This is a genomic window from Tepidimonas aquatica (assembly GCF_007556585.1).
Lineage (GTDB): Bacteria > Pseudomonadota > Gammaproteobacteria > Burkholderiales > Burkholderiaceae_C > Tepidimonas > Tepidimonas aquatica.
Map to the genome: position 1 here is coordinate 1 of NZ_VJNA01000012.1, position 55,344 is coordinate 55,344.

A 55,344-nucleotide genomic window follows, 5' to 3' on the forward strand; every position below is an offset into this window, starting at 1 on the left:
CTGTTCCGCCGTCTGAAAGGGTTCCGCCGCATCTTCAGCCGCTTCGACAAGCTCGACGTCATGTTCGCGGCCTTCATCCACTTCGCACTGATCGTCGAATCGTTGCGATAGTGTTAACAGGCCCTAGTGCGCCGCCGGGTGCCGCGGACGGGCGCGGCGGCTTGGGGCGTGGGGGCTGGGTCGTGTGGATGGCGCTGGTGGCCTTGGCCACCTCGCCGGCCAGCAGCAGCGGCAGCGCGCGCGCGGCGCGGTCGATCGCGGCGTCGATGGCTTGGCGCTGCTCCAGCGGCGGTTTACGCAGCACCCAGTGCACCACCTCCGCCTTGACCCCGGGGTGGCCAATGCCCAAACGCAGCCGCCAGTAATCGGCGCTGCCAAGCTGCGCGTGGATGTCGCGCAGCCCATTGTGGCCGGCGTGGCCGCCGCCGCGCTTGAGCCGGGCGTCGCCGGGCGGCAGGTCCAGCTCGTCGTGGGCGACCAAAATCTCGTGCGGCGCGATCTTGAAAAACCGCGCCAGCGCCGCGACCGCCTGGCCGCTGCGGTTCATGTAGGTGGTGGGTTTGAGCAACCACAGCGGCTGCCCCTGCACCTGCGTGCGCCCAACCAGGCCAAAGTAGCTGCGCTCGGGGTGCAGCGTCACGCGCAGGTCGGCGGCCACGCGGTCCAGCCACCACCAGCCCGCGTTGTGGCGCGTGTCCTCGTACTCCGGGCCGGGGTTGCCCAGGCCCACCAACAGCTTGAACATGGCGGCTCAGCTCCATTGCGGCGACGATGTCGATCAGACAAACCCGATCCTGCAACACAAAGGCCCGCACGGGGCGGGCCTTGGCTGCGCGGGGGGCAGGGTTATTTCTTGCCCTTCTTGCCCTTCTTGTCGTCGGCCGGTGCGGCGGTCGGGGCGACCACCACTTCCTCGACCGGCTCCACCACGGTGGCGATGGTCGGGTTGGGCTTGCCGTGCGTGACGACCTTCACCCCAGGGGCCAGCTTCAGGTCGCTGACGTGCAGGCTCTGGCCCTTGTGCAGGTTGCCCAGGTCCACCTCGATGAAGTCGGGCAGCTGGGTGGCCAGGCATTCGATTTCGAGTTCGGTGGCCACGTGGTTGATCAGGCACTTGTCGGCCTTGACCGCGGGCGAATTCTCCGCGTTGACAAAGTGCAGCGGTACCTTCTTGCGCAGGCGGGTGTTTTCGTCCACGCGCTGGAAGTCCACGTGCAGCACCTGCGGCTTGAACGGGTGGTATTGCACGGCACGCAGCACGACCTTGGTCGTCTGGCCGCCCAGCTCCATCTCCAGGATGGAGGTGTGGAAAGCTTCCTTTTGCACCGCTTGCCACAGGGCGTTGTGGTCCAGCTCGATGGCTTGCGGCTCGGCGTTGCCACCGTAGACGATGCCGGGCACCTTGCCGGCGCGGCGCAGGCGGCGGCTCGCACCCGTACCTTGCGCTTGACGCTCGAAAGCGACGAATTTCATGCTTGCACTCCAACGTTGAACGGGGCGGCCGCGACCAGCGCGCCCCAGGCTTGAAATGGCGCCGCCGCACGCGACCGCGCCCCGAAAATACACTCAACCGGCCGAAACGGCGGCCTCCATCTCGGCAAACAGGTTCATCACCGACTCGCCGCTGGCGATGCGCGCGATCGTCTCGCCGATCAGCGGCGCCACACTGAGCTGGCGGATCTTGCCGCAGGCGCGCGCCGCTTCGCTCAGCGGGATGGTGTTGGTCACCACCAGCTCGTCCAGCGCATCGCCCTTGGCCACACGCTCCACCGCCGGCCCGGACAGGATCGGGTGGGTGACATAAGCAAACACCTTGGTCGCGCCGCGCTCCTTCAGCACCTCGGCCGCTTTGATCAAGGTGCCGGCGGTGTCCACCATATCGTCCATGATGACGCAGTGGCGGCCCTCGATGTCGCCAATGACGTGCATGACCTCCGACACGTTGGGCTTGGGGCGGCGCTTGTCGATGATGGCGATGTCGCAGTCGAGCTGCTTGGCCAAAGCACGCGCACGCACCACGCCGCCCACATCGGGCGAGACCACCAGCAAGTTGGGGTAATTTTTTTGCCGCAGGTCGCGCAGCAGCACCGGCGAGGCGTAGATATTGTCGACCGGGATGTCGAAAAACCCCTGGATTTGGTCGGCGTGCAGGTCCATCGTCAGCACCCGGTCGACGCCCACCACCTGCAGCATGTTGGCCACGACCTTGGCGCTGATCGGCACCCGGCTGGAGCGAGGTCGCCGGTCTTGACGCGCGTAGCCGTAGTACGGAATGACGGCCGAGATGCGCGCGGCCGAGGCCCGCTTGAGCGCGTCGACCATGATGAGAAGCTCCATCAGGTTCTCGTTGGTCGGCGGGCAGGTGGGCTGGATGATGAAGACGTCGCGCGCGCGCACGTTTTGGCCGATTTCGACCGTGATTTCGCCGTCGGAGAAGCGTCCCACGTGCGCCTGGCCCAGCGTGGTGCCGAGGTGTTGCGCGATTTCGGCCGCCAGCACCGGGTTGGCATTGCCGGTGAAAAGCATAAAGTCAGGCGTGTGCGCTGGCGTCGAGCGTTCCATGGTTCAACCGGCAATGGGAATGAGGATTTGGCAGGGGAGGAAGGATTCGAACCCTCGCATGTCGGAATCAAAATCCGATGCCTTAACCAACTTGGCGACTCCCCTACGCAGGTTGACCACTGGCGCGATCAACCTTGGTCGCTGCGCTGCAAAACAGCTTGTGTTTAGCAGCGAGACCTGCATTGTAGCACGGTTTTTTACGCTTCGGCCAGCGGCAGCTTCGGCAGTGTGTGGCCGATGTGCACGCGCCACCCCGGTGGCCACGTCAGCGCTGCCACCGCTTGCTGCGCGGCGGCGTCGGGCAGCAACGCAAACACGGCGCTGCCCGAGCCGCTCATGCGCGGTTGCAAGCCGGCATCGGCCAGCCGTTGCAGGGCGACACCGATGGCCGGGCACGCCCGCGCGGCGCTGGCTTGCAGGTCGTTGCCGCCCCCCAACGCGCCGGGCGAGCTGGGCCAGCGGGCTTGCATGGCAGGCCAGGTGGTGCGCGGGGTGTTGCGCGGCAGCGCCGGGTCGCCAAAGATGGTCGCCGTGGCCACGCCCTCGGGCGGCTTGACGACGACGATGGGCTGCGACGGCCACGCCACGGGTGTGACGCGCTCGCCAATGCCTTCCACCCACGCTGGGCCGCTGCCCAAAAAAAACGGCACGTCCGCGCCCAGCGTGGCCGCCAGCGCCGCCAACTGCGCGCGCGGCCAGTGCAGCCCCCACAGATGGTTGAGGGCGATCAGCACGGTGGCGGCGTCGCTGGAGCCGCCGCCCAGGCCCGCTTGTTGCGGGATGCGCTTGTCCAGCACGATGTGGGCGCCCAGCGTGCAGCCGCTGGCGCGTTGCAGCGCCCGCGCGGCGCGCAGGCACAGGTCGTCGGCGGGCAGCGCGTGGTCGCCGCGCAGGTCTTCGCGCGACAGCCCGCCGTCGTCGCGCCGCTCGATGTGCAGCGTGTCGCACCAGTCGATCGGGACGAACAGCGACTGCAGCTCGTGGTAGCCGTCGTCGCGCCGGCCGACGACGTGCAGCATCAGGTTGACTTTGGCGGGGGCGGGCAGGTCGAGCAAGCGGCGCATACGCGGGCGGTGGTATCAGGGCGATGGCGTCCAGGTCAGCCGCAGGTCGACCGGCGGTGTGGGGGCGATGCGCTGCGCGTGCAGGCGGCCGGCGGTGGCGTCGAGCTGCACGAGCACCCAGCCGGGCGCCTCGGTGGGGTGGCCCTGCAGCCAGTCCAGCAGCGCGGCCAGCGGCAGCGCCGCGCCGGTGAGCGCTTTGGTCAGCGTGGCCATGTCGGGGTAGGCCTCGCGCGCGGTGCCGGGGCGCTGCAACCACGCCCCGCCCGCATTCCAGCCGACGTGGGCCAACGCCTGCCCCAACGGGCTGCTGAGCAGCAGCTCGCCCGCCTGGGGGTCGCCGCGCAGCTCGAACAGCGCGCTGGCGCGCTGGGGCGGGTCACTGTGCACGGTCAGCGCCAAGCGCCCCGACCAGTGGCGGCCGGCGGACTCCGGCGGCGGGGGAGGCGGGGTGGCGCAACCGGCCAGCAGCGCCGCCACCCACCCGAGCGCCTGGCGTCGGTCCCCCCTCATAGGTCCTGCACGCTCAGGCGCCGCAACGTTTCGACGAGGGCGCGGTTGCGCGCGTCCAGCTCCAGACCCTGCCGCCAGACGCGCCGCGCTTCGTCATGTTCACCCAGGGTCCACAGCACCTCGCCCAGATGGGCGGCGATTTCGGCATCAGGCTTGAGCTCCCACGCCCGGGTCAACCAGCGCCGCGCTTCGGCCGTGTTGCCCAGGCGAAATTCCACCCAACCGAGGCTGTCGAGGATATAGCCGTCGTTGGGGGCGCGGCGCACCGCTTCCAGGATCAGGGCTTTGGCCTCCTCCAGACGGATGCCGCGCTCGGCCAGCGAGTAGCCCAGCGCGTTGTAGGCGTGCGCATCGTCCGGGCGGCGCTCGATGAGGCTCCGCAGCAAACGCTCGGCCTCGTCATGGCGGCCCAGGCGCTCGGCGGTCAGCGCCAGCTCGTAGGCGAGGTCGGCGTCGTCGGGGGCGCGCTGCACGGCCGCGGCCAGCACGTCGTAGGCGGCTTGTACCTGGTCGGCGTCGCGCAGCAGGCGCGCACGCAGCATCACCACGCGCCGCAGCGTGTCGGGCTGCGCGGTGTCGGTGGCGTCCAGCACGGCCAAGGCGCCGGCCAGGTCCCCCTGGCGGGCCAGGCGCTGCGCCCAGGCCAGGCGTGCGGTGGGGTCGGCGTCGGGGCGGCCGGCGCTGGCCTGCAGGTGGCGTTGCACCAACGCCGTGGCCTGCGCGGGGGCGTGGGCGGTCAGCTCGATGGCCAGCAACGCCGCCGGGGCCGATGTGGGGTCGGCCTGCAGCGCCTCGTCGGCGGCCAGCAGCGCCTCGGCGTGGCGGCCTGCCTGCAGCAACACGGCGCCCAGCGCTGCCTGCGCGATGGCGGCGGTGGTCGGGTCGCGCAACACGTCTTGCAAGGCGGTGCGCACCGCCTCGATCGCGGCGTTGGTGTCCGCCGCACGGTCCAGCAGCGCCGGCACCGCCGCCACGATGTCACGGCGTCGCTCGGGCGGGGCGGCGCGCAGCCAATCGCGCAGCGCCGCACCCAGCTCGGCGGTGCGCTGCAGGCCGGCCAGCAGTTGCACGCGGATGCGCTGCGCGTCGTCGTCAGTGGGGTGGGCGTCAACCCAGGCGCGCGCGGCGTCCAGCGCCGCGTTGGGGGCGCGGCCGCTGAGCGCAATGTCCACCGCACGCCGGTACAACTGGGGGTGTTGGGTGCGTTTGGCCGCATCCAGCACCAGCGAGTAGGCGGCCCCCGGGTCGTGGCGGCGTTGCAGCTCGGCCAACAAAAGCTGGTACAGCAGCTCGGCGTCCATCGTCGCGCTGGCGGCTGTGGCTGAGGGCGGGCGCCCCGCGGGCGTGGCGGCACAGCCGCCCTGGCTCACACTCAACGCCAGCAGCGCAACCAACATCCAGGGACGGCAACGCATCATGCGGGCATCATAATCGACACCATGCCGGAGCTGCCCGAAGTCGAAGTCACCCGTCAGCGCATTGCCCCACCGCTGGTGGGGGCACGCATCATGGCCGTGCGCCTGGGCGCGCCGCTGCGCTGGCCGCTGGGGGTGGCGCCCGAGCGGCTGCAGGGGCGCATGGTGCAGGCCGTGCAGCGGCGCGGCAAATACCTGTTGCTGCCGCTCGATGCCGGGCTGCTGGTGGTGCACCTGGGCATGTCGGGCTCACTGGCGTGGTGGCCGCAGGCGCCGCAGCCAGGGCCGCACGACCACGCGGACATCGTGACCGACCGCGGCACGCTGCGCCTGCACGACCCGCGCCGCTTTGGTGCCGTGCTGTACGCCGGAAGCGAACACGACGCCCGGCTGCGCAAGCTGCTGGACGGCCTAGGGGTGGAGCCGCTGACCGCAGCGTTCACCCCGGCGGTGCTGGCCGCAGGTATGCGCGGGCGGCGCGCCCCGATCAAACAGGTGCTGCTGGCCGGCGACGTGGTGGTTGGTGTTGGCAACATCTACGCCAGCGAAGCGCTGTTCGTGGCCGGCATACGCCCAACCACCCCCGCGGGCAGGCTGGGGCCGCGGCGCGTGCAGCGACTGCACGCAGCGATCCAGCAGGTGTTGCAGCGTGCCGTCGAGGTGGGCGGCAGCTCGGTGCGGGATTTTCACGTCAACGGCCAGTCCGGGCACTTTCAAAACGAGTTTTGGGTGTACGGCCGCGCTGGCCAGCCGTGCCGCGTCTGTGGCACGCCGGTGCGCATGCTGCGTCAAGGGCAGCGCTCCAGCTTTTTTTGCCCGCGCTGCCAGCGATGACCGCGCCCGACCCGACCCCACCGTCCGGGGTGTTTGCGCGTGTGGTGGCCTGGCAGCGCCGCGCCGGCCGCCATGGGTTGCCGTGGCAGGGCACGGGCGACCCGTACCGCGTCTGGTTGTCCGAAATCATGCTGCAGCAGACCCAGGTGGCCACGGTGCTGCGCTACTACGAGCGGTTTGTGGCCCGCTTTGCCAACGTGCACGCGCTGGCCGCCGCACCGTTGGACGAGGTGTTGGCGGCCTGGAGCGGGCTGGGCTACTACCGCCGCGCCCGCTTGCTGCACCGGTGCGCGCAGGTGGTGGTGCAGCGGCACGGGGGGCGGTTTCCGTGCGACTTTGCCACGCTGCGCACCTTGCCCGGCATCGGGGACTCGACCGCGGCGGCCATCGCGGCGTTTTGCGCCGGCGAGCGCGTGTCGATATTGGATGGCAACGTGCGCCGGGTGTTGATGCGGCTGTGGGCCGATGACCGCGACCCGGCCGCCGTGGCCACGCAGCGCGACCTGTGGGCGCGCGCGCAGGGGCTGGTACTGGCCACGGCGACGCCCGCTGACATGGCCGCCTACACCCAAGGGTTGATGGACCTGGGCGCCACCGTGTGCACCCGGCTGCGGCCGCACTGCGACGCCTGCCCGCTGCTGGATGGGTGCCAAGCGCACCGGGCGGGCACACCCACCGCCTGGCCACGCCCGCGCGCCCGCGCCCCGCGGCGCACCGAGCGGTGGTGGTTGCTGTTGCTGCGTCGCGGCGACGGCGTGTGTTGGCTGCAACGTCGCGCCAGCGGCGGCATCTGGGGTGGGTTGTGGGCGCCGCCGGTGCTGACCGAGCCGCAGGGCGACCAGGGGCTGCGCGCCTGGCTGCAGCGCGCGGGCCTGACCGCCATCTGGGCGCCGCCCCAGCCGCATGCGCTCACGCACCGCGACCTTGCGTTGCACTGGGTCGTGGTGCCGTGGACCGACGCTGCGGGCGAGGCGCTGGCGCACGTGCCCGGTGTGCTGGTGGATCAGGGTGCGTGGTGGTCACCTGCCGAAGCGCTGGCACTGGGGTTGCCCGCACCGGTGCGCGTCTGGCTGGCGGCAGCGGTCAGCCGAACGTCCAGCTCGCGGTGACGCCGCAGCACCGGCCAATGCGCGGCGAAGCGCTCGGCCAGCCGCTCGACCAGGTAAACGGAGCGGTGCTGGCCCCCGGTGCACCCCACCGCCACGGTGACGTAGCTGCGGTGGTCGCGCAGCAGTGACGGCAGCCAGTGCTGCAAAAAGTCCCCGATGTGCGCCAGCATCGTGGCCACCTGGGGTTCGGCGCTGAGGTACGCCGCCACTGGTGCGTCCAGACCCGTGAGCGCGCGCAGTAGCGGCTCGTAGTGGGGGTTGGGCAGCATGCGCACGTCGAAGACAAAATCGGCGTCGAGCGGCACACCGCGTTTGAACGCAAACGATTCGAACACCAGCGACAAGGTTGTCGGCTGGGGCTTGAGGAGCGCGCGTACCTCGCTGCGCAATTGCGCGGCGCGCAACTGGCTGGTGTCGATGACCAGGGCCCCCTCGCGCAGCTCGGTCAGCAGTTCGCGCTCCAGGTGCAGCGCGTCCAGCAAGGCGCGGCGCTGGTCGGTGCTGCCGCGCACCGACAGCGGGTGCAAGCGCCGCGTTTCGGAGTAGCGGCGCACCAGCACGTCGTCGGTGGCGTCCAGAAACAACACCGTCAACGCCACCCCCTGTCCGCGCAGGGCCTGCAACCGCTGTGGCAGCCCTGGTAGCGACGAGGCGCTGCGCACGTCGATGGCCACGGCCACCTGCTGCGCGCCGTGCGCGCGCTCCACCGCCACGAACGCTTCGAGCAGTTCCGGCGGTAGGTTGTCTACGCAGTAAAAGCCCGCGTCTTCCAGCGCGTGCAGCGCCACCGACTTGCCCGAGCCGGACATGCCGGTGATCAGCACCAGTTGCAGTGTGGCGGTGGTCATGCTTGCAGCAGCTCCTGCGCGTGGGCCAGGGCGGCGGCCGAATCGTGCCCACCGAGCATACGCGCGATTTCGCGTGTGCGCGCCGGCGCATCCAGTGGGGTGACGGTGCTGACGGTGACGCCGTCCTGCGTGGTCTTGGCGACGTGCAGATGGTGGTGCGCACGCGCCGCCACCTGGGGCAGGTGGGTCACGGCCAGCACCTGCCGCTGGCTGCCCAGCTCACGCATCAGCCGCCCCACCGTGTGGGCGACGCTGCCGCCGATGCCGCTGTCGATTTCGTCGAAGATGAGGGTGGGCGCTTCGCCCAGGGCGCTGGTGACCACCGCGATGGCCAGCGCCAACCGCGACAGCTCGCCACCCGAGGCCACTTTGGCCACCGGCCGCAGCGGGGCGCCGGCGTGGCCGGCCACCAGCAGTTCCACCCGCTCCAGTCCCTGGGGGCTAGGCTCGCCCAGCGGCTCGAGGCGAACCTCGAAGCGCGCGCCTTCCATGCCGAGGGTGGGCAGCAGCGCTTGGACCGCCTGGGTCAACTGCTGCGCCGCAGGGATGCGCTGCGCGGACACCGCCTGGGCTGCCGCTTGGTAGGCCTGGCGCGCCTGGGCCGCGCGCGCGGCCAGCGCGTCCAGGTCAGCCGCTTCGTCCAGCGCGTGCAGCTGCTGGCGCCACTGCGCCCAGCGCGCCGGCAACTCCGCGGGCGGGCAGCGGTGGCGGCGCGCCAGCGCCATCCAGCGCCCCAGCCGTTCGTCCAGCCGCGCCAGCGCGTCGGGGTCGAGTTCGATGTGGCCAAGCACCTGCTGCAACTCGTGGCAGGCATCGTCCAGTTGTGCCTGAGCCGACTGCAACACGGCGGCGATGTCACCGAAGCGCGGCTCGATGTGCGCCTGCGCCTGCAGCGCGCCGATGGCCTGCGCCACCAGGCGCGCGGCGCTGAGCTCGCGTCCGTCCAAAGCCTCCAGCGCCTGACCGGCGGCGTCCAGCAGCGCCTGGGCGTGCGCCAGCCGCGCGTGTTGGCGGTTGAGCTCGTCCCATTCGTCTTCGCCGGGCGCCAGCCGCGCCACCTCTTCGATGAGCCACTGCAGCCGCTCGCGCTCTTGCTGGGCGCTGCTTTGCTGACGTTGTGCCGTCTGTAGCGCATCGTCGGCGGCGCGCCACGCGTCCCACGCGGCGCGCAGCGGCACGGTGTCCACGCGCCCGTAGCCGTCCAGCAACGCCCGCACGGCATCGGGGCGGGTCAGGCTCTGCCACGCGTGCTGGCCGTGGATGTCCACCAGCCACTCACCCAGCGCGCGCAGCTGGGCCGCGGTGGCGGGGCTGCCGTTGATCCAGGCGCGGCTGCGCCCTTGGGCGTCTACCACGCGGCGCAGCAGCAGCGGCTCGCCGTCGTCGCCCCCCAGGCCCTGCTCGGCCAGCCAGGCGCGCGCCGCCGCCGGGGCGTCGAATTCCCCGGCCACCTCGGCACGCGCGGCGCCTTCGCGCACGCAGCCGGCGTCCGCACGCCCCCCCAGCAGCAGCTGCAGCGCATCGATCAGGATCGATTTGCCCGCGCCCGTCTCGCCGGTCAGCGCCGTGAAGCCCGTCCCCAGCTCCAGGTCCAGCTCACGCACGATGACGAAATCCCGCAGCGCCAGCCGCAGCCAGCTCATGCCGTGCCTCCTTGCCGATGCGTGTTCACGCCACCACCCCTTCGTTCCAGTGCAGCTTGCCGCGCAGGGTGTCGAAGTAGTTCCAGCCCACGGGGTGCAGCAGCCGCAAGGTGTGCACCGAACGGCGCACCACGATGCGGTCGCCCGCCAGCAGGCTGGTGAAGGTTTGCATGTCGAAGTGCGCGCTGGGCTCGCGCGCCGCCACCACCTCGATGGCGATTTCACTGCTGGCCGGCAGCACCACCGGGCGGTTGGACAGCGTGTGGGGCGCGATCGGCACCATCACCCAGCCGTCGATGCCGGGGTGCAGCAGCGGCCCGCCGGCCGACAGCGCGTAGGCGGTGGAGCCGGTGGGCGAGGCGATGATGAGCCCGTCGGCGCGCATGTTGGCCACGAAGCGGCCGTCCACCTCGACGCGCAGCTCCACCATGCTGGGCGCGCCGCCACGGTTGACGACCACGTCGTTCATCGCGATGGTCTCGAACGCGCAGTGGCCGTCACGCCACACCCCCGCAGCCAGCAGCGCGCGACGCTCTTCGACGAACGCCCCATGCAACATGGGGCGCAGTACCGTCTCAAAGCCCTCGAACGCAATGTCGGTGATGAAGCCCAGCCGTCCTTGGTTGATGCCGATCAGAGGCACACCCCATGGCCCCAACTGCCGGCCGAAGCCCAGCATCGTGCCGTCGCCGCCCACCACCAACGCCAGTTGGCAGTGCTGTCCGATGCCCTGCACGTCGAGCACCCGGTCGCCCAACGCCCCCACATGCTGCGCCGTGTCACGCTCCAGCGTGACCTCACAGCCCTGCGCGTGCAAAAAGTCCACCACCCGCGCCAACACCGCGCCGCTGCCGGCGGCGTTGGGTTTGCCCACCAGCGCCACATGCTCGAAGCACAGCGCCGACTCGGCCGGGGCAGGGGGTGGGCTGGGCGAAACCATACGATTCATGCTCAAATTACAACATGTCTTGCTGACCGTACCATGATGTTGGACGAGCGCTCAAAAGTGTTGCTCAAAGCGTTGGTGGAACGCTACATCGCCGAGGGCCAACCGGTGGGCTCGCGCACGCTGTCCAAGGCGGCGGGGCTGGACCTGTCGCCGGCAACGATCCGCAACGTCATGAGCGACTTGGAAGAGCTGGGTCTGGTGACAAGCCCGCACACCTCGGCCGGCCGCATCCCCACGCCGCGCGGTTACCGTTATTTCGTCGACACCATGCTGACGGTGCGGCGTGCCGAGCTGTCGGAGCTGCAAGGGCTGCCCGGCGCCGAAACGCTGGTGGCCGACCAGCCGCGCCAGGTCATCAACCAGGCGGCGCAGTTGCTGTCGCAACTGTCGCATTTTGTGGGCGTGGTGCGTGTGCCCAAGCGGGCGGTGGTGTTTCGCCACATCGAGTTTTTGCGTCTGTCGGAGCGGCGCGTGCTGGTGATCCTGGTCACGCCTGAGGGCGAGGTGCAAAACCGCATCCTGCACCCCAGCGTCGAAATCACGCAGGACCAGCTGCAGGCCGCGGCCAACTACCTCAACGCCCACTGCGCCGGACTGACGCTGGACGCCGTGCGCGAGCGCCTGCGCGGCGAGGTCGAAGCGCTGCGTGGCGAGATCGCGGCGCTGATGGTGCGCGCCGTCGAAGCCAGCACGGAGGAGGCGCAGCGCGATGACGTCGTCATTGCCGGCGAGCGCAACCTGCTGGAGGTGGACGACTTTGCACGCGACATGGACAACCTGCGGCGTCTGTTTGGCCTGTTCGAGCAAAAGACGCAAATCATGCGGCTGCTCGACATTTCCGCGCAGGCCGACGGCGTGCGCATCTTCATCGGCGGCGAAAGCCAGGTCGTGCCGTACGAGGAGCTGTCGGTGGTCAGCGCCCCGTTCGAAGTCGACGGCCAGGTGGTCGGCACGCTGGGCGTCATCGGCCCGCAGCGCATGCCGTACGAGCGCATGATTCAAATCGTCGACATCACCGCCAAGCTCGTCGGCCAGGCGCTGGGGCAGACCCGCGGGGAGTGACCCTCCCCGAGGCAGCCTACAATCGCGCCTGCGGTGGGCCGTTAGCTCAGTCGGTTAGAGCAGGGGACTCATAATCCCTTGGTCGCAGGTTCGAGCCCTGCACGGCCTACCATATCAGCGTCACGATGGCTAGGAGCGGCTTCGTCCGGTTCCATGGTCGGGCAGGGCTTGCATCTTGCTGTCGTATCCATGGGCACTACCCACCCCGCGCTACAGTCGCGTGCTGGCGTGCTACGTAGTTGACCATCATCGGGTGGGGTGTGTGTTGGTTGGACGTGGAAACCGTTCACTGGGACGCCAACTGCGAGTACTCGGTTGCCGGAAACATGCTCGCAGTACATCCAGCATACGTGCTGCGAGCGCCTCATGTCTTGCATCCCCTACCGGGTGGGTAGGTACCAACACGACCAGTGCGCGTCAGCGCTCGCCAAGCAGGTTTTCGCTTGGCGCTCGCCGCCGGCTATCGGTTCAGATTTGAATCTTGGATCCCAGCTCGACCACCGCGTTGTTGGGCAGGTTCAGAAACTCGGCCGCAGCGCTGGCGTTGTGGTGCATCTGCGCGAAGAGTTTTTCACGCCAGGGCGCCATGCCCTTGCCGATCGTCGGGATGACGATGTCGCGCGACAGGAAATAGCTGGTGGTCATCGGATCCAGCGCGCAGCCGTGTGCGCGCACCTGCTGCAGCGCCTGCGGCAGGTTGGGGTCGTCCTTGAAGCCGTAGTGCACGATGACCTGCCAGCAGTCATACCCCAGCGGCGTGATCTCCACGCGCTGCTCCTTGGGCACCCAGGGCACTTCGTGACTGCGCACCGTCACGAACACGTTATGACGGTGCAGCACCTTGTTGTGCTTGAGGTTATGCAGCAAGGCATTGGGCACGGTACCCGGTTCGGCGGTCAGAAAGACGGCCGTGCCGTCGACCCGCGTGGGCGGGCTGATGAACACCGACTCCAGAAAGCTGTTCAGATCCAGCGCATCCTGCCGCAAGGCCTCGTTGAGCAGCGCGCGGCCTTGCTTCCAGGTCGTCATCAGCGTAAAGACGGCCCCGCCTATGGCCAGGGGGAACCAGCCGCCATGGTGCAGCTTCATCAGGTTGGAGCTGAAGAAGGCCAGATCGATCAGGAAGAAAAAGCCCGTGGCCGCCACACACAGCGCCAGCGGATAACCCCAGCCGTAGCGGATGACGAAGAACGTCAGCACCGTGGTGATCAGCATGTCCAGCGTGACCGCGATGCCGTAGGCTGCCGCCAGGTTGCTGGAAGAGCGGAAAAACAGCACCGCCAGCACGATGGCCACGAACAGCCCCCAGTTGACAAAGGGCATGTAGATCTGGCCGGTGTCGGTCTCGCTGGTGTGCACCACCTGCAGGCGCGGCAGATAGCCCAGCTGGATGACCTGCTTGGTCACGCTGAAGGCGCCGGAAATCAGCGCCTGCGAGGCGATCACCGTAGCTATCGTGGCCAGCCCCACCAGCGGCAGCAGCGCCCAATCCGGCACCATCATGAAGAAGGGGTTCTTCACCGCCTCGGGGTTTTCCAGCAGCAGCGCGCCCTGGCCGAAGTAGTTGAGCGTGAGTGCGGGCATGACGATGGAGAACCAGGCCAGGCGGATGGGCCTCTTGCCAAAATGGCCCATGTCGGCATACAGCGCCTCGCCGCCGGTGACGCACAGCACCACCGCACCCAGGATGATGAAGGTCGTGCCCGGGTTTTCGACGATGAAGCCCAGCGCGTAATGGGGGCTGACGGCCCACAGGATTTCCGGGTGGCTGGCGATCTGCGCCACGCCCAGCAGCGCGATGGCCACGAACCAGCTCAGCGTAATCGGCCCGAAGAAGCGCCCAATGCCGGCGGTGCCGCGCTTTTGCACGGCGAAGAGGCCAAAGAGGATGAGCAGCGTCAGCGGGATGACGGCCTGGGTGAAGGCCGGCGAGACGACTTCCAGCCCCTCCACCGCCGATAGCACCGAGATGGCCGGGGTGATAACCCCGTCACCATAAAAGAGGCAGGTGCCGAAGATGCCCACCAGCAGCAGCACGCGGCGCAGCTGCGGTTTATCCTTGACCGACTGCGAAGCCAGTGCCAGCATCGCCACCAGGCCACCCTCGCCATTGTTGTCGGCCCGCAGCACCAGCGAGACATACTTGAGCGAGATGATGAGGGTCAGTGTCCAGAAAACGATCGACAGGATGCCGTACACATTGGCCTGGGTGAAGGCCACATGACCGGAGCCGAACACCTCTTTGATGGCGTACAGCACACTGGTGCCGATGTCGCCATAGACGACGCCGATGGCGCCCAGGGTCAGCGCGGCAAGGGGGGATTTGGATGCAGCTGTCTCATCCATGGCGGACGCGCATCATAACCTCCTGCCATGGCTTCCTTCCTGCTGGTACCGTGTGCCGCGGCGGCCGTCACGTTAGCCGTGCTGTGCTCAAACCGCCTCGCGCACCACCACCTCCCCACGCAGCGAATGCGGCAGCGCCTGGGTGATGCGCACCTCGATCATCTGCCCCACCAGCCGCTGGCCGTGGGGGCCGCCGTCGAAGTTGACGATGCGGTTGCACTCGGTGCGGCCCATCAGTTCCTGAGGGTTTTTCTTCGACGGGCCTTCGACTAGGATGCGCTGCACGGTGCCGACGCGGCTGGCGCTGATGCGCGCCACGTTGGCTTCCAGCGCTTTTTGCAGCGTTTGCAGCCGCTGCAGCTTGACCTCGTGCGGCGTGTCGTCGGGCAGGTTGGCCGCCGGCGTGCCGGGCCGGGGGCTGAAGATGAAGCTGAAGCTGGCATCGAAGCCCACGTCCTGCACCAGCTTCATCAGTTTGGCAAAGTCCTCGTCCGTTTCGCCGGGAAAGCCGACGATGAAGTCGCTCGAGAGGCTGATGTCGGGCCGCACCGCGCGCAGCTTGCGAACGGTGCTTTTGTACTCCATCGCCGTGTAGCCGCGCTTCATCGCCATCAGGATGCGGTCGCTGCCGTGCTGCACCGGCAAGTGCAGGTGGCTGACGAGCTTCGGAATGCGGGCGTAGGCCTCGATCAGGCGTGGCGTGAACTCGTTGGGGTGGCTGGTGGTGTAGCGGATGCGCTCGATGCCGGGGATGTCGGCCACGCACTCCAGCAGCAGCGCAAAGTCCTCGCCGTCGTCGCCGCCGCGCCAGGCGTTGACGTTTTGGCCCAGCAACGTCACTTCCTTGACCCCCTGTTCGGCCAGGCTTGCCACTTCGACCAGCACATCTTCCAGGGGGCGCGACACTTCCTCGCCGCGCGTGTAGGGCACGACGCAGTAGCTGCAGTACTTGCTGCAGCCCTCCATGATGCTGACGAAGGCCGACGCGCCCTCCACCCGCGCGGGGGGGAGGTGGTCGAACTTCTCGATTTCGGGGAAGCTGATGTCCACCTGCGGCCGCGCCTGCTGTTGGCGCTGGCGCAGCAGCTCGGGCAGGCGGTGCAGCGTTTGCGGGCCAAACACCACGTCCACGTAGGGCGCACGCTTGATGATTTCCTCGCCCTCTTGGCTGGCCACGCAGCCGCCCACGCCGATGAGCACGCCTTTTTGCTTCAGGTGCTTGACGCGGCCCAGGTCGGAAAAGACCTTTTCCTGGGCTTTTTCCCGCACGGAGCAGGTGTTGAACAGGATCAGGTCGGCCTGATCGGGGTCATCGGTGGGCTCGTAGCCCTCGGCGGCGGCCAGCACGTCGGCCATTTTGGCCGAGTCGTACTCGTTCATCTGGCAGCCAAAGGTGCGGATATAAACTTTTTTGCTCATGGCGGCGCTCGCAGCGGTTCGTGGTGTGGATCCAGAGGCTGGGCAAACCGCTAAGTATAGACCGCTACCCGACGGCGTTGGCAGTTTCGGACGGCTGGGTTGCCTCGGTTCGCGGCGGCACCATCGCCGCGATGATGTCCGCCATGGTGATCGTGCCCAGGTGTCGCCCCTTGCTGTTCACCACGTTGGCGGCCTCGCGTCCCTCACTGCTGAGCAGACGTGCGGCTTCCTCGATCACCAGGCTGGCGTCGACCGTCGGCCCCGCGACCGGTGGGGTGTTTTGCATCAGCGTGCGACAGCGGATGACCCGACCGCGGTTGACGTCGCGCACAAAATTGGCGATGTAGTCGTTCGCCGGGTGCAGCACGATCTGCTGGCCTGTGCCTTGCTGCACCACCTCGCCATCGCGCAGGATGGCAATGCGGTCGCCCAAGCGCAGCGCTTCGTCCAGGTCGTGGGTGATGAAGACGATGGTTTTGCTGACCTCCTGCTGCAAATCCAGCAGAATGCCCTGCATTTCACTGCGGATCAGCGGATCCAGCGCCGAAAACGCCTCGTCCATCAGCAGCACGGGGGCATCGTTGGCCAACGCCCGCGCCAAGCCCACGCGCTGCTGCATGCCGCCCGAGAGCTGGTTGGGGTAGTGGTCTTCATACCCCGCCAGGCCCACGCGCTCGATCCAGCGCGCCGCCTGCTCGCGACGCTGCTTGTGCGGCAAACCACGCACGCGCAGGCCGTATTCGGCATTTTCCAGCACCGTCAGGTGCGGAAACAGCGCAAACTTCTGGAACACCATGGCCGTCTGCTCGCGCCGAAAACGCCGCAGCTCACGCTGCGACATCTTCACCACATCGCGCTCGGCCCCGGGTGGACCCACCAGCACCTCGCCCGCCGTCGGGTCGATCAGCCGGTTGATGTGGCGAATCAGCGTGCTCTTGCCGGAGCCGGACAGACCCATGACCACCTGGATGGCACCGGGTGCCATGTCGATGTTGATGTCGCGCAGGCCCAGCACGTGCCCGTGCTGGTCGCGCAGTTCCTGCTTGCTGATGCCCTGACGCACTGCGTCCAGGTAGCGCTCCGGTGTCGGGCCGAAAATCTTGTACAGGTGGCGGATGCGCACGCCGGTGGCGTTGGCCGGCGGCGCGCCGCTGGTGGATGCGGGGTCAGCCATGCTGTACCTCCAGGTGTTTCTGCAGCCGTTTGCCGTAGGCCTGCGAGACACGGTCGAACACGATGGCAATACCAACAATCGCCAGCCCGTTGAGCACCCCCAGCGTGAAGTACTGGTTGGTGATGGCCTTGAGCACCGGCTGGCCCAGCCCTTGCACGCCGATCATCGAGGCGATCACAACCATCGACAATGCCATCATGATGGTCTGGTTGACGCCGCCCATGATGGTGGGCAGCGCCAGCGGCAGCTGCACCTGCCGCAGCCGCTGCCATGCCGAGGCTCCAAATGCGTCGGCGGCTTCCAGCAAGTCCTTGTCCACCAGGCGGATGCCGAGGTTGGTGAAGCGGATGATGGGCGGCACCGCGTAGATGACCACCGCAAGCAACCCCGGCACGCGCCCGATGCCCAGCAGCATGACCACCGGGATCAGGTACACGAAGCTTGGCATCGTCTGCATGATGTCCAGCACCGGGTTGATGGCCCTTTGCAGGCGGTCGGAGCGGCTCATGGCAATGCCCACCGGCAAACCGAGCAGAATCGCCACCACCGTGGACACGAAGATCATCGACACCGTGCGCATGGTGTCTTCCCACATGCCCAGCGCGCCAATGGCGATCAGCGTGACCGCCGTGCCGACCACGATCTTCCAGGAGCGCGAAGCCAGCCAAGCCAGCAGCAAAATGCCGCCGAACACCAGCGGCCAGGGCGACTGAATCAGCAGCCGCTCCGAGCCGATCAGAAACTGCCGCAGCGGCTCAAAGAACAGCTCGATGGCTTCGCCGTACTCGCGGGTGAACGCCCGAAAACCGTCGTCCACCGCCCGCCGAAAGCCAGTGAGCCACTCCGTTGGCAGTTGCGGAAACCGGTTGAGTTCCAGCATGGGCGCTTACAGGCCTGCTTTGACTTTGGCTGCCACCGCCGGCGGCACCCACTGCGTCCAGACCTCGGGCTGCGTCTTCAGGAAATGGATGGCGCCGGCCTTGCCGTCGGCCTGGTTGTCGGACATCCACGCCAGCAGCTTGTTGACCGTGTTGTTGTCCCAGGCGCGCTGCTTGAGGTATTCCATGGCGTCGCCTCCGCGCTTGGCAAAGCGGTCTGTCACCACCGTGTAGACCTCGGCCTTGGGCCATGCGTTGCGCTTCGGCGCGGCGCAATCGGCCTTGACGTTGCAACTGTCCCACGCGGCCTTGTCGTGTGGCACGCCCGGATCCAGGCGCACCATCTCGTACTTGCCCAAGATGGACGTCGGCGACCAGTAGTAGCCCAGCCAGCCTTGCTTGCGCTCGTAGGCCCGGGCAATCGAGCCGTCCAGGCCCGCGGCCGACCCGGTGTCTACCAGCACAAAGCCTTTGTCTGCCGCGCCCCAGGCCTTGAAGGCGTTGGCTGTGGTGATCTGACAAATCCAGCCCGACGGGCAGTTGTGCACCGCGCCCTTGCGGGGGTCCTCGCGCGATGGGAACAGATCCGGGCGCTTCAACGCGTCCTCGATGGTCTTGATCTCGGGGTGGGCGTCCGCTACGTACTTCGGAATCCACCACCCCTCGATGCCGCCGTCTTTCAGCGACTGCGCGGCGTAGTGCAGGCGGCCTTCCTTGACGGCCTTGTCCAGCGGCTCGCGCACGGCGTTGATCCACGCCTCCGGCGCCACGTCCGGTCGGCCTTTTTCCATCATCGATGTCAGTGTCGGCATCGTGTCACCCGGCACGATCTCGACATCGCATCCGTAGCCTTTTTCCAATATCACGCGGTCGATCTCGGCCAGCACTTCGGCCGATTGCCAGTTCATGCTGGCAACCGTCACGCGGCCACAGGCGGCGTGTGCGGCCAGCGGCGCTGCTGTGCTGGCCACAAGACAGGCGGCAGCGATCCAGTGCAGGGGGGAGCGCGTTTTCGCGGTCATGCTCGATTCCTTTCGATGAAGTGATGCCCGGGGCATCGAGTGACGGGCTGCCGGTGTCGGCAGATCGGTCGAGCTTGCAAGCAGTGTGCGCGTCGAAGTACGACAGCTTCCTTAGTATAACTTTTGATCTAATCTGTACGGAAATACTGCGATTTTTCACATAACAAAATGGCGCAGCAAGACACCGGTGGGTGCGCTACGCAACCCGTGCCCAGTCGGCGTGCGTGCGGCTGGGTGCATGCGCCCTGGCGCCGCAGTGCCCGCCACACACGGGGGGCCGCCCTGTTGCCCTATTCCGTCAGGGCCGCCAGCGGCGCAGCACGGCCTTTTCCAGCTCCAGCACCAGCAGCACCGCCAGCCCCACCACGGCGCTGATGGCCAACCACGGCAGCGGTAGATCGGCGCTGCCAAACCAGGTGTGCATGAACGGGGCGTAGGTGAACAGCGCCTGCAGCCCGCAGGCGGCGGCCACCGCCGCCAGCACGCGTGGGGTGCCGCGCACGCCAGCCCAGGTGAACGATGGCGCCTTGAGGTAGCGCACGCTGAACAGGTAAAAGATTTCCATCGCCACCAGAGTGTTGACCGCCAGCGTTTGCGCCACGTCGGCCGGGTGGCCCGCATCCAGCGCCCAGCGGTAGACGCCAAAAATGCCGGCGGCGAACAACACCGACACCAGCCCAACCCGCCACAACACAAACGGTGTCAGCATCGGCTCGGACGGCGGGCGTGGCGGGCGGCGCATCACGTCGGGCTCGGTGGGCTCGAACGCCAGCACCATCGCCAGCGCGATCGAGCTGACCATGTTGACCCACAAAATCTGTACCGGCGCAATCGGCAGGGCCAAACCGAACAACACCGCCACCAGCAGCGAAACCGACTCGCCACCGTTGATCGGCAGCAAAAAGGTGATGACCTTGCGCAGGTTATCGTAAACCGTGCGGCCCTCTTCGACGGCATGGGCGATGGTGGCGAAGTTGTCGTCGGTGAGTACGATGGCGGCGGCCTGCTTGGCCGCCTCGGTGCCTTGGCGGCCCATGGCCACGCCGACGTCGGCGGCCTTGAGGGCGGGCGCGTCGTTGACGCCGTCGCCGGTCATGGCCACGACGTGGCCCTGGGCCTGCAACGCGCGCACCAAACGCAGCTTGTGTTGCGGGGCGGCGCGGGCAAAGACGTCAACCTCGCGCACCGCCTGCTGCAGCGCCGTGTCGTCCATGGCTTCGAGGGCTTGACCGGTCAACACCGAGGGGCGTTCGCTCAGCCCGAGCTGCGCGGCGATGGCGCGCGCGGTGGTGGCGTGGTCACCGGTGATCATAATGACCCGGATGCCCGCGCCTCGGCACTGCGCGATGGCGGCTTGCGCTTCGGGGCGCGGTGGGTCGATCAGGCCCACCAGCCCAACCAGCGTCAGCCCATGTTCGGCCAGCGCTTCTGGGGTGAGGGCGCGCCGGGCCGGCCACACCGTGGTGGCCAGCGCCAGCACGCGGCGGCCCTGCGCGGCTTGGGTTTCGGCCTGCGCCAGCCAGGTGTCGGTGTCGATCGGGGTGAGGTGGCCATCGGCGTCCAGGGCCTGCCGGCACAGCGCCAGCACGGCTTCCGGCGCGCCTTTGACCCACACGCGCGTCCGGTCGCCCATTGGGTGGCCGGTGGCCATCCAGCGGCGCTGCGTATCAAACGGCAGCACGGCGCAGCGCGGCTGCTCGGTGCGCAGGGCGTGCGGCTCCAAGCCCGCTTTCATCGCCAGCGTTAGCAAGGCCCCCTCGGTGGGGTCACCGCTGAGCCGCCAATCGCCCGCTTCGGTGGGCACGAGCTCGGCGTCGTTGCACAGAGCGGCGCCCTCGGCCAGCGCCAGCAGGGTCGGCGCTTCGCGCCACAGCTCGGCCGGCTGCAGCACGCGCTCGTCGCGCACCAGCGCGCCCGCTGGCGCGTAGCCGCTGCCCTCGACCCGCACCACACCGCTGGCCAGCACCACCGCTTGGACGGTCATTTCGTTGCGCGTCAGCGTGCCGGTTTTGTCCGAGCCGATCACGGTGACGCAGCCCAGGGTCTCCACCGCCGGCAGCCGGCGCACGATGGCGCGGCGCTGCGCCATGCGCTGCACCCCCATGGCCAGCGTCACCGACAAAATGGCCGGCAGCCCTTCGGGAATGGCGGCCACTCCCAGGCCCACCGCTGCCATGAACATATCCAGTGCCGGCAACCCGCGCAGCCCCCAGCCAACCCCGAACAACACGACGGCGGCGGCCAGCACCGCCAGGGTGATCCAGCGCCCCATCTGCGTCATCTGGCGCACCAGCGGCGTGGTGGTTTCGCCCACTGACTCCAGCAGCCGGCCAATGCGGCCCATCTCGGTGTGCATACCGGTGGCCACCACGACCCCAACGCCCTGACCACGTGTGACCAGCGTGCCGGCGTAGCCCATGCTGGTGCGGTCGCCCAGCTCGGCCTGTGCCGGCACCGGTGCGTGCTGCTTGGGCACTGGCACGGACTCACCGGTCAGGGCCGACTCGTCCACTTCCAGCTCGTGGGTGCGCAGCCAACGCAGGTCGGCCGGCAGCCGATCGCCCGCACTGACCTGCACCACGTCGCCGGGCACCAGGTGGGCGGCATCGGCATCGATCAGCCGTCCGTCGCGCCATACCTGGGCGTGGGGCTGCAGCAGGGCCCGGATGGCCGCCAGGGCCCGCTCGGCCTTGCCCTCTTGCACCAGCCCGATACCGACGTTGAGCGCCACCACCGCCAGAATGACCGCGCCGTCGATGACGTGGCCGAGCGCCAGCGTCAACGATGCCGCCACCAGCAGCACGACGATCAACAGGTTGGCCAGTTGCCGCAGGATGCGCCGCCCCAGCGGTGTGGGTGGTGCCTCCTGCAGCCGGTTCGGGCCGTGTTGCTGCAAGCGGACGGTGGCCTCGGCCTGGGTCAAACCGTGTGCGTGGGTGCGCAAATCGGCCAATACGGTGTCGGCGTCCAGGCTGTGCCAAGGGGGTGCGGTGTGCTTTTCCATGATAAGAATGTGGTTATTCACTGGGTTGATGACCATCACCCCCAACCAGTTCCCGCCATACTCAGGCCGATTGACGTTACGGGTTGGCGCGCAGCGGGTGCTGCGCAGCGGCCACGCCACGCACGAAGCCCACCAAACCCGGGTGGGCGTGCACCGTCGCCAGCAGATCAGCCGCGCGCAGCGTGTCACGCCAGCGGCCCAGGCGCTCTTGCCAGCCGCGCGCGCGGCGCTGCCAGCGTTGGGTACGTTCGGCGGCCTTGGCCGGCAGCACCGCCGCGGCGGCTTCGCTGGCGTAACGCAGACGCTTGGCCAGCAGCCGGGCGGCATGCAGCGCTTCGATGGCCTCGCTCGCATCGGTGGGGGCGTGCGCCAACGCGCGCGCCAGCCGCTTGTGCCAGCGCTGCAGTCGATCAAAGGCCCAATGCGGTGGGTGTGCTGCGCCGGTGTCGTCGGGCAGCTGGGCCACCCACATGGCCAGCGCCAGCAGGGGCGCCACCACGGTCGGGTCCGCCAGTTGGTCACGCAGCAGCCGGCGCTGCGCACGCGCGGCCTGGTGCAGCCGGCGCACAGCGCGCTGCAGCGCTCGGGCGCGGTGCGGGTGGGTGGAGGCGTCTTCCACGTAGGCCGCAGCCCATGCGGGTACCGTTTCGGTGGCGGCCACGTCCCAGTCGCGCAGTGTGCCCAGGGTCTGCAGCAGCGGCTGCAGCGCCGTGGCGTCCGGCGGCGGGGAGGGCAGCCAAGGCCGCACCAACCGCACCACGCTGCGCCAGCGCCGCCAGCCGACACGGGCCTGGTGGATCAGCTCGGGGTCGTCGCTGTGGGCGGCGGCGGCCAGGTTGTCGCACAGCTGTCCCAGCGCGTCGGTGAGCGCCGCGCGGGCCAGCACCATCGGGCTGGCCGCCGGTGGCAGGTCCAGCGGTCTGGCGCGCACCGGGGCGTGGTGGCTGCCAGCGGCCAGGCGCTGCGCCTGCTCGGCCTTGCTGGCGCGTGCCGGCAGCAGCGGCAACACCTGCCCCAGCGCCGCAGCCACCGACCACAGCGCCTCGGGCGTGCCATGCAGCAGCTCCAGCTCTAACTCCAGCAGCGGGGCGCGGCGGCCCGGGGCGCGCAGCTCTCCCACGTCCAGCGCGACTTCGATACGCACGCCACCCTGCAGGTGCAGCGTCCACGTGGTGCGTCGGCAACGCGTCTCGTACTGCACGTCCAGCTGGTCCCAAGGCAGGGCGTCGTCGCTGGCCCGGGCCAGCGGGGTGGCTTCCAACGCCGCGCGGTCCAGGCGTGCCCGCGGCAGCGGCGTGGTCCATTCGCCCCGCACGCTCAGTGCCGCGTCGCCCCGGCCCGCGGTTTTTAGGGTTTGTTCCCAGCGTGGGCGGCCTGCGGGGGTGCGTCCGTCGGCGGCCAGCGGCTGGGTCTGGCGCAGCCGCAGCGCGCAGCGCTGCTGGCGCAGCCAACCGTCAGGCGTGTCGAGGTAGCGGTTGACCAACCGCAGGTGGGTCATCGCGCGGCGGCGCAGCAGCGGGTGGCGGCGCAAGCGCGCCAGCGCCTGTTCACCGTCCACACCGGGCAGTGCGAACTTGAGCTCGATCTCTTGCGGCACAATGACCTCCATGCACGCTGCCAGCGTGGCCCCATCGTAACCCGTGATGCCCTGCCATGAGCCATACGCCCCGTGACCTTTCGCACCTGCAACCGAGCGACCGCGCCGAAGTGCTGGCGCAAGCGCTGCCGTACATCCGCCGCTACCACGGCAAAACCATGGTCATCAAGTACGGCGGCAACGCCATGACCGACCCCGAGCTGCAAGCGGCGTTTGCCGAGGACGTGGTGCTGCTCAAGCTGGTCGGCATCAACCCGGTGGTGGTGCATGGCGGGGGGCCGCAGATCGAAACGCTGCTCAAACGCCTGGGCAAGGAGGGGCGCTTCGTGCAGGGCATGCGTGTGACCGACGCCGAGACGATGGAGGTGGTCGAGTGGGTGCTGGCCGGCGAGGTGCAGCAAGACATCGTCGGCCTCATCAACCGCGCCGGCGGCAAGGCCGTCGGCCTGACCGGACGCGACGGGGCGATGATCCGTGCGCGCAAGCTGCGCATGGTGGACGTCAACGACCCCAACGTCGAGCACGACGTCGGCCAGGTCGGCGATATCGTCTCCATCGACCCCAGCGTCGTGCGCGCGCTGCAGGAGGACCAGTTCATCCCGGTCGTCAGCCCGATCGGCTTTGGCGAGCACAACGAGAGCTACAACATCAACGCCGACGTCGTGGCGGCCAAACTGGCCACGGTGCTGCAGGCCGAAAAGCTGCTGATGCTGACCAACATCCGCGGCGTGCTGGACAAGGACGGCCAGTTGTTGGCCGAGCTGACGCCGCGGCGCATCGACGAGCTGGTGGCCGACGGCACCATCAGCGGCGGCATGATCCCCAAGATCGCCGGCGCGCTGGATGCGGCCAAGAGCGGCGTCAAGGCGGTGCACATCATCGACGGGCGCGTGCCGCACGCCATCCTGCTGGAGGTGCTGGGCGATCAGCCCTTCGGCACGATGATCCGCTCGCATTGACGCCACGCGCAGCGGTGGCGGCGCCCGCGACCTAGGGTTTGCCCTGATGGTTGGCCGTTGACAGGCGGCGGTTTGCCTCTAGAATAGAACGACCGTTCGTTTTATTTTGGAGGTACGCATGGCCGACACCGCCCAGGGTGAGTCCGCCGACGTCGCGGTGGTGGCGCAGCGTCGGCGTCGTCCGACGCGCGCGCCCCACAAGGGCCAGCAGACCAAGGCGGCCATCGTCGATGCGGCGCTGGCGCTGGCCTCGCATGTGGGGCTGGAGGGCCTGAGCATCGGCGCCATCGCCGAGCTGATGGGCATGAGCAAGTCGGGCGTGTTCGCCCACTTTGGCTCGCGCGAGGAGCTGCAAATCTCGGTGGTGCGCGAGTACCACGAGCGCTTCGAGCGTGAAGTGTTTCGCCCCGCGCTCGCCGCCCCGCGTGGCTTGCCACGGCTGCGCGCGCTGTTTGACCACTGGATGCGCCAGACCTCGCTGGAAATCGATTCCGGCTGCATCTACATCAGCGGCGCGGTGGAGTTCGACGACCGCCCCGGCGCCGTGCGCGATGCGTTGGTGGCCACCGTCAACACCTGGCAGGCGGCCGTGCGCAAAGCGGTGCAGATGGCCATCGACGAAGGCCATCTGCGCGCCGACGCCGACCCCGCGCAGGTGGCGTTCGAAATTCACGGCCTGATCCTGGCGCTGCATTACGAGGCGCGTTTTCTGCGCAACCCCGACGGCCTGCGCCACGCCCGCACCGGTTTCGACAACCTGATCGCCCGTTACCAGGCGTCGCGCGCCTGAGTTATTCACCCCACATCCGTTTTGTCAAGGAGACCCACGATGCCCCAGTACAACCCGCCCCTGCGCGACATGCAATTCGTGTTGCACGAGGTGTTTCGCGTCGTCGATGCACTCAAGGTCTGCCCGCCGCACGCCGAGGTCGACGCCGACACCATCAACGCCGTGCTGGAAGAGGGTGGCAAGTTCGCCGCCGAGGTGACGTTCCCGCTCAACATTACCGGTGACGCCGAGGGCTGCCGCCTGGACAAAACCACGCACGAGGTCACCACGCCGACCGGCTTCAAGGCCGCGTACGAGCAGTACGTGACTGGCGGCTGGCCGGCGCTGAGCTGCGACCCGGCCTACAGCGGGCAAGGCTTGCCGTTTGTGGTCAACCAGTGCTTTTACGAAATGCTCAACAGCGCCAACCAGGCCTGGACGATGTACCCGGGCCTGAGCCACGGCGCCTACGAGTGCCTGCACGCCCACGGCACCGAGGAGCAAAAGCGCCTGTACCTGCCGAAGCTGGTCAGCGGCGAGTGGACCGGCACCATGTGCCTGACCGAGCCGCACTGCGGTACCGACCTGGGCCTGCTGCGCACCAAGGCCGAACCGCAACCTGACGGCACCTACAAGCTCACCGGGCAAAAAATCTTCATCAGCGCCGGCGAGCACGACATGGCGGCCAACATCGTGCACCTGGTGCTGGCGCGTCTGCCCGACGCACCGGCCGGCACCAAGGGTATTAGCCTCTTTGTCGTGCCCAAGTACAAGGTCAACCCGGATGGCTCGCTGGGTGAGCGCAACGCCATCTACTGCGGCGGCCTGGAACACAAGATGGGCATCCACGGCAACGCCACCTGCCAGATGATTCTGGACGGCGCGGTGGGGACGCTCGTGGGCCAGCCCAACAAGGGCCTGCAGGCCATGTTCGTGATGATGAACGCGGCCCGCTTGGGGGTGGGCAACCAATCGGTGGGCCTGACCGAAGTGGCGTTCCAAAACGCCCTGGCCTACGCCAAGGATCGGTTGCAGATGCGCAGCCTCTCGGGCCCCAAGGCCAAAGACAAGCCGGCCGACCCCATCATCGTGCACCCGGACGTGCGTCGCATGCTGCTGACCGCCAAGGCTTACGCCGAAGGCGGCCGTGCGCTGTTGATCTACTGCGCGCTGCTGCTGGATCATGAGCTGCACCACCCCGACGAGCAGGTGCGCAAGGACAGCGCCGAGCTGCTGGCGCTGCTGACCCCGATCGCCAAGGCGTTCTTGACCGACAACGGCTTTGTGGCGGTCAACGAGTGCCTGCAGGTGTTCGGCGGGCACGGCTACATCAAAGAGTGGGGCATGGAGCAGTTCGTGCGCGATGCCCGCATCAACATGATCTACGAAGGCACCAACACGGTGCAGAGCCTGGACCTGCTGGGCCGCAAGGTGCTGGCCAACAACGGCGCCACGCTGAAAAAGTTCGGCAAGTTGGTGCAGGCCCTCATCGAAGAGGAGGGCGTCAACGAGAAGATGAGCGAGTTCATCAACCCGCTGGCGCAGTTGGCCGAGCAAATGACCAAGTTCACCACCGAAATCGGCTTCAAGGCGCTGCAAAACCCTGACGAAGCCGGTGCGGCGGCGGTGCCGTACCTGCGCGTGGCCGGGCACCTGGTGTTTGCGTACTTCTTCGCGCGCATGGCGTCGGCGGCGCTCAAGGCCGTCGCCGCGGGCAGCACCGACCCCTTCTACCAAGGCAAGCTGCAAACGGCGCGCTTTTATTTCGCGCGGCTGTTCCCCGAGACCGCCACGCTGATGCGTCAAGCCCGCGCGGGGGTGGCCAACCTGATGCAAACCGACGCCGCGCTGGGCGTGGAGGGGATCTGAGGCCAGCCCCACCCTGAGGAGACGACCGATGAACACGACACTGCGTACCCTGATGCCGGCCGCGTTGGCGGCGCTGTTGGCGCTGCCCGCGTGGGCGCAAATGACGCCGGTGGGCCGCTGGCACACCATCGACGACCAGACCAAAGAGGTCAAAAGCGAAGTCGTCATCACCGAGCACGACGGCGTGCTGACCGGCCGCATCGACAAGCTGCTGCGCAAGGGCGCGGACCCCAACCGCCGCTGCACCGAATGCACCGACGACCGCAAGGACCAGCCGATCCTGGGCATGGACATCATCCGTGGCGTGCGCAAGGTGCCCGGCAAAGACGTGTGGGAAGGCGGCAGCATCCTCGACCCCGAAACCGGCAAGACGTACAACGTGCGCCTGACGCCGGTGGACGGCGGCGCCAAGCTGGAGGTGCGCGGCTCGATCCTGTTCATCGGTCGCACGCAAACCTGGGTGCGCGCGCAGTAAAACAAGCGCGCCCCGTTCAACCAAGGAATGCCATCCATGTCCAAATTCCAAGTTCGCCGTGTCGCGGTGCTGGGCGCGGGCGTGATGGGCGCGCAAATCGCGGCCCACCTCGTCAACGTCCGTGTGCCGGTGGTGTTGTTCGATCTGCCCAAAGAGGGCGGCGACAAAAGCGCCATCGCCCGCCAAGCCATCGCCAACCTGAAAAAACTCAAGCCCAGCCCGCTGGGGGTGGCCGACGAGGCTGAGCTGATCCAGCCCGCCAACTACGACGAGCACCTGGGCCTGCTGGCCGAGTGCGACCTGGTGATCGAGGCCATCGCCGAGCGCATGGACTGGAAGCACCAGTTGTACGCCCGCATCGCCCCGCACCTGGGCCAACACACCATCCTGGCCTCCAACACCTCGGGCCTGTCGATCCGGCAGCTTGCCGAGCCGTTGCCCGACGGCCTGCGGGCGCGCTTTTGCGGCATCCACTTTTTCAACCCGCCGCGCTACATGCCGCTGGTGGAGCTGATCGCCACCCCGGCCACGCGCACCGAGGTGCTGGACCAGCTCGAGGCGTTTGTCACCACGACGCTGGGCAAAAACGTCGTGCGCGCCAAGGACACGCCCAATTTCATCGCCAACCGCATCGGCATCGCCGGCATGCTGTCCACGATGGTGGAGGCCGAACGCTACGGCCTGACGTTCGACATCGTCGACGACCTGACCGGCAAGCGCCTGGGCCGCGCCTCCAGCGGGACGTTTCGCACCGCCGACGTGGTGGGGCTCGATACGCTGGCGCACGTGATTCGCACGATGCAAACGCAGCTCAGCCCCGAGCTGGACCCGTTTTACGACACCTTCGCCACGCCCAAGGTGCTGCAGGCCCTGCTGGACAAGGGGCACCTGGGCCAAAAGACCAAGGCGGGCTTTTACAAAAAGGTTGGGCGCGACGTGCTGCGCTTCGATCTGGCCAGCGGCGAGTACGTGCCCGCGGGCGCCAAGGCCGACGAGGTGTACGGGCGCATGCTCAAAAAGCCCGCGCCCGAGCGGTTGCGCCTGTTGCGCAACGCCGAAGGGCCGCAGGGGCGCTTCCTGTGGGCCATCCTGCGCAACAGCTTTCACTATGCGGCGCTGCACCTGCAGTCGATCGCCGAGACGGCGCGTGACGTCGACCAAGCCATGCGCTGGGGCTTTGGCATGAGCCAGGGGCCGTTCGAGTTGTGGCAGGAAGTCGGCTGGCTGGACGTGGCCCGCATGGTGCAAGACGACATCGACGCCGGCCGGGCGCTGAGCCGTGTCCCGCTGCCGGCCTGGGTCTTTGAGGGGCCGGTGGCCGAACGCGGCGGTGTGCACCAGCCCGAAGGGTCGTGGAACCCGAGCACCGGCCGCTTCGAGCCGCCGCGCACGCTGCCCGTGCACGCGCGCCAGCTCTACCGCGAGCGTGTGCTGGGCGAGGCCGGCCCCGACTGGCGTACCGACGGCACCACCGTCTACGAAGACGACGCCATCCGCCTGTGGACGCTGCCGCGCGCGGGCCTGGACGATGTGCTGATCGCCAGCCTCAAGACCAAAATGCACGCCATCAGCCCGGCGGTGGTCGAAGGGTTGGACCGCGCGGTGAACGAGGCCGAAGCCCGCTTCGGCGGCCTGGTGGTGTGGTCGGGTGATGAGCCGTTTTCGGTCGGGGCCGACCTGCAAGCCACGCTGCCCGCGTTTGCCGCGATGGGCGTGCAGGCCATCGAATCCGTGGAGGCGGAAATGCAGCGCGTCATGCTGCGCCTGCGCTACGCCCAGGTGCCCACGGTGGCGGCGGTACGCGGCATGGCGCTGGGCGGCGGCTGCGAGTTGGCCGTGCACTGCGCGCGGCGCGTGGCGCACATGGAAAGCTACATGGGTTTGGTGGAAGTGGGCGTGGGCCTGATCCCCGGCGCCGGTGGGCTGACCTACATCGCGCGCCGCGCCGCCGAAAACGCCCGTTTCTCGACGGGCACCGACCTGTTGCCGTTCTTGACCGAGGGCTTCAAGGCCGCCGCGATGGCCACGGTGGGCACCAGCGCCTTGGAAAGCCGCAAGCTGGGCTACTTGCTGGACAGCGACATCGTGGTGCCGCACCGTGACGAGCTGCTGTACGTGGCGCTGCGTACCGCGCAGGCGATGCGCGAAGCCGGCTACCGCCCCCCGCTGCCGCGGCTGTTCCCAGTGGCGGGCCGCAGCGGCAAGGCCACCATCCTGGGGCAACTGGTCAACATGCGCGATGGCGGCTTCATCACCGCCTACGACTTCGAAATCGCGCAACGCATCGCCCATGTGGTCACCGGCGGTGACGTCGACCCAGGCACGTTGGTCAACGAGCAGTACCTGATGAAGCTGGAGCGCGAGGCGTTTTGCGCGCTCATCGTGCAGCCCAAGACGCAGCAGCGCATCATGGCCTTGCTCAACGACGGCAAGCCGCTGCGCAACTGAACCGGATGCGGAGAAAACGAGCATGAAATCCCTCAGAGACGCCTACATCGTGGCGGCCACGCGCACGCCGATTGGCAAGTCGCACAAAGGCTACTTTCGCCAAACCCGCCCGGACGACCTGCTGGCGCACGTGCTGCGCGCGGCGCTGCGCCAGGTGCCGGGGCTGGATCCCGCGGCCATCGAAGATGTGATTTGCGGCTGCGCCATCCCCGAGGCGCAGCAGGGCTTGAACGTCGCGCGCATCGGCGCGGTGCTGGCCGGTCTGCCCAAGAGCGTGGGCGGCATCACCGTCAACCGTTTCTGCGCCTCCGGTCTGTCGGCGGTGCAGATGGCCGCCGACCGCATCCGCGTCGGCGAGGCCGACGTGATGATTGCCGCCGGCGTGGAGAGCATGAGCATGGTGCCGATGATGGGCAACACGCCCAGCCTCTCCCCGGCGATCTTTGCCAACACCGACGATGTGGACGACTACGGCATCGCCTACGGCATGGGGCTGACCGCCGAGAAGGTGGCGCAGCAGTGGAAGGTGTCGCGCCAGGCGCAGGACGAATTTGCGCTGCAGTCGCACCAGCGCGCCATCCGCGCGCAGCAGGCCGGCGAGTTCGCCGACGAAATCACCCCGGTGGACGTGGTCGAGCGCACGCTGGACCTGGACAGCGGCGAGGTGCGCACCACCACGCGCACCGTCACGCTGGACGAGGGCCCGCGCGCCGACACCAACCTGGAAGCGCTGGCCAAGCTCAAACCCGTCTTTGCCACGCCGTGGCGCGCCGATCGCACGCCCACGGGGCTGGGCACGGTGACGGCCGGCAACAGCTCGCAAACCTCCGACGGCGCCGGCGCCCTGATCCTGGCCAGCGAGGACGCCATCAAGCGCTTTGGCCTGCAGCCGCTGGCGCGCTTTGTCAGTTACGCCAGCCGTGGGGTGCCGCCGCACATCATGGGCATCGGCCCGATCGAAGCCATCCCCGCCGCGCTCAAGGCCGCCGGCCTCAAGCAAGACGACCTGGACTGGATTGAGCTCAACGAAGCGTTCGCCGCGCAGTCGCTGGCGGTGATGAACCAGCTTGGCCTGGATCCCGCCAAGGTCAACCCGATGGGCGGCGCCATCGCGCTGGGCCACCCGCTGGGGGCCACCGGTGCCATCCGCTCGGCCACCGTTGTGCACGCGCTGCGCCGCCACCAGCTGCGCTACGGCATGGTCACGATGTGCGTCGGCATGGGGCAAGGTGCGGCCGGGATTTTCGAGCGGGTATGATGGTGCAGGAGACCACGATGACCGACATCCTCGAACACACCGAAGGCGGCGTGCTCACGCTGACGCTCAACCGCCCCGCGCGCAAAAACTCCTTGACCAGCGCCATGTACGCGGTGTTGGCTGACGCGCTGGTGCGGGCCGCTGACGATGCGGCCGTTCGCGTTGTGGTCATTCAGGGCAACGAGGCGATGTTTTCGGCGGGCAACGACATCGAGGAGTTCCTCCACGCTCCGCCTGCCGGCACCGACAGCCCGGTGTTTCGCTTTCTGCGCGGCATTGCCACGTTCCCCAAACCGCTGGTGGCGGCGGTGTGTGGGCCCGCGGTCGGCATCGGCACCACGATGCTGTTCCACTGCGACCTGGTGTACGCCGGCGACAATGCGGCGTTTTCCATGCCGTTTGTCAACCTGGGGCTGTGCGCCGAAGGCGCCTCCAGCCTGATCGCGCCGCAGATGTTCGGCTACCACCGTGCGGCCGAGGCGCTGCTGCTGGGCGAGCCGATCTACGCCGAAGCGGCGCTGGAGGTGGGCCTGGTCAACAAAGTATTGCCACCCCATGAGACCAACGGCTACACCCAGCAGATGGCGCGCAAGCTGGCCGCCAAACCGCTGACGTCGCTGGTCGAGACCAAGCGCCTGATGAAAGGCGCGCAGCAAGACGCGGTCCTGCAGCGTATGGCCGAGGAAGGGGCGATCTTTGGCCGCATGCTGCGCGAGCCGGCTGCGAAAGAGGCGTTTGCCGCCTTTTTGGAAAAGCGCACCCCCGACTTCAGCCGCCTTTGAGCGGCGGCGCGCAGGCCGACATTTCGTTGGCCGGGATAACTCTGGGGCCACTGTCCACGACCGTCGTGGACGGCGGCCTTTGCCCAGGTGCCCGATAATCGTTTCCCGAAAGGTGGCCCCACGATGACACGTGACGCTTCCCCTGACCCTGCGATCGCCTTCGAGCCCGAGTTCATCGCCGGCGTGCGGGAAATTTTTGAAGACAAAATCGTCTTCAACCGGGTGCTCGGCCTGCGGATCACCGACATCGCGCCGCACCAAGTGCGCGCACGCATCGACATGCGTCCCGAGCTGGTTGGGCATTATGCTTACCACCGCGTCCACGGCGGCGTTATCAGCGCCGGCCTGGACGCGATGGGGGGGCTGGCGGTGATGGCCGCCATCGGCGCACGCCACATGGACGAGCCGCCGGCGCAACGGCTGCATCGTTTCGCCAAGCTGGGTACCATCGACCTGCGCATCGACTACCTGCGCCCGGGCATCGGCCAGGCCTTCGTGCTCGAAGCCGAGGTGCTGCGCCTAGGCTCGCGCGTGGCCTCCACCCGCATGGCGTTTTTGGGCACGGATGGCAAGCTGCTGGCCACGGGGGCTGGGGCTTATATCGTGTCCTGAGGGCTCGGCCACGCCGATGCTGCCTGTCGTCTATATCAACCTCGACCGGGACGCCCAGCGGCGGCAGGCGATGGAGGCGATGCTGCGGCGCCACGGGCTGCCGTTCGAGCGCCTGCCGGCTGTGGCGTGGGCGGTGCTGGACGAGGCCAGCCGCACCCGCCTGTACGACCCGGCATTGAACCAGCGCCAGTTCGACCGCCCGCTGGTCGATGGCGAGAAGGGCTGCTACGCCAGCCACCTCAAGGCCTGCGAGCATCTGCTGGCCTCCACCGCGCCCGCCTTGATCGTGCTGGAGGACGATGTCGAGCTGTCCGACGCGGTTGCCGATGTGCTGGCGGCGATTGAGGCGCTGCCCCCCGAGGGGTGGGATGTGATCAAGTTGTACAGCCGGCGCAACGAGCGGCCGGCCGCCGCTACGCCGTTGACCGGTGCCCACCAGCTGGTGGCCTACCGCCGCGTGCCCAGCATGAGCAACGGCTACGCCCTGAGTCGCACCGGGGCCGCCAAGCTGCTGCAGCACCGGCGTCCGTTCGGCCGGCCCGTGGATGTGGACGTGCGCTACTGGTGGGAGGCGGACCTGCGCGTGCTGGGCGTCGTGCCCGGGGTCGTGACGCTGGGGGCCGGGTCGGAAGCGAGCAGCATCTGGCACGGGGGGCGACCCGGTCGGACCTGGGCAGGGCGCTGGCGGCGCTGGTCGGCGCAACTCGATTATTCGTTGCGCAACGCATGGCATCGGCGCCGACAGGTCCTGCCCGCCGAGCTCGCTCGGCGCTCTCAGGGTTGACGGCCACCGCCCGCCCGATCGGTGGGTGAATCGCCCGCTGCCAGGCGGATCAGCAGTTCCCGGTACCGCGCCTGCATCGAGCGCCGGTCGAAACGCGCCCGCACATCCTGCTGGCCCGCTTGGGCGAGCGCACGCCCAGCGTCGGGGGCCGCGTTCAGCGCGGTCAGTGCGTCCGCCAGTGCCATGGCATTGCCGGGGGGGACGCGCACGCCCGTGCGGCCATCGTCGATCACCTCGCGAATGCCCTCGACGTCCGAGCCGATGGCGCAGCAGCCACTGGCCATCCCTTCGATCAGCGACAGGCCCAGGCCCTCGTAGTGGGAGCTGAGCACGCAATAGCGAACCCGCCCGTAGAGGGACGGCAAATCGCTGACCGGTCCCAGAAAATGCACCCACGGCGTGACGCCGAGCCGCTCGGCCAGGCGCTCGGCCCGATCCCGCCAGCGGCGGCTGCCGCCACCGGCCAGATAGAAGGGCATGGGCGTGCCGCGATCGAGCAGTTCGCGTGCGGTACGGATGAGGGTCTCGTGGTCCTTCTGTCGGGCAAACCGGGCTGCCATGACGACGGCGGCCTCGCGTTCGTCCCACGGCCGGCCGGCCGACCACCGCGACAGATCGATGCCATTGTGAATGGTCATGCAGCGCGATGCCGGATGACCCAGCCGCACGAGCGCATCCCGGACCGCGTCCGAGACACCGACCAGCGCATCGGTGTGTTGCGCGAGCCAGCGCGACTGCCACAGCCGCCACCGGCCATACCGCTCGCGCACATTGTGCTCCACCTGAACCAGGTGCGGCACACCCGCCAGCAGGCCGGCCCAGCGGCCCCACAGATGGTCGCTGAAGCCATGCGCCACCAGCACGTGTGGTCGCCACGCGCGGCACAGGTGGGCCAGCCGCCACACGGTCAGCGCATGGGGCCAGCCGGGCACGGTCTCCACCGCGATGCCGCGGCGGCGCAGCTCGTCGATGCGGTGCGCCGGCGTCTGCCGCTTGCGCCGCAGCACCAGCAGCGTTTGCAGCCCCGAGTCGTCCGCGCACAGATCGATAGCCACCTGGGTGGCCCCGGAAAAGCCCCCCGTGACCACGTGTAGGACCCGTAGTGGCCGAGGTGCAAATTCGATGCGATTCGATGTCATATTGATTTGGCTATTGTGTGGGCAACACTAGCCGGGCTCAGGGGGGGGTGACATGAGGTGATTGATATATTTTATTGATATTGATTTTCTCCTTGAGATCCTGATGAAGAGCTCTTTGAGTATTTGGTTTAGACAAGAAGCCTAATGGTGAGCAAATTTTGTTGGATATTTGTCGGTGCTTGATGAAGATGTGCAATGAGGCGTCAAGGCTGCGTTGCAGGGTTGTTTTGTGTGCTTTCCTTTATTTTGAGGGCGGCACAAAAAGCGAAAGATGCCGCTATATGGGTGTTGAGTAGACCCTGCTGCATAGAGCCGGTGAATAATCCTACGATTGCTATTTGAGCTAGCGTGATAAAGAATAATTCTAGCGAAGTATTGCCGTTGGTCGGTGGTTTTGGTGTTTTCAGATATTTTATCATCAGCGAAATCGAAAAAATAAGAGCGAGAAAGCCTAGAATCCCTAATTCCATCAGTATGTGAATATATTGTTGGTGCCAGTGGCCTGATACTAAGTCATTGGACTGAAGGGGAGCGTTTTGGTCGATGACGTGTTTGGAAGTTCCTGCTCCGAAACCGAGCCACGGTGACTTTGGCCATGTATTGAGTGCGATAATGTAGAGCGCAGCTCTGTTTCCCACGGAAGAGCTGGCTGCCTGCCGTAGTTCTTTAGTTGTGATGGCTCCGGATCGATAGGCTTGCCATGAGTTTAGATAGAGTTGATATTCGTCATATGCCTTTTCGACGCGCGGCCATATGGCCATTGCGCCCGCAAATAGTGGAATAATTGATATGAGCGCAACGGTTCTAAAATGTCTGGTATCGCGTGCGATGTAAATCAAGGTTGCAAGGTAAATTGCCAATGACGCTGTCCAGTGTGAACGTCCTCCCGCGAAGTAAACTGCGCCCAGGAAAATGGCCGAGGATAGCAGGAGACTTTTATCACGAGACTTCAGACCGAGGAGTAGAGCCCATGCGGCATAAACGCCGACTATTTGACCTAAGACTCCAGGGTTTTGGGCGCCGGCTTCCATTCTGAGTGCCTCGGTAATTGGGAAGCCATAGTTTATAGTGTGATAGATCATCCAAAGTAGAAGCATGGCTGCGGCCGTTTTGAGGCCAAATTTGAGTGCTGCCAGTAAGTTTTGTGCGGTGTGAAACGCAATGATAATTAGGGGTGCCAGGAGAAAATGGATGTGGGTGCCAATATCGCGCAAAGTCGCTCTGGTATCAATTGACCATAATAATGAAAAAAATTTTAACCAAAATATAGATGTTACGCCAATGATAAAAAAGTTTAGTTTTTTATCTGGGTAGAGTTTTTGTTGCTTTAGTGAGATTAGCCCAATTATGCTGAGAAACAAGAAAATTGACTCTCCGGCTGCGGGGATATTAAGTAATAGCGAAAAAAATAATATGGTAATTATTGTCGCGGTGTTGGCGGCGCTTCCGATGTGGTGAAGGTTTTTCGTTTTCATGGTCTTAGATGGGCGGAGTCAATAAGGCGGAGTCAATAATCAAGTGCAACACCCCTGATCTGCCTTGTACCCGAGCCTGCCACCATCCCATGGGAACGCACTACTGTCATATTCCGGATGATTATGATGCCTCTTGTGAAACAGCTCCGGCCTTCGCTGGTACCAGTCCTTCATGATCTGCATGGGCGTGCGGGCGTCGAGCGCTGCCTGGGGCAGATGGTGGTTGTAGAGCCAAGCGTAGCGCAGAAGAGTCTGCTGCAGATCCTGGCCGCTGACGAAGTGGTGGCTCCTGAGCACCTCTTCGATCCTGCCGTTGAAGCGTTCCACCATGCCGTTGGTCTGGGGCCGGCATGGGGGCGTGAGCCGATGCTCGATGCCCGGCCCAGCGCACGCCTCGTCTGAGGCGTGCTGCCCGGCGCGGTGAGATCGCCCGTGGTGACTAAGCGGTCGGCGAACTCCTTACCGTTGTCTGTCAGGATCGTGCGGATGCGCAGCCAGCAGGCCTCGATGAGGGCCGATAGAAGCGGGCGCGCAGCGCGCCCTCCTGCGCTCGTAGGGTGCAAAGGCTGCGACGTCTTGATTCACGGTGGGGACGGGAAGCGGTGTCGGCGCTTCCGCGACGACTCAGATGGGCCCCTTTGCCTGGGCGTCAGCCGCCACGCGGTACACCGTCCCACAATACGGACACTGCGCCTGCCCGGTGTGGCTCAGGTCCAGAAAGACGCGTGGGTGGCTGTTCCACAGTTCCATGCCGGCTTTAGGATGCGGGCAGTGGATGCGGCCGTGGGCGTTGAGGTCGGCTGCAGCGAGCTCGACCACGGCGGGGGCTTGGGTGGTGGCGGTCATGGCGTTGCTCGTGTTGGGCAGACAAATGGCTCAGACCAACGTCAGCCAGTGCGCGTACTTGGGGTTGCGACCGTTGACGATGTCGAAAAATGCGTTTTGGATTTTTTCCGTGATGGGGCCGCGCTGGCCGGCGCCGATGGTCACCCGGTCCAGTTCGCGGATCGGGGTGACTTCGGCGGCGGTGCCGGTGAAGAACGCCTCGTCGGCGATGTAGACCTCGTCGCGGGTGATGCGCTTTTGCACCACCTCCAGACCCAGGTCGCGCGCGATGTGCAGCACCGTGTTGCGCGTGATGCCATTGAGCGCGCCGGCCGACAGGTCGGGGGTGTAAATCACGCCACCTTTGACGATAAAAAGGTTTTCGCCAGCGCCTTCAGAGACGAAGCCGCTCGGGTCCAGCAGCAGCGCTTCGTCGTAGCCGTCGTCGGTGGCTTCCATGTTGGCCAGGATCGAGTTGGTGTAGTTGGACACCGTCTTGGCCTGGGTCATCGTGATGTTGACGTGGTGGCGCGTGTAGCTGGAGGTCTTGACGCGGATGCCGCGTTTCATGCCCTCTTCGCCCAAGTAGGCGCCCCATGCCCAAGCCGCCACCATCAGGTGCACGCGGTTGCCTTTGGGGCTGACGCCCAGCTTTTCGGAGCCGATCCAGGTCAGCGGGCGGATGTAGCAGCTCTGCAGGCCGTTGGCGCGCACGACGGCGCGCTGCGCTTCGTTGACCTCCTCCATGCTGAACGGGATTTTCATGCGCAGGATCTTGGCGCTGTTGAACAGGCGCTCGGTGTGCTCCTGCAGCCGAAAAATCGCCGTGCCGCGTTCGGTCAGATACGCCCGCACCCCCTCGAAGGCGCCGCAGCCGTAGTGCAGGGTGTGGGTCAGGACGTGCACCTTGGCGTCGCGCCAGTCGATCAGTTCACCGTCCATCCAGATTTTGCCGTCGCGGTCGTGCAGTGGGAGCGGGGTTGCCATGGGTCGTCCTTGTTGGGTCGTCGTTGGGCGCGGCGCACGCCGCGCGCTGCCGATAATACGATTGTAAGGTGGGCGGTGGCTTGAAAAACGGCGCACGACGCCCTAAAGTCGCGCTCAAGCTGGCCGATAACAACGGTGAGCCCGGGGCGTGTGCCCATTGGGTTGGGTCGTCGAGCCGAGGATTGCGCCATGTTGACCATCTCGTCCATCGCTGTAGGGCCTGCGCCCCAGGTGACCCCGACCGTGCGCGCGCAGCCAGTGACGCCGACACGGCCGGGCAACGCGGTTGCGCGTGAAGCCGTCGGTGCCGACCAAGTGGCGCTGCAAGGTGAGGCGGCGCGTGCGCAGGCCGCCGCTGCCCCGCCGTTGGCGCCGGTGCCGCCCGCGCAGGAAGCCCAGCAGGCGCAGCTGCCAACCAACGCCCGTGCGCCGGAGCGCACCGGTTTGCCGGTGGAGGGGCCCGACGTCGGACCGCGGCAGCGTGCCCAGGCGCAGGCCGCGCAGGACGAGCAGCGGCGCGCCGAGCGCGCACGGGTGGAACGTGAGCAGCAACAGCAGGACGCGCAACGCCGCACCGAGCAAGCGCCGTCCAAGGACGCACAGCAGGCCAAGGCCGGCGACGATCCAGGGTTTCCGCCGGTTAAAAACCCCGCGCTGGAAGCCTTGGACACCCAAATCAAAGAGCTGTTGCCCAACCTGTGGAAGGCCAGCCGTGCGGCGGTGGACATGGTCATCGGTGACGAGGCGCGTGAAGTAGCGCAGCAGCGCGCCAAGACGCTGGAGGAACTGCACAGCCGCCTCAACGCGCCGCCGCTGGCGAACTTGCCCCCCGGTGAGCCGCAGCAGACCTACGGCGCAGCGTCTGACAGTGCCAACCCGGCCGCCCCGACTGGGCAGCAAATCGACCGGTTGGTGTAACGGCGCGGCCCTGTTCAGATGCGGTGGCGCACCCCGGCTGCCGCCACCCGTTCCATGATCGCGCGGGCGATATCCTTCAGTGGCAGCACCGCGTGCACGGCGCCGGCCTGGATGGCCATTTTCGGCATGCCGAACACGACGCAGCTGGCTTCGTCCTGCGCGATGTTGTAGGCGCCGGCGTCACGCATTTCTTTCATTGCCTCGGCGCCATCGGCCCCCATGCCGGTCAGCATGACGCCAATGGCGTTGGGTCCCAGCACGCGCGCGCAGGAGCGAAACAGCACCTCCACCGATGGTTTGTGGCGGTTGACGGGCGGGGAGTCGTCGACCACCGCGACGTAGTTGGCGCCGCTGCGCGCGATCGAAAACTGGTTGCCACCCGGCGCGATGTAGGCGTGGCCGGGCAAGATGCGCTCGCCATCGCGCGCCTCGGACACGCGGATGCGGCACAGGCTGTCGAGCCGCGCGGCAAAGCTGGCGGTGAAGCCCGGTGGCATGTGTTGGGTGATGACGACGGCCGGGGCGTCGGCCGGCAGCTGCATCAGGATTTCTTTGATGGCTTCGGTGCCGCCGGTGGACGCGCCAATGCAAATGACCTTCTCGGTCGACAGCCGAATCGGGGTAGCAGGGGCGGGTGGCGGCGAGCCCCCCAGGGCGCCGCTGCGTACCGAAGCACTGGCGGCGCCCGAGGATGCCGCGGCGGTGGCCGTGGCCGAGGCCGGGGTGACGGCGGCTGGCCGCCGCACGTGGGCCTTGGCCGCGATACGGATTTTGTCGACGATATCGTCGGCCAATTGCTGCAGACCGCTGGCCACACCGATGCGCGGCTTGGCCACAAAATCCACCGCGCCAAGCTCCAGCGCCCGCAGCGTGGTCTCGGCCCCTTGTTCGGTCAGCGTCGACACCATCACCACGGGCGTCGGACGCAGGCGCATCAGGCGCGCCAGGAACTCCAGCCCATCCATCTTGGGCATTTCGACGTCGAGCGTGATGACGTCGGGGTTGCGCTCGCGGATGACTTCACGCGCCTGCAGGGGGTCGGCGGCCGTGCCGACGCATTCCATGTCGGGCTGACGGTTGATGATCTCGGACAGCAGGCTGCGCACCAGCGCCGAGTCGTCGACGACGACCACCTTGATTTTCGCCATGGGGGTAAGGATAGCTCAGAACAGGTCGACGGTACCGCCGGCGCGCGCCTGGGCCAGCCGGGTGGCCGTGCCTTGGCGCTCCTGCTGCTCCAGCAGATCGGGGTGGGCGTGCGCCAGGCGCTTGACCATGGCTTTGCCGGTGACTGGAAAAAACACCACCTTGCGCGGGTAGATGTCCAACACGTCTTTGGACACCACCGGGATGCGCTCGGTGGCCAGGTAGTCCTGCACGAACTGGGTGTTGCGCTCGCCAACGTTCATGCTGGTCATGCCGGCGATGACCGCGCCACCGCCGAACACCTTGGCCTGCATATATTCGCGCGTCGAGCCACGCTTGACCAGTTCGTTGATCAGCAGCTCCATCGCGTACGAGCCGTAGCGTCCGCCGGCGTCGGCGCCGCCTTCGGGCAGCATGAAGTGGTTCATGCCACCGATGCGCAGGCGCGAATCCCAGATGCAAGCTGCGATGCACGACCCTAGCACCGTCATGATGAGAATATCTTCATCGGCAACGAAATACTCGCCCGGCAGCACCTTGACCGCTGCGTATTTGAAATGCTGATCGAAAAAAAAGAACGACGCCTCGCCCGGTTTACGCGGGCGGGACTGGAGAACCTGCACGTGGGCAGGGGAGTGCACGGACGACGTCATACCCGTTCATACATGGTTTTGCCGCGCAGCCGAAACAGGTCACGCGCGTCGGAGAAATTTTCGGCGTGGCCGACAAACAACGTGCCGTGGGGCTTGAGGACGCGGTGGATGCGGGCCAGCACCTTGCGCTGGGTGTCGTGATCAAAGTAGATCATGACGTTGCGGCAAAAGACGACGTCGAACGTCTCGCGCAATGGCCAGTGTTCATCGATCAGGTTCAGCGTGAAAAACTCCACATGGCGCTGCAATTCGGGCTTGACGCGCGCCAGGCCCTCGTTGGCGCCCTTGCCGCGCAAAAAGTACTTGCGTAGTTGCTCCTGCGACAGCAGGCGCAGTTGCTCCAGTTTGTAGGCGCCACGCTGCGCGGTTTGCAGCACGCGCGTGTCGATGTCGCTGGCCCAGACGCGAAAACGCCCACCGGGGCCCAGCGCATCGCTCATCGTGATGGCGATCGAATACGGTTCCTCGCCCGTGGAGGCGGCGCTGCACCAGATTTTCCAGTCGTGCGTGGGCTGCTCGCGGGCCAACCGCGCCAGCTCCACGAAGTGGTGTTGCTCGCGAAAAAACGACGTCAAGTTGGTGGTGAGCGCGTTGACAAATTCTTGCCACTCGTCCGGATCGCGGCTGCTTTCCAACCAGTCGAGGTAGGCGCGAAAGCTGTCGTGCCCGGTTTCGCGCAGCCGCCGCGACACGCGGCTGTACACCATGGCCTGTTTGCCTTCGTGCAGGCTGATGCCAGCGTGGCGGTAGATCAGCTGGCGGATACGCTCAAAATCCGCCGAGGTCCACGCAAATTCGCACGTTTGCAGTTGGGCTGCGGCATCGGGCTTCATGGCCGAGCGCGCCGCACCAAGGCAGAGGTGTCAAGGATCAGCGACACGCTGCCATCCCCCAAGATGGTGGCGCCGGACACGTTGGGCACCTTGCGGTAGTTGGCTTCCAGGTTTTTGATGACCACCTGCTGTTGGCCCAGCAGCTCGTCCACCATCAACGCCACCCGTGCGCCGTCGGATTCGATGACCACCATGATGCTGTTGGCACCCGCGTCGCTGCCCTTGCGTGGCACCTGAAACAGCGCGTCCAGCGCCACCACCGGCATGTATTCGTCACGTACTTTGACCAGTTGCGCGCTTTGCGCCACCGTGTTGATGCTGCTGGACTCGACCTGGAACGATTCCACCACCGACGACAGCGGCAGGATATAGACCTCGTCGCCGACGCGTACTGTCATGCCATCCATGATGGCCAGTGTCAGCGGCAGGCGTACCTTGACGCTCATGCCGTAGCCTTCGGCCGAATCGATTTCGACGGTACCGCCCAGCGCGTGGATATTCTTTTTCACCACGTCCATGCCGACGCCGCGCCCCGAGACGTCGGTGACAACCTCGGCGGTAGAAAAGCCCGGCGCAAAGATCAGCTGCCAGACCTCCTGATCGCTCATGTCGTCGGAGCACGGGATGCCTTTTTCGCGCGCTTTGCGCAGCAGCTTGTCGCGCGACAGGCCGCGGCCGTCGTCCCGGACTTCGATGAGGATGGAGCCGCCTTGGTGTGCGGCCGACAGCGTGATCGTTCCCACCTCCGGCTTACCTTTGGCGATGCGCTCGGCCGGCAGTTCGATGCCATGGTCGCAGCTGTTGCGCACCAGGTGCGTCAGCGGATCGGTGATCTTTTCGATCAGGCCCTTGTCGAGCTCGGTGGCTTCGCCATGGGTGACCAGCTCGACCTTCTTGCCCAGCTTGGTGGCCAGGTCGCGCAGCATGCGCGGGAAGCGGTTGAAGACGACCGACATCGGGATCATGCGGATCGACATCACCGATTCCTGCAAGTCGCGCGTGTTGCGCTCCAGGTCGGCCAGGCCCGCCAGCAGCTGCTGGTGGACGGTGGCATCAAGGTCGCGGCTGTACTGCGCCAGCATGGCCTGCGTGATGACCAGCTCGCCCACCTGGTTGATCAGCTGGTCGATTTTGCTGACCGACACGCGCAGCGTGGTCGTTTCCAATTGGGCGCTGGCGGCGTTGCGCGCGGCTTTGGCGGCGTCGCGCGCGCGCGCGTCGGCCTGCGCCGCGACACCGCCGGCGGCCGCGTTGGCCTGCACGGCGGCGATCTCGGCACGCAGCTGTGCCGCGTGGTCGTCGGGTGTCACGGGGTTGCCCGGGGCACCAGGGAACAGACCGTACCCATGCACCTCATCCGGGGCGGGCGCCGGGGCGCCGCTGGCGTCTGGGCGTGTGCCCGCCACGGGGCTGCCTGGCGCGCCGGCGAACAGGCCATAGCCCTCCTCGATGACGTCGCGGCTGTGCTCCAGGTCCGTGTCGGCCGTGGCGGGGGCAGCCGTGGCCGGGGGTGTTGCCGCGGGCGCGGGAGCTGCAGGGCTGAGCGGCTCCAGCCGGATGTGTTCGCGCGCAACGTGGAAGGAAAACAGATCCAGCAGTTCGTCATCGCTGCTGGTGGTGTTGATCTCGTAAATGCGCTGCGCGCCCTCGGTGCGCTCGGCCGTGATGGTCCCCAGGCCTTCGATGTCGCGGAACAGGTCCTTGATCGGGTCGGCCAGCTCCAGCCGATCCAGCGGGCCAATGACCGCGCGCAGCTGTCGCGGTGCGCCCGGCGGGCTGGCCGCCGGCATGCCGCCGGCCGCCAGCGGCGCCGGGCTGGGCGCGGGTGCCGGTGGCGGTGGTGGTGGCGATACGGGGGGCGCGGCCTGACCGCTGGCCAACGCCCGAATGCGTGCCACCAGGCTTGCGGTTTCTGGCGCGTCGTTGGCCAACCCTTGGTGGCGCGCCAGCAGGCCTTTGAGGGCGTCGCTCGACTCCAGCAACACATCCACCATCGCCGCTGTCGGCGCCAGTTCGTGGCGCCGCAGCTTGTCCAGCAGTGACTCCATTTGGTGGGTCAGTTCCGCCACGTCCTCAAAGCCGAACGTGGCCGCACCGCCTTTGATCGAATGCGCGCAGCGGAAGATGGCGTTGAGCGTCTCGTCGTCGACCGTGTCGAGGTCCAGGTTGAGCAGCAGCTGCTCCATCTGCTCGAGGTTTTCGCCTGCCTCCTCGAAAAAGATCTGGTAGAACTGGGTCAGGTCGAAGCCGTCGGTCGCGGTGTCAGCCATGGTCGTGCAGCCCGGGCGTGTGAGGGTGGAAAGGGGTCAGCGGATCACCTTGCGGATGACTTCGATCAGCCGGTTGGGGTCAAACGGCTTGACCAGCCAGCCGGTCGCCCCCGCGGCACGGCCAGCCTGTTTCATCTGGTCGCTGGACTCGGTGGTCAGGATCAGGATCGGCGTGGTGGCGTAGGCGGGCTGCTCACGCAGCTTGCGCACCAGGCCGATGCCGTCGAGCCGCGGCATGTTTTGGTCGGTCAGCACCAGGTCGAATTTTTGTTTTTGTGCTTTTTCGAAGGCGTCGACGCCGTCGACGGCCTCGACCACTTGAAAACCGGCGCCCACCAGGGTGAACGAGACCATCTTGCGCATCGATGCGGAATCGTCAACGGCCAAAATCGTGTGCATGGGGCTAACCTTGTGCGCTCAACGTGGGGTTCAGAACAGCTCGATGGAACCGGCGTCCATCTCGCTTTGGGTCACGGGGTTGGGGTTTTGCGGCAGGTGCGTCACCACCATGCCGACCTCGTCTTCTTCCGGTTCCATCACCTGCTCGGCCAGCATGTAGGCGCAGCCGCGCAGCACCTTGCCCACGTGCACCAGCAGCTGGGTGGACATGTCGTGAAATTGCAACTCCAGCAGGGCCATCTGGACCGACTCGCGCAGCTCCGCCACGGTGCCCAGGGCGGCTTCAGGGGGCAGCGCCTCGGCTGCGGCCACCGCGCGGTTGAGGCGGTCGAGCAAATTGGCGGTGGCGTGGTCCAGCAGCCCCTCGAGGCGTTTGAGGTCGTTCATCGCCGCCAGCAGCGAGTCCTGCAGATCCGCCACGGCGCTCAGACGCACCGTCACGGTGGGCTCGTCCTCCTGCGGCTCGGGCGGGCGTGGCTCGACCACCGTGACCTCTTCACGCGGCCAGCGGCGTCGTTGCGGGGTCGGGGTGCCGTCCGGGTCGGTCATGGTCAGTGGGGCCTGCATGGCCCGTGCAACTGCGTAGTTCACAAATATACTGGCTTTGTGTGCCCGTAGGCACCGGCATCAACCCGTAAAGTCGCCGTTTCGTCACCGCACCCATCATGAGCCCCCCGCCGCTGCGCCTGCTGCACTTGGAAGACAACCCTGTGGACCATGGGTTGCTGGTGCGTGCGTTGTGCCGCGCCGAGCTGGATGCCGAGGTGACGTCGGTGGACACGCTGGCGGCGTTCCAGCAGGCGCTGGCCACGCCGGGGGTGGACGCGGTGCTGGCCGACTACCACCTGGCGGGGTTTTCGGGCATGGAGGCCTGGACCTGGATGCAGCAGCAGGGCATCGAGTTGCCGTTCATCCTGGTCTCCGGCGCGATTGGCGAGGCCACGGTGGCCGACGCCATGGTGCGGGGCGTGAGCGACTACGTCGACAAGCAGCACCTGACCCGCCTGCCGCACGTGCTGCAGCGGGCGCTGGAGCTGCACGCCACGCGCCGCCGCCAGGCCGAGGCCGCGGCCGCGCTGGCCGAGTCGCGTCAGCGCCTGCTGGAGCTGACCGAACACCTGCAAACCAGCATCGACCGCGAGCGCGCCGATATCGCGCGCGAGATCCACGACGACATCGGCGGGGCGCTGGCGGCGGTGCGGCTGGACTTGGCGTGGCTGCAGCGTCGCCTGACCGACCCCGAAGCGCTGGCGCACGTGCGCTCGGCGTTGACGATGGCCGAACAGGCCCTGGGGGCCAGCCAGCGCATCATGCGCAACCTGCGCCCCGCGGTGCTGGACCAGGGTTTGATGGCCGCGCTGCAGTGGCTGACGCGCACGTTCGCCGAGCGCACGGGGTTGGACGTCACGCTGCACGGCAGACTGGCGCGCGCCGCGCTGCCGCCGCGGGTCGAGATGGCTGCGTACCGCACCGTGCAGGAAGCGCTGACCAACGTGCTCAAGCACGCCCAGGCGCGCCGCGTGCGCGTCGAGGTCAGCGACCTGGAGGATCACCTGACCATCGAAGTGGCCGACGATGGCCGCGGCGCGGCGCCCGAGGCGTTGCGCAAGGAGCGCTCGTTTGGCCTGCTGGGCCTGCGCGAGCGCGCGCAGTCGGTGGGCGGCTGGCTGGATGTCGTCACGGCGCCGGGGGAAGGCATGACGCTGATCCTTTCGGTACCATTGAGCGAGGCGGCGCGCCGTGCCGCCGAGGAGGACGCTAGCCTATGATCCGTGTGATGTTGTGCGACGACCACGCGGTCGTGCGCCGGGGCATCCGCGACACGTTGCAGGAAGCCACCGACATCCGCGTGGTGGCCGAAGCGGGCAGCTACCCCGAGCTGCGCGAGGCGTTGCGCCGCGAAACCCCGGACGTGCTGTTGCTCGATGTGGACCTGCCCGGGCGCAGTGGGCTGGAAATCCTGGCCGTGTTGCACGAGGAGGCCAGCCCCGTGCGCACCATCATGGTCAGCATGTATCCGGAGGACCAGTACGCGATCCGTTGCCTCAAGGCCGGTGCGATGGGTTACCTGAACAAAGGGGGCGACCCGCAGGTGCTTGTGGCCGCCGTGCGTGCCGTGGCGCAGGGGCGCAAATACATCACGCCCGACATCGCGGAGCTGCTGGCCAACCACCTGCAGGCGCCCGAGGGGGGCGAGCTGCACGACGTGCTGTCGGAGCGCGAGCTGCAAACGCTCAAGATGATTGCGTCTGGCAAAAAGCTGTCGCAGATCGCCGAGGCGCTGATGATCAGCCCCAAAACCGTGAGCGTGTACCGCGCCCGTGTGCTCGAAAAACTCGGCCTGAGCAACAACGCCGAGCTGACCGTCTACGCCATCCGCAACAAGCTGGTGTAGCCGCGCTGACGATAAACGGCCGGCGGCCCACCCACGGCAGCCGCGCTCAGCCGACGCCGTACAGCGCCGCCAGGCGTTGCAGCAACTGGCGCACGGGTTCGTCTAGCAACGGCAGCGAGGCCGCCACCCCCACCAACCCCACCGACAACGTCAGCGGAAAGCCGATGGCAAACACGTTCATCTGCGGCGCGATGCGCGAAATGATGCCCAGCACCACGTTGACGAACAGCAGCAGCACCACCAGCGGCAGCGCGATCCACAGCCCGTAGCCGAAAATCAGGCCGCCGAGCTCGTGCAGCGGCATGCGTTGCAGCGCCGCCGTGGTGCCGTCACCCACCGGCAGGGCCACGAAGCTGGCCGCCACCGCCTCAATCAACATCAGGTGACCGTTGAGCACGATGAACAGCAACACCATGGCGTTGCCATAAAAGCGCCCCACCGTGCTGGATTGGCCCCCGGTGGCGGGATCAAAAAAACCCGCGAAGTTCAGCCCCATTTGCAGCCCGACGATTTCGCCGGCCATTTCCACCGCGGCCATCATGATGCGCGCCGCCAGCCCGATGGCCACGCCAATGGCCAGTTGTTGCACCACCGTGGCCAACGCCGTCGGGCTGTTGAGCGCCGGCATCGGTGTTGCAGGCAGCGCTGGCTGGATGCACACCGCCAGCACCAGCGCCAGGCCGATGCGCGTGCGCAGCGGCACCGAACGCGCCGAAAACACCGGGGCCGTGCCCAGCACCGCCAGGATGCGCAAAAACGGCCACCACACGGGCGCGAGCCACCCCATCAGCTGCGCTTCGGTGAACGTCAAGCTTGGCATGGCGGGGCGGGTGGCTGCCTAGGCGCGGCGCGCTACACGGCGTAGCTTGGCAGCGCCAGCAGCACGCGGCGGATGAACTCCACCAGCGTGGTCAGCATCCACGGGCCGACGATGACCAGCACCGCCACCGCCGCCAGCAGCTTCGGCACGAACGACAGCGTGGCCTCGTTGATCTGCGTCAACGCTTGAAACAGGCTCACGACCAGCCCAACCACCAGCACCGCGCCCAGCACCGGCGCGGCCACCATCAGCAGCGTGAACATGGCCTGCTGGCCCAGGGTCAAAACGGCTTGAGGGTCCATCGGGGGCTTGAGCGCATCAGGAGGGTGGGGCAAACGACGCCGCCAACGAGCCGATCAGCAGGTTCCAGCCATCGGCCAGCACGAACAACATCAGCTTGAACGGCAGCGCCACCAGCACCGGCGACAGCATCATCATCCCCAGCGACATCAGCACGCTGGCCACGATCATGTCGATGACCAGAAACGGGATGAACACCATGAAGCCAATCTGGAACGCGGTTTTGAGCTCGCTGATGACGAACGCCGGCACCAGCACGCGCAGCGGCGCCTCATCCACCGTGGTGGTGGACGGCAGCTTGGCCAGGTTGACAAAAAGCTGGAAATCGGCCTGGCGCGTTTGCGCTTTCATGAACGCGCGCATCGGCGCTTCCGCCGCCGCCACGGCTTGCTCGAAACTGGCCCGCCCCTCGGCGTAGGGCTGGTAGGCTTCCTGGTACACCCGGTCCAGCGTGGGGCCCATGATGAACAGCGTCAAAAACAGCGACAGCCCGATGATGACCTGGTTGGGTGGCGAGGCTTGCGTGCCCAGCGCCTGGCGCAGCAACGACAGCACGATGACCACGCGCGTAAACGCCGTCATCATCAGCAGCACCGCGGGCAGAAACGACAGCGCGGTGAAAAACAGCAGCGTCTGGATCGGCACCGAGTAGCTGGTGCCCTGCGGCCCCTGGGCCACGACCAGCGGCAGTTGCCCTGGAGGGGTGGTCGTTTGCGCCCACGCGGCGCTGGCCGCGCCGACCAGCACCAGCCCCGCCAGCAGGTGTCCCGTCGCGCTGCGCCTCATGCGGCGGGCTCCCGTCGCGCGTCGTCCGCAGCCAGCGTGCGCGCCACGTCGGCGTAGCGCGGGGTGGGCGCGCGCGCGCCCAGCGGCTGCACGTGCAGCGTGCGCACGTGTTGCGGCGTCACGCCCAAGGTCAGTTGCACCGGCGTGCCCGGCCCCTGCAGCTCCACCACCACCACGCGCTGCTGCGGCCCCACCATCAATTGGGCCACCACACGCAGCGCCGGGCCGCCGTCGCCCATGGCTTGCTGGCGGCGGCGCAGCCACTGCACACCCCACGCCAGCAACGCCAGCAGGGCCAACAGGCCCAGCGCAGGCAGCCACGCGGTCCAGGCGCTGTTCATGCTCGGCTCGCTCGCGGGGTTCAGTGCTTGCTGAGGCGCCGCAGGCGCTCCGAGGGCGTGACGATGTCGGTCAGGCGTATGCCAAACTTTTCGTTGACCACCACCACCTCGCCTTGGGCGATCAGGTAGCCGTTGACCAGCACGTCCATCGGCTCGCCCGCCAGCGCGTCGAGCTCGACGATGGAGCCCTGCGCCAGTTGCAGGATGTATTTGATCGGCACTTTGGTGCGGCCCAGCTCGACCGACAAGGTGACCGGGATGTCCAGCACCATGCTGATGTCGTTGTTGGCCGCAGGCGCGGGCGGGGCGCCGTCGAACGCGGGCGCACCGGCGAAGGGGTCATCGGAGCGGCCCGCCGAGGCGGTGCTGCTGGACTGCTCCTGCAGCGCTTGCGCCCATTCGTCGGCCAGCGCCTGCTCGTCCACCGGGGCGCTGGGCGGGTTGTCTTGCTGGTCGGTCGTCATAGGTCGGTCCTTCCGTGCGCGTGCCACGTGGCGTCGGAGCTGCGCAAGGTGCGCACCACCTTGAGCGCGTATTTGCCGTTGTGGGTGCCGTACTCACACTCCAGCACCGGCACGCCGTCCACCTTGGCCTGGATGATGCGCTGGCGCTCCAGTTCGATGAAGTCGCCCGGCTTCATCGCCAGCAACTGCTCGACGGTGGCGTCGGCGGTGGCCAGTTCGGCCACCAGTTCGACCTCGGCGGCCTGGATTTCCTGGCTCAGCAGCTTGACCCAGCGCCGGTCCACCTCCATCGAGTCGCCCTGCGTGTTGGAGTACAACAGGTCGCGAATCGGCTCCAGCGTGGAATACGGGATGCAAATGTGCAGCGAGCCGGTGATGTCGCCGATTTCGAGCGAGAAGCTGGTGCTGACGACGATTTCGCTGGGCGTGGCGATATTGGCGAATTGCGGCTGCATCTCGGAGCGCTGGTACACGAGCTCCAGTGGGTATACGCCTTTCCAGGCTTTTTTGTACTCCTCGGCCACCACGTCGACCATGCGGTTGATGACACGCTGCTCGGTGGGCGAAAAGTCGCGCCCTTCGATGCGGGTGTGGAATTTGCCAGAGCCGCCAAACAGGCTGTCGATGACGCCAAACAGCAGGGTAGGCTCACACACCACCAGCCCGCTGCCGCGCAGCGGACGCACCGCCATGATGTTGAAGTTGGTCGGCACGACCAGATCGCGCAAAAACATGCTGTACTTTTGCACCTGCACGGGACCGACCGAGATTTCGGGGCTGCGGCGGATGAAGTTGAACAGCCCCACGCGCAGGTTCCGGGCAAAGCGCTCGTTGATGACCTCCATCGTGGGCATGCGCCCACGCACGATGCGCTCCTGCCGCGACAGGTCGTACGTTTGGATGCCGCCGGTCTGGACCTCTTCCTTGGCCAGCTTTTGGCTCTCGCCGGTGACGCCCTCGAGCAGGGCGTCGATCTCGTCCTGAGAAAGAAACGCGTCGCTCATGGTGTCACGTCCGTTGGTTGAGGGTCAGTGGGCGGTGTGGCGCATCACTGCACGATGATGCTGGAAAACAGCACGGCTTCCACCGGGCTGTAGCCCTTGTACGGCTCCATGCCCGTGGTTTCCTGGATCAGCGTCAAAATGTCGGCGGCGAGTTTTTCCTTACCCTCAGCGCTGAGCAGTTCTTCGGCCGTGCGGCGGGAAATCTGCATCAGGATGCCGTTGCGGATGGCGGGCATGTATTTTTTGACCTCCTCGGCCGTTTGCCCGTTTTCCACCTGCAACGTGATGCCGACTTGCGCGTAGCGCGTCGAGCCGGGGTCGGCCAGGTTGACCACCACCGCATCCAGCGGCATGAAGGTCGGCGCTGCAGCGTCTTTTTTCTTCTTGGGTTTGGCCTTTTCGGCTTTGGCGGGCGCTTCCTCGCCGCCTTCTTCGTCATGGTTGGAGCCTTTGAGCAGGAACAACGCCGCCGCACCGCCAGCGGCCAGCAGCACGACCAGGGCAATGATGATGATCAGCAGCTTTTTGCTCTTGGGGGGCGCCGCCTCACCGGCGGCCGCGGCTGGGGCTTCGGCTTTGGCCATGGTCACAGACTCGTCGTTGGGTTGAACCATCCACCACCGGTGCCGACGGCGACATCGGTGGGACGCTGCCTATTGTGGCATGGCGCTGGCTCCACCATGCAGGGTATTGTGTGGGGGCGTGTCGCACGCCATCAGCGCAATAAGCACGGATGGGGCGGCGTTGTTCGGGCGCTCACGCCCCCGTGGCCGCTCAGGCGTACACGTCGAGCGCACCGCGTGGCGCCGCCGGTCGGGGCCCCTGCGCATGCGCGACGACCACGGCGGAGGCCGCGGCGGCCCCAAGGCGGGCGCCGCGCGGCGTGCTCGCGGTCGCTTCGCCTTGCCCTTGCCCTTGCCCTTGGCGGGCGCCAACGTCCAGCTGTCCCAGCGTCAACCCTGCGCGTGCCAACGCATCGGCCAGCACCTGCGGGGCCTGGGCCTGGATCAGTTGCCGCGTGTTGGCGTCATCGCTGCGAAACGTCAGGTGCGCCAGCCCCGCGTCCAGCTGCACGTCCACCGCCAGTGGGGTGTCCCATGTTTCGTCATCAAAGGTCAGGCTGGCGCGCTGCTTGTCGCCGATAGACCACAGGGCCAGCTCGGCACCCAGGGCGTCGGCGGTTTGCTGCAGGGCGGCCTCCAGCCGCTGGCCAAAGGTGACCTCGACGCCCGGGTGGCTGCCGACAGCCCCGCTGCCAGGCCCGTGGGGTGCGCCGGGCGACGCGGCGTGCCCGGGCAGGGCGTGGTCGCCGGTGCGAGGCTGACTGCCCTCTGCCGACGGCGTGGGGGTGGCGGCGCCCGCCGTCGCGGTCTCGCCCGCCGCGGGACCGACCGGGCTTGGGGTGCCGTCACCGACCAGCGTACGCAAACCATGCGCCACGCCGGCGTGGCCGGCCGCCTCGCGCAAGGCGGTCAGCGCGGTGTCCGACCGTGCGGCACCCGCGTCGGGCGCGGGGCCCTGGCCGGCGCCCGCGCGCGGGGCGGCTTTGGCGCGTGCACGGCCCGGCGGCCCCCCGGCGACCCCGGCCGGTGCGTCGCCGGGCGACGCCTGGCCAGGCTCGGTGCCGTGGCGCCGCTGCACCGCAGCCGCTTGCGGTGTTGGCCGTTCCTCGATGCCCGGCCCGTTGACGATGGGCGCGTTGGCGCCTGCCTGGGCAAACGCTGGCGTCCCGGGCAGCTGGGGCCACGTACCCCACAGGGCCGCGATCGCGTCGCCCGGCGGGACCTTGGGGTCATCCGCAAGCGCGTCCTGATCCGGCTGGGCGGCGCTGTTCGCCAGGGTGTCCGGGCCCGGCGCGCTGGTGGGGTCCATGTCAGCCTGGGCATCGTCGGGCGCCGCCCGCAGGTCGGCCAGCAACTGGGCGAACAGGTCCGCAGGCGCGGCGGGGTCAGCCTTGCCGTGCGCCGCGGGGCGGGCTGCCGCGGGCGTCGCGGGGGTGGGGGCGGTGGTGGTCATGGTGTGTCCTCGCGCGTCAGGGGTGGGGGGCATGGCGGCGGCGATGTTGTTGCAGTGCCATGTCGTCGTTGAACTTTTGTTCTTGCCGTAGCAGGTGCTGCTGCCACTGCTGGGCGCGGCGTTGCTGCAGTCGGCGCAGCGTGGCCAGGGCGCGCTCGGCTTGGTGCCACTGGGCCTCGCAGTGCGCGATGCGGCGCTCCAGGTGCTGCAGCACGTCGGTTTGCACGTGGCTGGCGTGCTGCAGCCGCTCCATGAAGTGGCGCTGCGTGGCCAGCAGCGTGGGGCTAACGCCCGCGCGGGCACGCTCGGTCCAGCGCTGCTCGGCCTCGCGCGCGTAGCCCTGCAGCGCGGCCAGTTGTTGTTCGGCCAACGCACGCTCGCAGCGGGCTTGCGCCAGCGCGGTCAGCGCTTCGTCGCGTTGGCGTTCGCGCAGCTGCACCAAGACGCTGAGGTCGGCGGGCTTTTTCATGCGCGTCCTCCGCGGGCGGTGGCCGCCAGCACCTGTTGCAGGCGCTGCACGCTGGCCTCCAGCGTGGCCCCTTCACGCATGTCCTGCTGCAGCAGCTCCACCATGCTCGGGTGCAGCTGGATGGCCAAGTCGGTGTCGGGGTCGCTGCCGGGCACGTAGGCGCCCAACTGGATCAGGTCGCGGCTTTTTTGGTAGCGCGACCACAGTTGCCGGAAGCGCCGCGCCAGCGCCCAGTGCTCGGGCGTGACGACGTTGTGCATGACGCGCGACGCCGAGGCTTCGATGTCGATCGCGGGGTACTGGCCGGCCTCGGCCAGCGCGCGCGACAGCACGATGTGGCCGTCCAGGATCGCGCGCGCCGCGTCGGCGATCGGGTCTTGCTGGTCGTCGCCCTCGGACAGCACGGTGTAAAACGCTGTGATCGAGCCGCCGCCCTCGGGCCCGTTGCCAGAGCGCTCGACCAGCTGCGGCAGGCGTGCAAAGGCGCTTGGGGGATAGCCTTTGGTGGCCGGCGGCTCACCGACGGCCAGGGCGATTTCGCGCTGTGCCATCGCGTAGCGGGTCAGCGAATCCATCAACAGCAGCACGTGGCGGCCCTGGTCACGGAAGTGCTCGGCGATCGCGGTGGCGTAGTGCGCGCCTTGCAGCCGTACCAGCGGTGGCGCGTCGGCCGGCGCGGCCACGACCACGGCGCGCTGCCGGTCACGCGCGGCCAGGATGTCTTCGATGAACTCCTTGACCTCGCGGCCGCGCTCGCCGATGAGGCCGACGACAATCACCTCGGCCTCGGTGAAGCGCGCCATCATGCCCAGCAGCACGCTTTTGCCGACGCCGGAGCCCGCGAACAGCCCCAGCCGCTGCCCGCGGCCTACGGTCAGCAGCGCGTTGATGGCGCGTACCCCCGTGTCCAGCGGCTGGCGGATGGGTGCACGCTGCATCGCGTTGATGGGCGGGCGCTCCATCGGCTCGGCGTGCACGGCGTCCAGCGGTCCGGCGCCGTCCAACGGCGTGCCGTAGGCGTCCACCACGCGGCCCAGCAACCCCGGCCCCAGCGGCAGGCGCAGCACGCCGCGTTCATCGGCCGGGGTGGCCAGGGCGCTGGCCTCCGCTCCCCAGCGTAGCCGCGGCCGAAACGGCGGCAGCGGCCGCACGATGGCGCCGGGCGCCAGCCCCGTGGTGGCGCTGGCGGGCATCAAAAACGCGCGGTCGCCGGCAAAGCCGACGACTTCAGCCAACACCGGCTCGCCCGGGCTCGGGGCCAGGGGGTCGCTGGCGGCGGTGATCGCGCACTGGCTGCCCACCGGTACGTGGATGCCACGCGCCTCCAGCACCAGGCCAGCCATGCGCGTCAGGCGCCCGCCGCCATCCAGCGGCTGTGGCCGCTGCGCCAGCGTGCGCGCCGCCTGCACAAAGGCATGCCAGCGGGATGCGGGGTCAGGGGTCTGCGCGCTCATTGCCCGTCTCCGCAGTGGGGGCATCCCACGGTTCGTCGTCCCGGCCCAGCGCGGCCAGCGCCCGTGCCCAGCGCCGCGGTAGCGTGGCGTCCACCACCCCCGCCGCCGATTCCAGCACGCAGCCGCCGGGCTGCACGCGCGCGTCGGCCACCGCCTGCACGCGCCGGCCCGCCAGCAGCTCGCCCAGGGTAGGCTGCAACGCCTCCAGGTCGCTCGGGTGCAGCCGCAGTGTGGCGGGCTGCGCATCATCGGTCAGCTGTTGCAGCGCCTCGAGCACCACCGCCCGCAACGGGGCCAGCGGCTGGGTCAGCTCGCGGCGCACCACCTGGCGCGCGATGTCGCACGCCAGCGCCAGCACCTGCTCGGCCAGCCGCGTGCGCAGCGCTTCGAACTCGTCTTGCAGGCTGGCCACCAGCGCGTCGACGCGGCGCGCGTGTTCGGCGGCCTGGGCTCGCAGCTCGGCCATCAGGGCGTCGCGGGTTTGTTGGGCGCCGGCCTGGCGGCCTTGTTCGTAGCCCTCGGTGTAGCCGCGCGCATGGGCTTGCCGCAGTTGCTCTTCGGTGGCGGCCAACGCGGCGCGCTGGCGCGCCTCGGCCTCGGCACGCTGGGCGGCCAGGGTGGCTTCGTCCACCGGCGCGAAGGTCCAGCTTTGCACCTGCTGGACCTCCTCGCGCGGGATGAAGCGCTGGTACGGGTGCGCGCCGCGGTTAGACGAAGGCATCGTCGCCACCTCCACCCAGCACGATCTGGCCTTCGTCGGCCAGTCGGCGCACGATCTTGAGGATTTCCTTTTGCTGCGCCTCCACCTCCGACAGCCGCACCGGCCCGCGCGACTCCAGATCTTCCTTGAGCGCCTCGGCGGCGCGGCTGGACATGTTGGACAGGATTTTTTCGCGCAGCTCCTGCGAGGCGCCCTTGAGCGCCACCACCAGCTGGTCCGACGACACCTCCTTGAGCACCATCTGCAGCGACTTGTTGTCGAGCTTGAGCAGGTCCTCGAAGGTGAACATCTTGTCCATGATCTTTTGCGCCAGGTCCGGGTCCTGCTCGCGGATGGCTTCGATGACGCTGGCCTCGAGGCTCGCCCCCAACAGGTTGATGATTTCGGCCGCCGTCTTAACCCCCCCCAGCGAGCTTTTGCGGATCTTGTCGCCGCCGGCCAGCACCTGGTACAGCGCTTCGTTGAGGTCTTTCAGCGCCACCGGCTGGATACCTTCCAGCGTGGCGATGCGCAGCATCACCTCGTTGCGCGTGCGCT

At 67.5% G+C, this 55,344-nt stretch carries 53 protein-coding genes, 2 tRNA genes and 2 pseudogenes (1 of these 57 only partly in view); 17 read left to right on the forward strand and 40 right to left on the reverse strand.

Features of this window, described 5'->3' with window-relative positions:
- Positions 1-111, forward strand: a pseudogene (locus Taqua_RS05805) (IS5-like element ISCARN85 family transposase); the annotation flags it as partial.
- Here the strand turns inward: Taqua_RS05805 and pth are convergent.
- From pth to Taqua_RS05840, 7 genes are all read right to left on the reverse strand, one after another.
- A complete protein-coding gene (gene pth, locus Taqua_RS05810) occupies positions 74-745 on the reverse strand; it encodes an aminoacyl-tRNA hydrolase (RefSeq protein ID WP_144325591.1) in 672 nt (223 codons plus the stop codon). The pseudogene Taqua_RS05805 and the gene pth overlap by 38 nt on opposite strands.
- Positions 746-846: 101 nt before the next feature.
- Positions 847-1,473, reverse strand: coding sequence for a 50S ribosomal protein L25/general stress protein Ctc (locus Taqua_RS05815; protein ID WP_144325592.1), 627 nt, complete (start codon positions 1,471-1,473; stop codon positions 847-849).
- 93 nt (positions 1,474-1,566) lie between these two features.
- A complete protein-coding gene (locus Taqua_RS05820; protein WP_144325593.1) occupies positions 1,567-2,562 on the reverse strand; it encodes a ribose-phosphate pyrophosphokinase in 996 nt (331 codons plus the stop codon).
- Between the two features lie 28 nt (positions 2,563-2,590).
- Positions 2,591-2,667 (reverse strand) — tRNA-Gln (locus Taqua_RS05825).
- Positions 2,668-2,759: 92 nt separating this feature from the next.
- Positions 2,760-3,626 carry a 4-(cytidine 5'-diphospho)-2-C-methyl-D-erythritol kinase gene (locus Taqua_RS05830; RefSeq protein ID WP_144325594.1) on the reverse strand — a complete coding sequence of 289 codons (867 nt, stop codon included), beginning with the start codon at positions 3,624-3,626 and terminating at the stop codon, positions 2,760-2,762.
- Between the two features lie 15 nt (positions 3,627-3,641).
- Positions 3,642-4,136 carry a lipoprotein insertase outer membrane protein LolB gene (locus tag Taqua_RS05835; protein ID WP_144325595.1) on the reverse strand — a complete coding sequence of 165 codons (495 nt, stop codon included), beginning with the start codon at positions 4,134-4,136 and terminating at the stop codon, positions 3,642-3,644.
- Positions 4,133-5,554, reverse strand: coding sequence for a tetratricopeptide repeat protein (locus Taqua_RS05840; RefSeq protein WP_144325596.1), 1,422 nt, complete (start codon positions 5,552-5,554; stop codon positions 4,133-4,135). Before Taqua_RS05840 ends, Taqua_RS05835 begins: the two co-directional genes overlap by 4 nt.
- A 21-nt stretch (positions 5,555-5,575) precedes the next feature.
- Here Taqua_RS05840 and mutM point away from each other — a divergent pair, with 21 nt between their 5' ends.
- Positions 5,576-6,385 (forward strand): bifunctional DNA-formamidopyrimidine glycosylase/DNA-(apurinic or apyrimidinic site) lyase, encoded by an 810-nt coding sequence (gene mutM / locus Taqua_RS05845; RefSeq protein ID WP_144325597.1) that lies wholly within the window; start codon positions 5,576-5,578, stop codon positions 6,383-6,385.
- The gene (mutY, locus tag Taqua_RS05850; protein ID WP_144325598.1) at positions 6,382-7,494 is read left to right on the forward strand and encodes an A/G-specific adenine glycosylase; all 1,113 of its coding nucleotides are present in this window, start codon (positions 6,382-6,384) and stop codon (positions 7,492-7,494) included. The genes mutM and mutY overlap by 4 nt, the downstream gene beginning before the upstream one ends.
- Here mutY and rapZ read toward each other — a convergent pair.
- From rapZ to Taqua_RS05865, 3 genes and pseudogenes are all read right to left on the reverse strand, one after another.
- Positions 7,479-8,342, reverse strand: a pseudogene (rapZ, locus tag Taqua_RS05855) (RNase adapter RapZ); the annotation flags it as partial. The gene mutY and the pseudogene rapZ sit on opposite strands and share 16 nt — an antisense overlap.
- Positions 8,339-9,985 carry a DNA repair protein RecN gene (recN, locus tag Taqua_RS05860; RefSeq protein WP_144325600.1) on the reverse strand — a complete coding sequence of 549 codons (1,647 nt, stop codon included), beginning with the start codon at positions 9,983-9,985 and terminating at the stop codon, positions 8,339-8,341. The pseudogene rapZ and the gene recN, both read right to left, overlap by 4 nt.
- A 25-nt stretch (positions 9,986-10,010) precedes the next feature.
- Entirely contained in the window at positions 10,011-10,925 is a 915-nt protein-coding gene (locus Taqua_RS05865) for an NAD kinase (RefSeq protein WP_144325706.1), read from the reverse strand.
- Between the two features lie 45 nt (positions 10,926-10,970).
- Between Taqua_RS05865 and hrcA the strand changes: the two genes are divergently transcribed.
- Together hrcA and Taqua_RS05875 are read left to right on the forward strand one after the other, a co-directional pair.
- Positions 10,971-11,996 carry a heat-inducible transcriptional repressor HrcA gene (gene hrcA, locus Taqua_RS05870; RefSeq protein WP_144325601.1) on the forward strand — a complete coding sequence of 342 codons (1,026 nt, stop codon included), beginning with the start codon at positions 10,971-10,973 and terminating at the stop codon, positions 11,994-11,996.
- Positions 11,997-12,031: 35 nt separating this feature from the next.
- Positions 12,032-12,108 (forward strand) — tRNA-Ile (locus Taqua_RS05875).
- A 356-nt stretch (positions 12,109-12,464) separates the two neighbouring features.
- Here Taqua_RS05875 and Taqua_RS05880 read toward each other — a convergent pair.
- From Taqua_RS05880 to Taqua_RS05910, 7 genes are all read right to left on the reverse strand, one after another.
- Positions 12,465-14,342, reverse strand: a complete 1,878-nt coding sequence (locus Taqua_RS05880; protein ID WP_144325602.1) for a potassium transporter Kup — start codon at positions 14,340-14,342, stop codon at positions 12,465-12,467.
- Positions 14,343-14,429: 87 nt separating this feature from the next.
- Complete coding sequence (gene miaB, locus Taqua_RS05885) at positions 14,430-15,761, reverse strand: tRNA (N6-isopentenyl adenosine(37)-C2)-methylthiotransferase MiaB (RefSeq protein ID WP_144325603.1); 1,332 nt, start codon at positions 15,759-15,761, stop codon at positions 14,430-14,432.
- A 64-nt stretch (positions 15,762-15,825) separates the two neighbouring features.
- Complete coding sequence (locus Taqua_RS05890) at positions 15,826-16,935, reverse strand: quaternary amine ABC transporter ATP-binding protein (RefSeq protein ID WP_144325604.1); 1,110 nt, start codon at positions 16,933-16,935, stop codon at positions 15,826-15,828.
- Entirely contained in the window at positions 16,928-17,815 is an 888-nt protein-coding gene (locus tag Taqua_RS05895) for an ABC transporter permease (protein WP_144325605.1), read from the reverse strand. Before Taqua_RS05895 ends, Taqua_RS05890 begins: the two co-directional genes overlap by 8 nt.
- A 6-nt stretch (positions 17,816-17,821) precedes the next feature.
- A complete protein-coding gene (locus tag Taqua_RS05900; protein WP_144325606.1) occupies positions 17,822-18,835 on the reverse strand; it encodes an ABC transporter substrate-binding protein in 1,014 nt (337 codons plus the stop codon).
- Between the two features lie 298 nt (positions 18,836-19,133).
- A complete protein-coding gene (locus Taqua_RS05905) occupies positions 19,134-21,839 on the reverse strand; it encodes a cation-translocating P-type ATPase (RefSeq protein WP_144325607.1) in 2,706 nt (901 codons plus the stop codon).
- Between the two features lie 76 nt (positions 21,840-21,915).
- Positions 21,916-23,448, reverse strand: coding sequence for a CYTH and CHAD domain-containing protein (locus tag Taqua_RS05910; RefSeq protein ID WP_144325608.1), 1,533 nt, complete (start codon positions 23,446-23,448; stop codon positions 21,916-21,918).
- 44 nt (positions 23,449-23,492) lie between these two features.
- Between Taqua_RS05910 and argB the strand changes: the two genes are divergently transcribed.
- The 9 genes from argB to Taqua_RS05955 all read left to right on the forward strand — a co-directional run bounded on the left by argB (position 23,493) and on the right by Taqua_RS05955 (position 33,392).
- A complete protein-coding gene (gene argB, locus Taqua_RS05915; RefSeq protein WP_144325609.1) occupies positions 23,493-24,395 on the forward strand; it encodes an acetylglutamate kinase in 903 nt (300 codons plus the stop codon).
- A gap of 118 nt (positions 24,396-24,513) precedes the next feature.
- Positions 24,514-25,185 carry a TetR/AcrR family transcriptional regulator gene (locus tag Taqua_RS05920; protein ID WP_144325610.1) on the forward strand — a complete coding sequence of 224 codons (672 nt, stop codon included), beginning with the start codon at positions 24,514-24,516 and terminating at the stop codon, positions 25,183-25,185.
- A gap of 39 nt (positions 25,186-25,224) precedes the next feature.
- Complete coding sequence (locus Taqua_RS05925; RefSeq protein WP_144325611.1) at positions 25,225-27,033, forward strand: acyl-CoA dehydrogenase C-terminal domain-containing protein; 1,809 nt, start codon at positions 25,225-25,227, stop codon at positions 27,031-27,033.
- Between the two features lie 28 nt (positions 27,034-27,061).
- Positions 27,062-27,508 carry a DUF2147 domain-containing protein gene (locus tag Taqua_RS05930; RefSeq protein WP_412556175.1) on the forward strand — a complete coding sequence of 149 codons (447 nt, stop codon included), beginning with the start codon at positions 27,062-27,064 and terminating at the stop codon, positions 27,506-27,508.
- Between the two features lie 36 nt (positions 27,509-27,544).
- Positions 27,545-29,956 (forward strand): 3-hydroxyacyl-CoA dehydrogenase/enoyl-CoA hydratase family protein, encoded by a 2,412-nt coding sequence (locus Taqua_RS05935; protein ID WP_144325612.1) that lies wholly within the window; start codon positions 27,545-27,547, stop codon positions 29,954-29,956.
- A 22-nt stretch (positions 29,957-29,978) separates the two neighbouring features.
- Positions 29,979-31,214 (forward strand): acetyl-CoA C-acyltransferase, encoded by a 1,236-nt coding sequence (locus tag Taqua_RS05940; RefSeq protein WP_144325613.1) that lies wholly within the window; start codon positions 29,979-29,981, stop codon positions 31,212-31,214.
- A gap of 17 nt (positions 31,215-31,231) precedes the next feature.
- Positions 31,232-31,996, forward strand: coding sequence for an enoyl-CoA hydratase (locus Taqua_RS05945; protein ID WP_144325614.1), 765 nt, complete (start codon positions 31,232-31,234; stop codon positions 31,994-31,996).
- A 123-nt stretch (positions 31,997-32,119) separates the two neighbouring features.
- Positions 32,120-32,608 (forward strand): thioesterase family protein, encoded by a 489-nt coding sequence (locus Taqua_RS05950; RefSeq protein ID WP_144325615.1) that lies wholly within the window; start codon positions 32,120-32,122, stop codon positions 32,606-32,608.
- A gap of 16 nt (positions 32,609-32,624) precedes the next feature.
- On the forward strand, positions 32,625-33,392 hold the full coding sequence (locus Taqua_RS05955) for a glycosyltransferase family 25 protein (protein WP_144325617.1): 768 nt from the start codon (positions 32,625-32,627) through the stop codon (positions 33,390-33,392).
- Here Taqua_RS05955 and Taqua_RS05960 read toward each other — a convergent pair.
- The 5 genes from Taqua_RS05960 to Taqua_RS05980 all read right to left on the reverse strand — a co-directional run bounded on the left by Taqua_RS05960 (position 33,383) and on the right by Taqua_RS05980 (position 37,818).
- On the reverse strand, positions 33,383-34,447 hold the full coding sequence (locus tag Taqua_RS05960; protein ID WP_246094639.1) for a glycosyltransferase: 1,065 nt from the start codon (positions 34,445-34,447) through the stop codon (positions 33,383-33,385). The two genes, Taqua_RS05955 and Taqua_RS05960, sit on opposite strands and share 10 nt — an antisense overlap.
- A gap of 287 nt (positions 34,448-34,734) precedes the next feature.
- A complete protein-coding gene (locus Taqua_RS05965; RefSeq protein WP_144325621.1) occupies positions 34,735-36,006 on the reverse strand; it encodes an O-antigen ligase family protein in 1,272 nt (423 codons plus the stop codon).
- Between the two features lie 39 nt (positions 36,007-36,045).
- On the reverse strand, positions 36,046-36,381 hold the full coding sequence (locus Taqua_RS05970; protein ID WP_144325623.1) for an integrase core domain-containing protein: 336 nt from the start codon (positions 36,379-36,381) through the stop codon (positions 36,046-36,048).
- A 249-nt stretch (positions 36,382-36,630) separates the two neighbouring features.
- Positions 36,631-36,852 (reverse strand): zinc-finger domain-containing protein, encoded by a 222-nt coding sequence (locus tag Taqua_RS05975; protein ID WP_144325625.1) that lies wholly within the window; start codon positions 36,850-36,852, stop codon positions 36,631-36,633.
- A gap of 30 nt (positions 36,853-36,882) precedes the next feature.
- The gene (locus tag Taqua_RS05980; protein WP_144325627.1) at positions 36,883-37,818 is read right to left on the reverse strand and encodes a branched-chain amino acid transaminase; all 936 of its coding nucleotides are present in this window, start codon (positions 37,816-37,818) and stop codon (positions 36,883-36,885) included.
- A 189-nt stretch (positions 37,819-38,007) separates the two neighbouring features.
- Here Taqua_RS05980 and Taqua_RS05985 point away from each other — a divergent pair, with 189 nt between their 5' ends.
- Complete coding sequence (locus tag Taqua_RS05985; RefSeq protein WP_144325629.1) at positions 38,008-38,736, forward strand: hypothetical protein; 729 nt, start codon at positions 38,008-38,010, stop codon at positions 38,734-38,736.
- Between the two features lie 14 nt (positions 38,737-38,750).
- Here Taqua_RS05985 and Taqua_RS05990 read toward each other — a convergent pair whose 3' ends face one another.
- The 6 genes from Taqua_RS05990 to Taqua_RS06015 are packed head-to-tail and all read right to left on the reverse strand — an operon-like array spanning position 38,751 to position 44,586.
- Positions 38,751-39,884, reverse strand: a complete 1,134-nt coding sequence (locus Taqua_RS05990; protein ID WP_144325631.1) for a protein-glutamate methylesterase/protein-glutamine glutaminase — start codon at positions 39,882-39,884, stop codon at positions 38,751-38,753.
- Positions 39,885-39,899: 15 nt separating this feature from the next.
- Complete coding sequence (gene cheD / locus Taqua_RS05995; RefSeq protein WP_144325632.1) at positions 39,900-40,535, reverse strand: chemoreceptor glutamine deamidase CheD; 636 nt, start codon at positions 40,533-40,535, stop codon at positions 39,900-39,902.
- Positions 40,532-41,368, reverse strand: coding sequence for a CheR family methyltransferase (locus Taqua_RS06000; protein ID WP_144325634.1), 837 nt, complete (start codon positions 41,366-41,368; stop codon positions 40,532-40,534). Before Taqua_RS06000 ends, cheD begins: the two co-directional genes overlap by 4 nt.
- Positions 41,365-43,638: a chemotaxis protein CheA gene (locus Taqua_RS06005; protein WP_144325636.1), complete on the reverse strand. Its 2,274-nt coding sequence runs from the start codon at positions 43,636-43,638 to the stop codon at positions 41,365-41,367. The genes Taqua_RS06000 and Taqua_RS06005 overlap by 4 nt, the downstream gene beginning before the upstream one ends.
- A gap of 36 nt (positions 43,639-43,674) precedes the next feature.
- Positions 43,675-44,037 carry a response regulator gene (locus Taqua_RS06010; protein ID WP_132963433.1) on the reverse strand — a complete coding sequence of 121 codons (363 nt, stop codon included), beginning with the start codon at positions 44,035-44,037 and terminating at the stop codon, positions 43,675-43,677.
- A gap of 30 nt (positions 44,038-44,067) precedes the next feature.
- Positions 44,068-44,586: a hypothetical protein gene (locus Taqua_RS06015; protein WP_342780902.1), complete on the reverse strand. Its 519-nt coding sequence runs from the start codon at positions 44,584-44,586 to the stop codon at positions 44,068-44,070.
- A 116-nt stretch (positions 44,587-44,702) separates the two neighbouring features.
- Here Taqua_RS06015 and Taqua_RS06020 point away from each other — a divergent pair, with 116 nt between their 5' ends.
- Positions 44,703-45,806, forward strand: a complete 1,104-nt coding sequence (locus Taqua_RS06020; protein WP_144325638.1) for an ATP-binding response regulator — start codon at positions 44,703-44,705, stop codon at positions 45,804-45,806.
- Positions 45,803-46,432, forward strand: coding sequence for a response regulator (locus Taqua_RS06025; protein ID WP_144325640.1), 630 nt, complete (start codon positions 45,803-45,805; stop codon positions 46,430-46,432). The genes Taqua_RS06020 and Taqua_RS06025 overlap by 4 nt, the downstream gene beginning before the upstream one ends.
- Before the next feature lie 46 nt (positions 46,433-46,478).
- Here Taqua_RS06025 and fliR read toward each other — a convergent pair whose 3' ends face one another.
- The 12 genes from fliR to fliG all read right to left on the reverse strand — a co-directional run.
- Complete coding sequence (fliR, locus tag Taqua_RS06030) at positions 46,479-47,252, reverse strand: flagellar biosynthetic protein FliR (protein ID WP_246094640.1); 774 nt, start codon at positions 47,250-47,252, stop codon at positions 46,479-46,481.
- 32 nt (positions 47,253-47,284) lie between these two features.
- Complete coding sequence (gene fliQ, locus Taqua_RS06035) at positions 47,285-47,554, reverse strand: flagellar biosynthesis protein FliQ (RefSeq protein WP_144325642.1); 270 nt, start codon at positions 47,552-47,554, stop codon at positions 47,285-47,287.
- A gap of 16 nt (positions 47,555-47,570) precedes the next feature.
- Complete coding sequence (fliP, locus tag Taqua_RS06040; protein WP_144325644.1) at positions 47,571-48,338, reverse strand: flagellar type III secretion system pore protein FliP; 768 nt, start codon at positions 48,336-48,338, stop codon at positions 47,571-47,573.
- The gene (locus Taqua_RS06045) at positions 48,335-48,679 is read right to left on the reverse strand and encodes a FliO/MopB family protein (RefSeq protein WP_144325646.1); all 345 of its coding nucleotides are present in this window, start codon (positions 48,677-48,679) and stop codon (positions 48,335-48,337) included. Before Taqua_RS06045 ends, fliP begins: the two co-directional genes overlap by 4 nt.
- Positions 48,680-48,699: 20 nt before the next feature.
- Entirely contained in the window at positions 48,700-49,143 is a 444-nt protein-coding gene (gene fliN / locus Taqua_RS06050) for a flagellar motor switch protein FliN (RefSeq protein ID WP_144325648.1), read from the reverse strand.
- Positions 49,140-50,147 (reverse strand): flagellar motor switch protein FliM, encoded by a 1,008-nt coding sequence (fliM, locus tag Taqua_RS06055; RefSeq protein ID WP_144325650.1) that lies wholly within the window; start codon positions 50,145-50,147, stop codon positions 49,140-49,142. Before fliM ends, fliN begins: the two co-directional genes overlap by 4 nt.
- Positions 50,148-50,191: 44 nt before the next feature.
- Entirely contained in the window at positions 50,192-50,731 is a 540-nt protein-coding gene (locus tag Taqua_RS06060; protein WP_144325653.1) for a flagellar basal body-associated FliL family protein, read from the reverse strand.
- A gap of 190 nt (positions 50,732-50,921) precedes the next feature.
- Positions 50,922-52,163, reverse strand: a complete 1,242-nt coding sequence (locus Taqua_RS06065) for a flagellar hook-length control protein FliK (protein ID WP_144325655.1) — start codon at positions 52,161-52,163, stop codon at positions 50,922-50,924.
- Positions 52,164-52,179: 16 nt separating this feature from the next.
- The gene (gene fliJ / locus Taqua_RS06070; protein ID WP_144325657.1) at positions 52,180-52,632 is read right to left on the reverse strand and encodes a flagellar export protein FliJ; all 453 of its coding nucleotides are present in this window, start codon (positions 52,630-52,632) and stop codon (positions 52,180-52,182) included.
- Positions 52,629-54,086, reverse strand: a complete 1,458-nt coding sequence (gene fliI, locus Taqua_RS06075; protein ID WP_144325659.1) for a flagellar protein export ATPase FliI — start codon at positions 54,084-54,086, stop codon at positions 52,629-52,631. The genes fliJ and fliI overlap by 4 nt, the downstream gene beginning before the upstream one ends.
- Complete coding sequence (locus tag Taqua_RS06080) at positions 54,067-54,807, reverse strand: FliH/SctL family protein (RefSeq protein WP_144325661.1); 741 nt, start codon at positions 54,805-54,807, stop codon at positions 54,067-54,069. The genes fliI and Taqua_RS06080 overlap by 20 nt, the downstream gene beginning before the upstream one ends.
- Positions 54,794-55,344: the 3' portion of a flagellar motor switch protein FliG gene (gene fliG / locus Taqua_RS06085; protein WP_144325663.1), read on the reverse strand. 451 nt of this gene lie beyond the right edge of the window; only the last 551 of its 1,002 coding nucleotides appear in the window; the start codon falls outside the window, past its right edge — the gene reads right to left on this strand; it ends in the stop codon at positions 54,794-54,796. Before fliG ends, Taqua_RS06080 begins: the two co-directional genes overlap by 14 nt.

Bases quoted from the DNA above. Each gene is read 5' to 3' on its own strand.
- pth (WP_144325591.1), bottom strand. From the start codon at position 745: ATGTTCAAGCTGTTGGTGGGCCTGGGCAACCCCGGCCCGGAGTACGAG.
- Taqua_RS05815 (WP_144325592.1), bottom strand. From the start codon at position 1,473: ATGAAATTCGTCGCTTTCGAGCGTCAAGCGCAAGGTACGGGTGCGAGC.
- Taqua_RS05820 (WP_144325593.1), bottom strand. From the start codon at position 2,562: ATGGAACGCTCGACGCCAGCGCACACGCCTGACTTTATGCTTTTCACC.
- Taqua_RS05830 (WP_144325594.1), bottom strand. From the start codon at position 3,626: ATGCGCCGCTTGCTCGACCTGCCCGCCCCCGCCAAAGTCAACCTGATG.
- Taqua_RS05835 (WP_144325595.1), bottom strand. From the start codon at position 4,136: ATGAGGGGGGACCGACGCCAGGCGCTCGGGTGGGTGGCGGCGCTGCTG.
- Taqua_RS05840 (WP_144325596.1), bottom strand. From the start codon at position 5,554: ATGATGCGTTGCCGTCCCTGGATGTTGGTTGCGCTGCTGGCGTTGAGT.
- mutM (WP_144325597.1), top strand. From the start codon at position 5,576: ATGCCGGAGCTGCCCGAAGTCGAAGTCACCCGTCAGCGCATTGCCCCA.
- mutY (WP_144325598.1), top strand. From the start codon at position 6,382: ATGACCGCGCCCGACCCGACCCCACCGTCCGGGGTGTTTGCGCGTGTG.
- recN (WP_144325600.1), bottom strand. From the start codon at position 9,985: ATGAGCTGGCTGCGGCTGGCGCTGCGGGATTTCGTCATCGTGCGTGAG.
- Taqua_RS05865 (WP_144325706.1), bottom strand. From the start codon at position 10,925: ATGGTTTCGCCCAGCCCACCCCCTGCCCCGGCCGAGTCGGCGCTGTGC.
- hrcA (WP_144325601.1), top strand. From the start codon at position 10,971: ATGTTGGACGAGCGCTCAAAAGTGTTGCTCAAAGCGTTGGTGGAACGC.
- Taqua_RS05880 (WP_144325602.1), bottom strand. From the start codon at position 14,342: ATGGATGAGACAGCTGCATCCAAATCCCCCCTTGCCGCGCTGACCCTG.
- miaB (WP_144325603.1), bottom strand. From the start codon at position 15,761: ATGAGCAAAAAAGTTTATATCCGCACCTTTGGCTGCCAGATGAACGAG.
- Taqua_RS05890 (WP_144325604.1), bottom strand. From the start codon at position 16,935: ATGGCTGACCCCGCATCCACCAGCGGCGCGCCGCCGGCCAACGCCACC.
- Taqua_RS05895 (WP_144325605.1), bottom strand. From the start codon at position 17,815: ATGCTGGAACTCAACCGGTTTCCGCAACTGCCAACGGAGTGGCTCACT.
- Taqua_RS05900 (WP_144325606.1), bottom strand. From the start codon at position 18,835: ATGACCGCGAAAACGCGCTCCCCCCTGCACTGGATCGCTGCCGCCTGT.
- Taqua_RS05905 (WP_144325607.1), bottom strand. From the start codon at position 21,839: ATGGAAAAGCACACCGCACCCCCTTGGCACAGCCTGGACGCCGACACC.
- Taqua_RS05910 (WP_144325608.1), bottom strand. From the start codon at position 23,448: ATGGAGGTCATTGTGCCGCAAGAGATCGAGCTCAAGTTCGCACTGCCC.
- argB (WP_144325609.1), top strand. From the start codon at position 23,493: ATGAGCCATACGCCCCGTGACCTTTCGCACCTGCAACCGAGCGACCGC.
- Taqua_RS05920 (WP_144325610.1), top strand. From the start codon at position 24,514: ATGGCCGACACCGCCCAGGGTGAGTCCGCCGACGTCGCGGTGGTGGCG.
- Taqua_RS05925 (WP_144325611.1), top strand. From the start codon at position 25,225: ATGCCCCAGTACAACCCGCCCCTGCGCGACATGCAATTCGTGTTGCAC.
- Taqua_RS05930 (WP_412556175.1), top strand. From the start codon at position 27,062: ATGAACACGACACTGCGTACCCTGATGCCGGCCGCGTTGGCGGCGCTG.
- Taqua_RS05935 (WP_144325612.1), top strand. From the start codon at position 27,545: ATGTCCAAATTCCAAGTTCGCCGTGTCGCGGTGCTGGGCGCGGGCGTG.
- Taqua_RS05940 (WP_144325613.1), top strand. From the start codon at position 29,979: ATGAAATCCCTCAGAGACGCCTACATCGTGGCGGCCACGCGCACGCCG.
- Taqua_RS05945 (WP_144325614.1), top strand. From the start codon at position 31,232: ATGACCGACATCCTCGAACACACCGAAGGCGGCGTGCTCACGCTGACG.
- Taqua_RS05950 (WP_144325615.1), top strand. From the start codon at position 32,120: ATGACACGTGACGCTTCCCCTGACCCTGCGATCGCCTTCGAGCCCGAG.
- Taqua_RS05955 (WP_144325617.1), top strand. From the start codon at position 32,625: ATGCTGCCTGTCGTCTATATCAACCTCGACCGGGACGCCCAGCGGCGG.
- Taqua_RS05965 (WP_144325621.1), bottom strand. From the start codon at position 36,006: ATGAAAACGAAAAACCTTCACCACATCGGAAGCGCCGCCAACACCGCG.
- Taqua_RS05975 (WP_144325625.1), bottom strand. From the start codon at position 36,852: ATGACCGCCACCACCCAAGCCCCCGCCGTGGTCGAGCTCGCTGCAGCC.
- Taqua_RS05980 (WP_144325627.1), bottom strand. From the start codon at position 37,818: ATGGCAACCCCGCTCCCACTGCACGACCGCGACGGCAAAATCTGGATG.
- Taqua_RS05985 (WP_144325629.1), top strand. From the start codon at position 38,008: ATGTTGACCATCTCGTCCATCGCTGTAGGGCCTGCGCCCCAGGTGACC.
- Taqua_RS05990 (WP_144325631.1), bottom strand. From the start codon at position 39,884: ATGGCGAAAATCAAGGTGGTCGTCGTCGACGACTCGGCGCTGGTGCGC.
- cheD (WP_144325632.1), bottom strand. From the start codon at position 40,535: ATGACGTCGTCCGTGCACTCCCCTGCCCACGTGCAGGTTCTCCAGTCC.
- Taqua_RS06000 (WP_144325634.1), bottom strand. From the start codon at position 41,368: ATGAAGCCCGATGCCGCAGCCCAACTGCAAACGTGCGAATTTGCGTGG.
- Taqua_RS06005 (WP_144325636.1), bottom strand. From the start codon at position 43,638: ATGGCTGACACCGCGACCGACGGCTTCGACCTGACCCAGTTCTACCAG.
- Taqua_RS06010 (WP_132963433.1), bottom strand. From the start codon at position 44,037: ATGCACACGATTTTGGCCGTTGACGATTCCGCATCGATGCGCAAGATG.
- Taqua_RS06015 (WP_342780902.1), bottom strand. From the start codon at position 44,586: ATGACCGACCCGGACGGCACCCCGACCCCGCAACGACGCCGCTGGCCG.
- Taqua_RS06020 (WP_144325638.1), top strand. From the start codon at position 44,703: ATGAGCCCCCCGCCGCTGCGCCTGCTGCACTTGGAAGACAACCCTGTG.
- Taqua_RS06025 (WP_144325640.1), top strand. From the start codon at position 45,803: ATGATCCGTGTGATGTTGTGCGACGACCACGCGGTCGTGCGCCGGGGC.
- fliR (WP_246094640.1), bottom strand. From the start codon at position 47,252: ATGCCAAGCTTGACGTTCACCGAAGCGCAGCTGATGGGGTGGCTCGCG.
- fliQ (WP_144325642.1), bottom strand. From the start codon at position 47,554: ATGGACCCTCAAGCCGTTTTGACCCTGGGCCAGCAGGCCATGTTCACG.
- fliP (WP_144325644.1), bottom strand. From the start codon at position 48,338: ATGAGGCGCAGCGCGACGGGACACCTGCTGGCGGGGCTGGTGCTGGTC.
- Taqua_RS06045 (WP_144325646.1), bottom strand. From the start codon at position 48,679: ATGAACAGCGCCTGGACCGCGTGGCTGCCTGCGCTGGGCCTGTTGGCC.
- fliN (WP_144325648.1), bottom strand. From the start codon at position 49,143: ATGACGACCGACCAGCAAGACAACCCGCCCAGCGCCCCGGTGGACGAG.
- fliM (WP_144325650.1), bottom strand. From the start codon at position 50,147: ATGAGCGACGCGTTTCTTTCTCAGGACGAGATCGACGCCCTGCTCGAG.
- Taqua_RS06060 (WP_144325653.1), bottom strand. From the start codon at position 50,731: ATGGCCAAAGCCGAAGCCCCAGCCGCGGCCGCCGGTGAGGCGGCGCCC.
- Taqua_RS06065 (WP_144325655.1), bottom strand. From the start codon at position 52,163: ATGACCACCACCGCCCCCACCCCCGCGACGCCCGCGGCAGCCCGCCCC.
- fliJ (WP_144325657.1), bottom strand. From the start codon at position 52,632: ATGAAAAAGCCCGCCGACCTCAGCGTCTTGGTGCAGCTGCGCGAACGC.
- fliI (WP_144325659.1), bottom strand. From the start codon at position 54,086: ATGAGCGCGCAGACCCCTGACCCCGCATCCCGCTGGCATGCCTTTGTG.
- Taqua_RS06080 (WP_144325661.1), bottom strand. From the start codon at position 54,807: ATGCCTTCGTCTAACCGCGGCGCGCACCCGTACCAGCGCTTCATCCCG.